We start from the raw sequence: 57,124 nt of genomic DNA on the forward strand, positions 1-57,124 counted from the left end.
AGGTCCTCGGCGCTGGTGCCGAATTCCATACCGATCGCGCCTTGCTGGACCAGCTCGGCAGCGCTTGGGCCGATGACGTGAACGCCCAATACGCGATCCGTCTTGGCATCGGCGATGACTTTCACGAAACCACCGGTATCGTTGGCTGCCATGGCACGGCCACTGGCGGCGAACGGGAAGGTGCCGACGTTAACTTCAACGCCTTCGGCTTTCAAGGCCTGCTCGGTTTTACCAACCCATGCGATTTCCGGGTGGGTGTAGATAACCGATGGGATCAGGTCGTAGTTCATCTGGGCCTTGTGGCCCTTGATGCGCTCGACGACCATGATGCCTTCTTCGGAAGCCTTGTGGGCCAGCATCATGCCGCGAACCACGTCACCGATGGCGAAGACGCCCGGTACGGCGGTTGCGCAATGGTCATCGACCGCGATGAAACCGCGCTCGTCGATTTCCACGCCGCAATCGGCGGACAGCAGGTCGGTGGTCACTGGACGACGGCCGACGGCCACGATCAGCTTGTCAAAGGTGATGGTCTGTTCGCCGTTGGCGTCGGTGTAGTTCACCACGACTTCGTCGCCGTTGACCTTGGAGCCGGTCACGCGGGCGCCCAGTTTGATGTCCAGGCCTTGCTTGGTCAGGGTCTTCAGCGCTTCCTTGGAAACCGCGGCGTCGGCGGCCATCAGGAAGGTGTCGAGGGCTTCGAGCACGGTCACTTCAGCGCCCAGGCGCGACCATACCGAACCCAGCTCGAGGCCGATCACGCCAGCGCCGATCACGCCCAGGCGTTTTGGCACGGTCTGGAATTCCAGGGCGCCGGTGGAATCGACAATCACATTCTGGTCGACTGGAGCAGGCGGGATATCGATCGGACGCGAGCCTGGCGCCAGGATGACGTTTTCGGCTTCGATCACTTCAACCGAGCCGTCCGGCTTGGTCACTTCGACTTTCTTGCCCAGCAGCAGTTTGCCGTGGCCTTCGATGGAGGTCACGCCGTTGGCCTTGAACAAGGTGGCGACACCGCTGGTCAGGTTCTTGACGATGCCAGCCTTGCGGCCAACCATCGCGGCGACGTCCATTTTCACTTCACCGGTAGAGATACCGTGAACGTTGAAGCTTTCTTTCGCTTCCTTGTATTTCCAGGAGCTGTCCAGCAGCGCCTTGGAAGGAATGCAACCGACGTTCAGGCAAGTACCGCCCAAGGCCTGTTTGCCTTCCTTGTCGGTGTATTTCTCGATGCAGGCAGTGGTAAGGCCCAGTTGCGCAGCCTTGATGGCCGCTACGTAGCCACCAGGGCCCGCACCAATCACTACCACGTCGAATTTCTGAGTCATGAGTCATTCCTTTTCGAATCAAACCGGACGATCACTTGTGATGACCGTCGAGGGACGAAACCGGTTGTTTCAGCAAGAGGCCGGTCGACAGACCGGCCCTCGCGGCGAAAATCAGATATCCAGCAGCAGACGAGCCGGGTCTTCAAGCAGGTTCTTGATGGTTACCAGGAACGTCACGGCTTCTTTGCCGTCGATCAAGCGGTGATCGTAAGACAGAGCCAGGTACATCATCGGACGAATCACGACCTGACCGTTGATCGCCATCGGACGCTGCAGGATGTTGTGCATGCCCAGGATAGCCGCTTGCGGCGGGTTGACGATTGGGGTCGACATCATCGAACCGAATGTACCACCGTTGGTGATGGTGAACGTACCGCCGGTCATCTCTTCGATGGACAGCTTGCCGTCACGGGCCTTCTTGCCGAAGGTAGCGATGCCGCCTTCGATTTCGGCCAGGCTCATCAGCTCGGCGTTGCGCAGGACCGGAACCACCAGGCCACGGTCGCTGGAGACCGCAACACCGATGTCGGCGTAGCCGTGGTACACGATGTCGGAACCGTCGATCGACGCGTTGACGGCCGGGAAGCGTTTCAGCGCTTCGGTAGCAGCCTTGACGAAGAACGACATGAAGCCCAGGCGTACGCCGTTGTGGGACTTCTCGAACAGGTCCTTGTACTTCGAACGCAGGGCCATGACTTCGGTCATGTCGACTTCGTTGAACGTGGTCAGCATCGCCATGTTCGACTGGGCTTCAACCAGGCGCTCGGCGACCTTGGCACGCAGGCGGGTCATCGGAACGCGTTTTTCAACGCGGTCACCGGCAGCGAACACTGGCGCGGAAGCGGCAGGCGCGGCTGGCTTGGCCGGGGCAGCGGCTGGAGCGGCTTTCTTGGCGGCAACGGCGGCAACCACATCTTCCTTGGTCACGCGACCGCCTTTGCCGGTACCGGCAACGGAAGCGATGTTGATGCCGTTTTCTTCAGCCAGCTTGCGAGCGGCCGGAGCGGCGACTGGATCGTCTTCGCCCGAGGCAGCAGGCGCGTCGGCTTGAGCAGCAGCCGGTGCGGCAGCGGCGGCTGGAGCGGCGGCGGCACCGCCCTCTTCGATGGAGCCCAGGACTTCAGCGGACAGCACGGTGTCGCCTTCGTTCTTGACGATAGCGCCCAGGACGCCGTCAGCTTCGGCCAGTACTTCCAACACGACCTTGTCGGTTTCAATGTCGACGATCAGTTCGTCGCGCTTGACCGCGTCGCCCGGTTTTTTGTGCCAGGTGGCAATGGTGCCATCGGCAACCGATTCCGGGAAAGTGGGGGCTTTGATCTCGATAGCCATTATCTGTGGTTCCTTAAATTCGGTTTCAGGTGCGCGAAGGCATTAAACGGTAAAGGCATCTTGCAGCAGTTTTTCCTGCTGCTCGGCGTGCATCGATGCATAACCACAAGCAGGTGCCGCAGACGCATCACGGCCGGCATATTCAAGGCCCAGGGCCTTGTTATGGTTGCCGATGCTGCGACGCAGGTGATGCTGGCTGCTGTACCACGCGCCTTGGTTCATCGGTTCTTCCTGACACCACACCACATGGGTGAGGTTGGTGTAAGGCGCGATGGCCTCCATCAGGTCCTCTTCCGGGAACGGGTAAAGCTGCTCGATACGCACGATGGCGATGTCTTCGCGGCCTTCGGCACGACGTTTTTCCAGCAGGTCGTAGTAGACCTTGCCGCTGCACAGGATCAGGCGAGTCACCTTCGCTGCGTCCAGGGTATCGATTTCCGAAATGACGGTCTGGAACGAGCCTTCGGCCAGGTCTTCGAGCGTGGAAATCGCCAGTTTGTGACGCAGCAACGACTTCGGTGTCAGCACGATCAGCGGCTTGCGCAGCGGACGGATGACCTGACGACGCAGCAGGTGGTAGATCTGCGCCGGGGTCGTTGGTACGCAAACCTGGACGTTGTGCTCGGCGCACAGTTGCAGGTAACGCTCCAGACGCGCCGAAGAGTGCTCCGGCCCCTGCCCTTCATAACCGTGTGGCAACAGCATGGTCAGGCCGCAGAGACGACCCCACTTGTGCTCGCCGCTGGTGATGAACTGGTCGACAACCACCTGGGCACCGTTGGCGAAGTCGCCGAACTGGGCTTCCCAGATCACCAGCGCATTCGGCTCGGTGGTGGAATAGCCATATTCGAACGCCAGGACGGCTTCTTCGGACAGCAGCGAATCGTACAGGTCGAAACGTGGCTGGCCCTTGTACAGGTGTTGCAGCGGGATGTAGGTGCTGGCGTCTTTCTGGTTGTGCAGCGCCGCGTGACGGTGCGAGAAAGTGCCGCGGCCTACGTCCTGGCCGGTGATGCGAATCGGGTGACCTTCGAACGCCAGGGTCGCGTACGCCATGGTTTCGGCGTAACCCCAGTTGATCGGCAGGCCGCCGGCTTGCATCTTCTGCCGGTCTTCGTAGATCTTCGCGACCTGACGCTGGACCACAAAGCCTTCCGGGATTTCCAGCAGCTTGGCGGACAGTTCCTGCAAGGTCTTGAGATCGAAGCGCGTGTCGTGACGAGCGGTCCAGGCGTGGCCCAGGTAAGGACGCCAGTCCACGAACAGTTCCTTGTTCGGTTCCTTGACCAGGCTCTTCACAACGTGCAGGCCGTTATCCAGGGCGTTGCGATATTCATCGACTTTTTCCTGGACGCGCTCGGCATCCAGAACACCGCTCTGGGTCAGGCGCTCGGCGTACAGCTCACGAGTGGTGCGCTGCTTGGCGATCTGCTGGTACATCAGCGGCTGGGTGCCGCTTGGCTCGTCGGCCTCGTTGTGGCCGCGACGACGGTAGCAGACCAGGTCGATCACCACGTCGCGCTTGTACTGCATGCGGTAGTCGATGGCCAGCTGGGTCACGAACAGCACGGCTTCCGGGTCATCGCCATTCACATGGAGAATCGGCGCCTGGATCATTTTCGCGACGTCGGTTGCGTACTCGGTGGAACGCGAGTCCAGCGGGTTGCTGATGGTGAAACCGACCTGGTTGTTGATGACGATGTGAACCGTACCACCGGTCTTGAAACCGCGGGTCTGGGACATCTGGAAGGTTTCCATGACCACGCCTTGACCGGCGAATGCCGCGTCACCGTGGATAGAAATCGGCAATACCTTCTCACCGGTCGGATCGTTGCGACGATCCTGACGCGCACGGACGGAACCCTCGACCACCGGGGAAACGATTTCCAGGTGGGACGGGTTGAACGCCATGGCCAAGTGGACTTCGCCACCTGTGGTCATCACGTTGGACGAGAAGCCCTGGTGATACTTCACGTCACCGGAACCCAGCTCGACCTTCTTCTTGCCTTCGAACTCGTCGAACAGCTCGCGTGGGTTCTTGCCGAAGGTGTTGACCAGTACGTTCAGGCGGCCACGGTGGGCCATGCCGATGACGACTTCCTTGGTGCCGTAGGAACCGGAGCGCTGGATCAGCTCGTCCAGCATCGGAATCAGGCTTTCGCCGCCTTCCAGGCCGAAACGCTTGGTGCCTGGGTATTTGGTGCCCAGGTATTTTTCCAAGCCTTCACCGGCGGTGACGCGCTCGAGCAAGTGGCTCTTGATGTCGGCGGAGTACGTCGGACGGCCACGAACGCTTTCCAGACGCTGCTGGAACCACTGGCGCTGCTCGGAATCGGTGATGTGCGTGAATTCAGCGCCGATGGTGCGGCAATATGTCTGCTGCAACGCTTCGTGAATTTCGCGTAGGCTCGCTTCCTCTTTGCCGATGAACAGGTCGCCGGCACGGAAGGTCGTATCAAGATCGGCATTGGTCAAGCCGTAATGAGTGATCGACAGGTCTGCAGGAGCAGGACGCTGCCACAGCCCCAGCGGGTCCAGCTGGGCTGCCTGGTGGCCACGCATCCGGTAGGCCTGGATCAGTCGCAGCACTTCAACTTGCTTCTTCTCATGCTCGGAGCTCACGCTGCCGGCAGAAACCGGTTGAGCGCGGCGCTGGTTCTTTGCCAGCAGCACGAAATGATCGCGAATCGTCGAGTGCGAAACATCGGTGGCAGAGTTACCGTCAGCCGGCAACTTCTGAAAGTAGGTGCGCCATTCTTCTGGCACAGCGTTAGGGTCGTGCAGGTAGAGCTCGTAGAGCTCTTCCACATAGGCAGCGTTACCACCGGAGAGGTGGGCACTGTTCCACATGCGCTGCATCACGCTTTCTTGCATGCTTGGTCACCCTCGATTAGGGGAACACCACCGGCGAAAACACCGAGCAAACTTGCAGAAGTCCGAGTGCAGCGACTAAAACAAGCCACTTAGGATCACGCTGATAGTCCGGGTACCAGCCCGGATGCCCCTGCTTGTCTCATTTCTTCAAAATAAGAACGACCGCTTTGTGAGCGGCTGTTCTGGTTATAGCCAGGACGTGGGTTGAAGCCCACGCCCTCGCCTCTACGGGTACAGCGGTTCTACGGGTACAGCAGCTGAATCACACGCCGTTTTGCAGCAGCATGTTACGTACGTGACCGATGGCCTTAGTCGGGTTCAGGCCTTTCGGGCAGACGTTGACGCAGTTCATGATCCCGCGGCAGCGGAATACGCTGAACGGGTCATCCAGTGCGGCCAGACGCTCGGACGTCTTGGTGTCACGGCTGTCTGCCAGGAAGCGGTACGCTTGCAGCAAGGCGGCCGGGCCCAGGAATTTGTCCGGGTTCCACCAGAAGGATGGGCACGAGGTCGAGCAGCAAGCGCACAGGATGCACTCGTACAGACCGTCGAGCTTTTCACGCTCTTCAGGGGACTGCAGACGCTCGATGGCCGGAGCCGGCGTGTCGTTCTGCAGGAATGGCTTCACCTTCTCGTATTGCTTGTAGAAGATGCTCATATCGACGACCAGGTCACGGATGACCGGCAAACCTGGCAGCGGACGAACGATCAGCTTGTTGCCCTTGACCACGGCCGACAGCGGCGTGATGCAGGCCAAGCCGTTCTTGCCGTTGATGTTCATGCCATCGGAGCCACAAACGCCCTCGCGGCACGAGCGACGATAGGAAAAACCTTCGTCCTGCTCTTTGATCAAGGCCAGCACGTCCAGCACCATCAGGTCTTTACCACCGGTATCGACCTGGAAGTCCTGCATGAACGGCGCGGCGTCCTGATCAGGGTTGTAGCGATAAACACTGACTTGCAACATAGCGGTCACCCTTAATAAGTCCGGACTTTTGGTTCGAAAGTCGGAACAGTCTTCGGCGAGAAGTTCACGGCACGCTTGGCGACGCGTTTTTCACCTGGGAAGTACAAGGTGTGGCACAGCCAGTTTTCGTCGTCACGGTCTTCGAAGTCTTCGCGGGCGTGGGCACCACGGGACTCTTTGCGCACTTCTGCGGCGATGGCGGTGGCTTCGGCCACTTCCAGCAGGTTCTGCAGCTCCAGCGCTTCGATACGCGCAGTGTTGAACGCCTGCGACTTATCGTTGATCTTCACGTTGGCGATTCGTTCACGCAATTGTGCGAGCTGGGCAATACCCTTCTGCATGTACTCGCCGGTACGGAACACACCGAAGTAGTTCTGCATGCAGCTTTGCAGCTCGCGGCGCAGGGTGGCGACGTCTTCGCCTTCGGTGCGCTCGTTGAGGCCGGCCAGACGCTTGAGGGCCACGTCGATGTCGGTGTCGCTGGCGTCGCGGTATTCGATACCGTCGGTCAGCGCTTTTTCCAGGTGCAGGCCGGCAGCGCGGCCGAACACCACCAGGTCGAGCAGCGAGTTGCCGCCCAGGCGGTTGGCACCGTGTACCGATACGCAAGCCACTTCACCCACGGCGAACAAGCCAGGGATGATTTCGTCCACGCCTTCGGCGTTCTGAGTGATTGCCTGGCCATGAATGTTGGTGGCAACGCCGCCCATCATATAGTGGCACGTTGGAACCACCGGAACCGGCGCAACGACTGGGTCGACGTGAGCGAAGGTCTTCGACAGCTCGCAGATACCCGGCAGGCGGCTGTGCAGCACTTCCTCGCCAAGGTGGTCGAGCTTGAGCATCACGTGGTCGCCATTCGGGCCACAGCCGTTGCCGGCGATGATCTCTTTAACCATCGAACGAGCCACGACGTCGCGACCAGCAAGGTCCTTGGCGTTCGGAGCATAACGCTCCATGAAACGCTCGCCGTGCTTGTTGATCAGGTAACCGCCTTCACCACGGCAGCCTTCGGTGACCAGTACACCAGCGCCGGCGATGCCGGTCGGGTGGAACTGCCACATTTCGATGTCTTGCACCGGCACGCCAGCACGCAGGGCCATGCCAACGCCGTCACCGGTGTTGATCAGAGCGTTGGTGGTGGAGGCGTAGATACGGCCTGCACCGCCGGTCGCCAATACGGTGGCTTTCGAGCGGATGTAAGTGGTTTCGCCGGTTTCGATGCAGATCGCGATCACACCGACGAACGCGCCGTCCTGGTTTTTCACCAGGTCAACGGCGTAGTACTCGTTCAGGAACGTGGTGCCGGCTTTCAGGTTGCCCTGATAAAGGGTGTGCAGCAGAGCGTGACCGGTACGGTCGGACGCCGCGCAAGTACGCGCAGCCTGGCCGCCCTTGCCGTAGTCCTTGGACTGGCCACCGAACGGACGCTGGTAGATGCGGCCGGTTTCGGTACGCGAGAACGGCAGGCCCATGTGGTCCAGCTCGAACACAGCGGCCGGGCCTTCTTGACACATATATTCGATAGCGTCCTGGTCACCGATGTAGTCGGAACCCTTGACGGTATCGTACATGTGCCAGCGCCAGTCATCGTTCGGGTCGGCCGAAGCGATGGCGCAGGTGATGCCACCCTGGGCGGACACGGTATGCGAACGGGTCGGGAAAACCTTGGTGATCACGGCAGTCTTGTGACCGCCCTGTGCCAGTTGCAGCGCAGCGCGCATGCCGGCACCGCCACCACCAATGATGATGGCGTCGAAAGAAATCGTTGGAATGTTAGCCATGAATCAGATACCCCAGAGAATCTGCACACCCCAGACGAAGTAAGCGAACATCGCAACGCCGCATACTGCCTGGAAGAGGAAACGTACGGCAGTCGCCGACTTGCCGAACGCCATCTGCGTCAGGTAGTCGGTCGCGATGGTCCACATGCCGACCCAGGCGTGGGCGCCCAGTGCGACAAGTGCCAGCAGACTGAAGATACGCATCCAGTTGTTTGCAAACAGTTCATGCCATTGGGCGTAGCCCAGGCCGGGGTTGGCGACTACATATCCAATCAGAAAGATGAAATAAGCCGCGAGAACGACCGCAGACACACGCTGCGCCATCCAGTCATACAGGCCAGAACGCGAGAGGTTCGTGACGTTGGTTACCATATCCAGACTCCTGCCAGAACGATTACCACCACCGAAACGGCGATAACGATTTTCGAGCCCAGCTTGCCGCCTTCCAGCGTCTCACCGATGCCCATGTCCATGATCAAGTGGCGCACACCGGCGACCAAGTGATACAGCAAGGCGGACAGGATGCCCCAAATCACTAGCTTGGCTAGCGGACTGGTCAGACACGCTTTCACCTGACCGAAGCCTTCTTCCGAATCGAGCGACTTGTCCAATGCATAAAGCATGATGGCCAGGCTGACGAAGAGGATGACACCGGAAATACGGTGAAGAATGGACGTGTAAGCAGTGACTGGGAGTTTGATGGTCCTTAGGTCTAGGTTTACAGGTCGTTGGCTTTTCACGGCTTTTTTTTCACACTGAAGAGCCCCTAACAATCAGGGCAAAGTTGTTGGGGCGCGCACTGGTCAGGTACTCACCACCCAGGGAGTGACGACCCCCAAGAAAGCAGGCCCAAAAGCCCCTGGCGGTCGGTGGCCGAGTATAGACAGTTAGGCTACTAATGACAACGCGTTCACCTTCCCCTAATAGCGCATTGCACATATGAGGCAAAAGGCGTAAACGGCAGGCAATTTCGCGGAAAAAGTCCGGTTAAAGCCTTCTGGAGCAAGACTTTAGGCAAATTGACATTCGGATTTATCTCACTATAGTGGTGCGGGCCCTGCGTGGGGGGTCTGTCTGATGATTCCAAGCATTAATAGGAGGCCACATGGCTGACAAAAAAGCGCAGTTGATCATCGAGGGCGCAGCCCCCGTCGAGCTGCCCATTTTAACCGGCACCGTTGGTCCCGATGTAATCGACGTACGGGGCCTGACGGCCACGGGCCGTTTCACCTTTGACCCAGGTTTCATGTCGACCGCCTCGTGCGAATCGAAAATCACCTATATCGACGGCGACAACGGCATCCTGCTGCACCGCGGCTACCCGATCGAGCAACTGGCTGAAAAATCGGACTACCTGGAAACCTGCTACCTGCTGCTCAACGGCGAATTGCCGACCGCAGAGCAAAAGGCCCAGTTCGTCAGCACCGTGAAGAACCACACCATGGTTCATGAACAGTTGAAGACCTTCTTCAACGGCTTCCGTCGCGATGCCCACCCGATGGCCGTCATGTGCGGCGTTGTCGGTGCCCTCTCGGCCTTCTACCACGACTCCCTGGACATCAATAACCCCCAGCATCGCGAAATCTCCGCGATCCGCCTGGTGGCGAAGATGCCGACCCTGGCAGCCATGGTCTACAAGTACTCCATGGGCCAGCCCATGATGTACCCGCGCAACGACCTGACCTATGCAGAGAACTTCCTGCATATGATGTTCAACACCCCGTGCGAGATCAAACCGATCAGCCCGGTGCTCGCCAAGGCCATGGACCGGATCTTCATCCTCCACGCCGACCACGAGCAGAACGCCTCCACGTCCACCGTGCGCCTGGCCGGTTCGTCGGGTGCCAACCCGTTCGCCTGTATCGCCGCCGGTATCGCCGCGCTCTGGGGCCCTGCCCACGGCGGTGCCAACGAAGCGGTACTGACCATGCTCGATGAAATCGGCGATGTCTCCAACATCGACAAGTTCATCGCCAAGGCCAAGGACAAGAACGACCCGTTCAAGCTGATGGGCTTCGGTCACCGGGTCTACAAGAACCGCGACCCACGCGCCACCGTCATGAAGCAGACCTGCGACGAAGTGCTCAAGGAACTGGGGATCAAGAACGATCCGCAACTCGAACTGGCCATGCGCCTGGAAGAGATCGCCCTGACCGACCCGTACTTCATCGAGCGCTCGCTGTACCCGAACGTCGACTTCTACTCGGGGATCATCCTCAAGGCTATCGGCATTCCAACCAGCATGTTCACCGTGATCTTCGCCCTGGCGCGGACCGTGGGCTGGATCTCTCACTGGAAGGAAATGCTCTCCAGCCCGTACAAGATCGGCCGCCCACGCCAGCTGTACACCGGCTACGAGTCGCGTGACATCACCAAGCTGGAAGACCGCAAGTAAGACCTGCCTTGCGATAGGTCCCAAGCTGCACTGAAACAGCCCCCGCTTCTTATATAAGAGCGGGGGCTGTTTTGTTTATGCCTCTTTTAATCTGATCCGGTAACTGCATTGGCAGACCCGGCGCCATCGCGAGCAAGCTCGCTCTCATAGGATGAACGTGCTCCAGTGTGGGAGCGAGCTTGCTCGCGATGGGGGCAGGCCTGCCTTCCATAAACCTTACACAAAAAAATACCCCAGCCTCTCGACCGGGGTATTTCTTCAAGCACTTACCTCTGCATCAGTGGTTCACCGCCCCACTCGCCCCCAGGCCAGTCTGCGAACGCACGAACTGCGGAAAGAACAGCGCCCGCTCGTTGACGCCTTCGGCCGACTTGTCGGTCACGGAGAAGAACCAGATGCCAACGAACGCGATGATCATCGAGAACAGCGCAGGGTATTCGTACGGGAAGATCGCCTTCTCGTGACCCATGATCTGTACCCAGATGGTCGGGCCGAGCACCATCAGGCCCACGGCACTGATCAGGCCCAGCCAGCCACCGACCATGGCGCCACGGGTGGTCAGCTTCTTCCAGTACATCGAAAGCAGCAGCACCGGGAAGTTGCAGCTTGCCGCGATGGAGAACGCCAGGCCCACCATGAACGCGATGTTTTGCTTCTCGAACAGGATGCCCAGGCCGATCGCCAGCACTGCCAGGGCAATGGTGGTGATCTTCGAGACGCGAATCTCGTCCTTCTCGTTGGCCTTGCCCTTCTTGATCACGCTGGCATACAGGTCATGGGACACCGCCGAAGCACCGGCCAGGGTCAGGCCCGCTACCACCGCCAGGATGGTCGCGAACGCCACCGCCGAGATGAAGCCCAGGAAGATGCTGCCGCCAACCGCGTTGGACAGGTGCACCGCCGCCATGTTGTTGCCGCCCAGCAAGGCACCCGCCGCGTCCTTGAAGGCCGGGTTGGTGCTGACCAGCAGGATCGCGCCGAAGCCGATGATGAAGGTCAGGATGTAGAAGTAGCCGATGAAGCCAGTGGCATACAGCACGCTCTTGCGAGCTTCCTTGGCGTCGCTCACGGTGAAGAAGCGCATCAGGATGTGTGGCAGGCCAGCGGTACCGAACATCAGCGCCAGGCCAAGGGAGAAGGCCGAGATCGGATCCTTCACCAAGCCGCCGGGGCTCATGATCGCCTCGCCTTTAGGGTGAACCTTGACCGCTTCGGCGAAGAGCATGTTGAAATCGAAGTTGACGTGCTTCATCACCATCAGGGCCATGAACGACGCACCCGACAGCAACAGCACCGCCTTGATGATCTGCACCCAGGTCGTCGCCAGCATGCCGCCGAACAGTACATAGAGGCACATCAGGATGCCGACCAGGATCACCGCAACGTGGTAGTCCAGGCCGAACAGCAGCTGGATCAGCTTGCCGGCACCGACCATTTGCGCGATCAGGTAGAACGCCACCACCACCAGCGAGCCGCTGGCGGACAAGGTGCGGATCTGGGTTTGCCCGAGGCGATAGGACGCCACGTCGGCAAAGGTGTATTTACCCAGGTTACGCAGGCGCTCGGCGATCAGGAACAGGATGATTGGCCAGCCCACCAGGAAGCCGATGGAGTAGATCAGGCCATCGTAGCCGGAGGTGAATACCAGCGCGGAAATCCCAAGGAAGGACGCCGCCGACATGTAGTCGCCCGCAATCGCCAGGCCGTTCTGAAAGCCGGTGATCTTGCCGCCGGCCGCATAGTAGTCGGCCGCCGAGTTGTTTTTCTTGGAAGCCCAGTAGGTGATGTACAGGGTCGCGCCCACGAAGGCCACGAACATCAAGATAGCCGGGACGTTGAGGGGTTGTCTCTGCACGGCGCCGGTCAGGGCGTCAGCCGCCCAGGCACCCGGTGCAAATGCTGCAATGCTGAAAAGAGCCAGTAGACGCCGGATCATTGCTGAGCCTCCTTGAGAATCGCATTGTTCAGGTCGTCGAATTCGCCGTTGGCGCGTCGCACGTAGATGCCGGTCAGAACGAAGGCCGACAGAATCAAGCCAATCCCGATAGGGATACCCCAGGTGATGGTCGACTCGGGCGACATCTTGGCCCCGAGAATATGCGGCCCATAGGCGATCAGAAGAATGAAGCCGGAATACAGCCCTAGCATGATCGCCGAGAGAATCCAGGCGAACTTCTCTCGCTTTTTCACCAGCTCCTTGAAGCGCGGGCTGTTTTGAATCGAGAGGTAAATGCTGTCGTTCATTGTTTTTATCCTCGCAGCACAGATTTATTTGGTACCGCTCTACTCTATGCGGCTGAAGGCCAGATTCCAGACGACCTTAGTATTAGAACGACATGACGGTTGCGCCAGTTTTCCGCACATTTCCATACTCACCCTCCTGTGGGAGTGAGCTTGCTCGCGATAGCGGTGTGTCTGCTTGCATCTCTGTTGAATGTTGCGTCGTCATCGCGAGCAAGCTCGCTCCCACAGTGTTTTGAGGAGAATCCAGGAATCGCGGGCACAAAAAAGCCGCATGACACAACGTCATGCGGCTTTTGGAACAGTCAAACCAGGCCGATTACTTGCCGGTCCACTCCTTCACGCGGTCCGGGTGCTTGGCGACCCAATCCTTGGCGGCGGCGTCCGGCTTGGCGCCTTCCTGGATTGCCAGCATGACTTCGCCGATTTCGTCTTTCGAGGCCCACTGGAACTTCTTCAGGAATTCGGCCACTTCTGGCGCCTTGGTGCCCAATTCCTTGCTGCCGATGCTGTTCACGGTTTCAGCCGCGCCGTAGACGCCTTTCGGGTCGTCCAGGAAGCGCAGTTTCCACTTGGCGAACATCCAGTGCGGCACCCAACCGGTGACGGCGATGGACTCGTTCTTTTTCTCGGCACGGGTCAGCTCGGCGATCATGCCGGCGCCGGAACTGGCCTTGAGTTGATAGCCGGTCAGGTCGTAGTCCTTGATGGCCTGGTCGGTCTTGAGCATTACGCCTGAACCGGCGTCGATGCCAACGATGCGCTTCTTGAAGGAGTCATCGGTCTTCAGGTCTTCGAGCGACTTGGCCTTGACATACTCCGGTACGATCAGGCCGATCTTCGCGTCCTTGAAGTTGGGACCGTAGTCGACGACCTGGTCTTTGTTCTTCGTCCAGTAATCGCCATGGGTCACGGGCAGCCAGGCCGACAGCATCGCATCGAGCTTGCCGGTGGCAACGCCCTGCCACATGATCCCGGTCGCGACAGCCTGCAACTTCACATCGTAGCCAAGTTTTTGCTTGATCACTTCGGCGGCCACGTGAGTGGTCGCAACGCTGTCGGACCAACCGTCAACGTAGCCAATGCTCAGGGTTTTGGTTTCGGCGCTGGCCAAGGTGGAGCTGATCGCCAGTACCAGTGCGGCACCTGCGCCCAAGAGTCGTCGCATCTTCATCGTTACTTCCCCGAAAGTGCTGCGCCCGGCGGATGCCGAGCGGCTTCAACGTATTGTTATGGTGCCCAGCGCCCCCATCACGCTCGCCTGCAAACCGCTCCGAACGCCAGTGGAGTACTGACCGACTGATCATCAACCTGCGCCGATCTGGAACCTGCTCTGTCTGCGACGCCGAAGCAGCGAGAAACGACATCAGAAAGCCAGCAACCCATCTAACCGGTTTAGCAGGGTCATTTTCGCCCAAACCTTGCATGCCAGTACCAGGAAGCTGGCGGCTCCACTAGCCGCCTCCACGCTCCAACGTGTATTGTCCCGCTACTGTCGCGCCTCGCACGCGCTTGTTTTGCAGCCGTCATGGCACTTGGCTTCACTTCGATGGTCATAGGCTGCGAACCTCATTCGGCACCTTCCTCTAAGGGATCCAGTCATGCTCCGTTCCTTGCGCTTCGCTGCCCTCCTCGGCGGCCTTATCCTGAGTGCGTCCGCGCTGGCGGTGGATGTCGACGCCGCCAGCTATGGCTACCCCCTGACCAACCCGTTCGAGGCGACGATCGCGACAACGCCGCCAGACCTTAGACCGGAACTGCCGCTGAACGAAGACATCGACCAGGCGGACTACAACGTCACCCTGCGCCCCGAACGGGAGTTCATCCTGCCGGACAATTTCTGGCCGGTGAAAAGCCTCACCTACCGCATGGCCACCCAGGACAAACCGGCGCCGCTGATCTTCCTGATCGCCGGCACCGGCGCGCGGTATGACAGCACGCTCAACGAATACCTCAAGCGCCTCTATTACAAGGCCGGTTACCACGTGGTGCAGCTGTCTTCGCCCACCAGCTTCGACTTCATGAGCGCCGCTTCGCGCTTCGCCACACCGGGCATCACCAAGGAAGATGCCGAAGACATGTATCGAGTGATGCAGGCCGTGCGCGCGCAAAATCCAAAAGTGCCCGTGACCGAGTACTACCTGACCGGCTACAGCCTCGGCGCACTGGACGCAGCGTTCGTCGCGCACCTGGACGAAACCCGACGCAGCTTCAACTTCAAGAAAGTGCTGCTGCTCAACCCACCGGTGAACCTCTATACCTCGATCACCAACCTGGACAAGCTGGTCCAGACCGAGGTCAAGGGCATCAACAGCACCACCACGTTCTATGAACTGGTCCTGAACAAGCTGACCCGCTACTTCCAGCAAAAAGGCTACATCGACCTCAACGATGCGCTGCTCTACGATTTTCAGCAGTCCAAGCAGCACTTGAGCAACGAGCAGATGGCGATGCTGATCGGCACGTCGTTCCGTTTCTCGGCGGCCGACATCGCCTTCACTTCGGATTTGATCAATCGTCGCGGCCTCATCACCCCGCCCAAGTTTCCGATCACCGAGAGCACCAGCCTGACGCCATTCCTCAAGCGCGCGCTGCAATGCGACTTCGATTGTTATCTCACCGAGCAGGTGATCCCGATGTGGCGAGCACGCACTGACGGCGGCAGCCTGCTGCAACTGGTTGACCAGGTCAGTCTCTATGCACTGAAGGATTACTTGCAGGCCAGCCCGAAGATCGCGGTCATGCACAACGCCGACGATGTGATCCTCGGCCCGGGTGACCTGGGCTTCCTGCGCAAGACCTTTGGTGATCGCCTGACGGTCTACCCGCTGGGCGGCCATTGCGGCAACCTTAACTATCGCGTCAACAGCGACGCCATGCTGGAGTTCTTCCGTGGCTAAATACCTCCTGCTGATCGCCGCGTTAATGAGCGCGGGCATGGTCCACGCCGATAACAGCAAGGCCGACGCGCCTGTGGTGGTGGACTCGGACGGCTTCAAGGAGCCGCTGACCAAACTCAAGTTCAACCCGGGCCTGGACCAACGGGAATTCGAACGCTCGACGCTCAACGCGCTGAACGTCTACGACCCATTGGAATCCTGGAACCGACGCGTCTACCACTTCAATTACCGCTTCGACCAGTGGGTGTTCCTGCCCGTGGTCGACGGCTATCGCTACATCACCCCAAGCTTTGTGCGCACCGGGGTCAGCAATTTCTTCAATAACCTGGGGGACGTGCCGAACCTGATGAACAGCCTGCTGCAATTCAAGGGCAAGCGTTCGATGGAAACCACGGCGCGGCTGCTACTCAACACCACCGTCGGCATCGCCGGCCTGTGGGACCCGGCCACCGCCATGGGCCTGCCGCGCCAGAGCGAAGACTTCGGCCAGACCCTTGGCTTCTACGGCGTACCGGGCGGCGCGTATTTCGTCCTGCCGATCTTCGGCCCTTCGAACCTGCGCGACACGTCGGGCTTGTTGGTGGACTACACGGCGGAATCGGCGATCAACTTCCTCAACGTCCCGGAGGTCAGCTCCAACCACCCGGAACTGTTGTTGCTGCGCGGCGTGGACAGGCGCTACCAGACGAGCTTCCGCTACGGCCAGCTGAATTCGCCGTTCGAGTATGAAAAGGTGCGGTACGTGTATACCGAGTCGCGGAAGTTGCAGATCGCCGAGTAACGTTCGGAGACCGCAAAACCACTGTGGGAGCGAGCTTGCTCGCGATAGCAGTCTGTCAGGCAACATTAATGTTGGATGTCAGACCGTCATCGCGAGCAAGCTCGCTCCCACAGTTGTAATGCGTTGGCAGACTCAGCCTTTCAGCGCTTTCCAGATTTTGCCCACGACGAGCACACCCGCCAACACCATCGCCCCCGCGACAATTCCCGCCACCGCATTGAGCAGCATTGGCACGATGAACCCGGCGCCACCGGCACTCGCGGCAACGCCTTCGATCCAGTGATGCACCGCCGGCACGCCATGGGTGAGGATGCCGCCGCCCACCAGGAACATCGCTGCCGTGCCGATCACCGACAGGCTTTTCATCATGTAAGGCGCTGCGCGCAGGATCGCCCCGCCAATGCTCTTGGCGGCCTGCCCTGGCTTCTGGGTCAGCCACAAGCCCAGGTCATCGAGCTTGACGATTCCCGCCACCAGGCCGTAGACGCCGACGGTCATGACAATGGCGATGCCCGACAGCACGATCACCTGCTGGGTCAACGGCGCATTGGCAACAGTGCCGAGAGTAATGGCGATGATCTCCGCCGAGAGGATGAAGTCGGTACGCACCGCGCCCTTGATCTTGTCCTTTTCGAAGGCGACCAGATCGACCGCTGGATCCGCCACCGCCTCGACCAGTTGCGCGTGCTCGGCCTGGTCCTCGGACTTGCTGTGAAGGAATTTGTGGGCGAGTTTTTCGAACCCTTCGAAACACAGGTAGGCGCCGCCGACCATCAACAACGGCGTCACCAGCCAAGGGACGAATGCACTGATGGCCAGCGCCGACGGCACCAGGATCAGCTTGTTGATAAAGGATCCCTTCGCCACCGCCCAGACCACTGGCAGCTCCCGCTCGGCACGCACGCCTGACACCTGCTGGGCATTGAGCGCCAGGTCATCGCCCAGCACGCCGGCGGTTTTCTTGGCGGCCATCTTGGTCATCAATGCCACATCGTCGAGCACGGTAGCGATGTCGTCGATCAAAACCAGCAAACTGCTTCCAGCCATGGGGGGCTCCTTGAACAAATAATGCTGCGAAGCATAGCGCGAGCCACGCATCCTAGGGGCATTCTTGAGCGTCGCGCGAGGCCGGTGCTACCATGCGCAACCGCCAGAACCGGCAAGGAAACCCAGGGTTTATGAGCACTATCCGCGAGCGCAACAAAGAACTGATCCTGCGTGCCGCCAGCGAAGAATTTGCCGACAAGGGCTTCGCCGCGACCAAAACCAGCGACATCGCGGCCAAGGCGGGCCTGCCCAAACCCAACGTCTACTACTATTTCAAGTCCAAGGAAAACCTCTATCGCGAGGTCCTGGAAAGCATCATCGAACCCATCCTCCAAGCCTCGACACCGTTCAACGCCGATGGCGAGCCGGGCGAAGTGCTGAGCCACTACATCCGCTCCAAGATCCGTATCTCACGCGACCTGCCCTTCGCCTCGAAAGTCTTCGCCAGCGAAATCATGCACGGCGCCCCGCACCTGAGCGCGGACCTGGTGGAACAGCTCAACGCCCAGGCCCGGCACAACATCGACTGCATCCAGACCTGGATCGACCGCGGCCAGATCGCCCCCCTCGACCCCAACCACCTGATGTTCAGCATCTGGGCCGCCACCCAGACCTACGCCGATTTCGACTGGCAGATCAGCGCCGTGACCGGCAAGGCCAAGCTGGATGAAGCGGATTACGAAGCGGCGGCGCAGACGATTATCCGGTTGGTTTTGAAGGGGTGTGAGCTGAACTGATAGACCGAGCTGCCCTCATCGCGAGCAAGCTCGCTCCCACACGGGATTTTCGGTATTCAGACTTTGTGTGACCAACATCAAGCCCTGTGGGAGCGAGCTTGCTCGCGATGAACGCAACTCGATTTCCAGTCAAAGCCAAATGGCATCCCAGAGCGGATAGTCACCAAGCCTTTTCACCAGCCCTGCCCGCAGCGGATTTGCGACCACATAACGGGCCATAATTATCAACTCTTCCTCCCGCCGCAGTGCCCGATCATGGTAGCCCGGCTGCCAAAGGCTGCCCCTGGACTCTGTGGCCCTGTTCACTGCCTGAGCACTCAAGGACTTGGTTTTTTGCATCAATTGCTGCAACGAGCTTTGCTGCAATTGAACCAGCCAATGGAAATGATCAGGCATGACGACCCCAAGCCAATGTCTTCGCCCATTTTTTATCCTGAGCGCACCGAAACTGTTTAACGACCAGTCGGCCTAAGGCAAAATTTTGGAAAACAGGCTTTCGTTCAGCGGTGTTAGTAGTCAGTAAATAGATTCGATTCAACTCACCGTAGCGACCGGTGCGCAAGCGATGTGAAGCAGGTAAACCAGGCATTCCTTGCCTCTCCAATGATCAAGTCACTAAAGGGTAGGCCAGCGTACGTTGAATGCCGGGCAAACTTTTAGCTGGATGTGTCTGCAGGATCGCCATCGCGAGCAAGCTCGCTCCCACACACGGGGTTTGCGGTGTTCAGACATCGCGTGTCCCAACATCAACCCTGCTCGCGATGGCGCCAGTCCATTCACCCCATCATCAAGCAACCATCCCGGCATCCGCTTTCAACGCCGAAGCCTCCACCGCCTTCACCGCCACCTGCTCGTCCACATCCGAAACATCCCCGCTGATTCCCATCGCCCCCAGCACCTTCCCGGCCTGATCCCTGATCAACACCCCGCCCGGGGCCGGCACGATGTTGCTTTGGCCCAAGCCATTCAAAGCGGCAAAGAACGCTGGGCGTTGCTGGGCGTCCTGGGCGAGAAGCCGCGAGCCTTTGCCCAGGGCGATGGCCCCCCAGGCCTTGCCGATGGCGATCTGCGGGCGAAGCAGGCTGGCGCCGTCTTCGCGTTGCAAGGCAACCAGGTGCCCGCCGCTGTCCAGGACCGCGACGGTCAGGGGTGCGGCGCTTATTTCACGACCGATGGCAAGGGCTTGCCCAGCCAGGTCGAGGGCGATTTTCAAAGTCAGAGCGCTCATGGGTGCTGTCCTTCTTTTGTCATGGGAAAGCCTCGGGCTTCACTTTGCAGCAAAACCGAACCCCACAAATAGAACACAACACGTTATGTTTTTGTATACAATAATTTTCGCAAACCCACCTTATTCATCGAATAGCCGTTATAAACCAGCTCGGCCGACGAATGAAACAGCTGCTTGAGGAAAGGGATTGACCTGCGCCATCCGCCGTGAATAAACTCTTAGCACAGCCACTTGTATACAATTACAAAACGTAAGAGGCACAAAATAATGAGCAAAATGAGAGCAATCGAAGCCGCCGTTCTGGTGATGCGCCGTGAAGGCGTGGACACCGCCTTCGGCATCCCGGGTGCTGCGATCAACCCGCTGTACTCCGCCCTGCAGAAGGTGGGTGGCATCGATCACGTCCTTGCTCGCCACGTTGAAGGTGCCTCGCACATGGCCGAGGGCTACACCCGGACCAAGGCCGGCAACATCGGCGTGTGCATCGGCACCTCGGGCCCGGCTGGTACGGACATGGTGACCGGCCTCTACAGCGCGTCGGCCGACTCGATTCCGATCCTGTGCATCACCGGACAAGCGCCCCGCGCCCGGATGCACAAGGAAGACTTCCAGGCTGTGGATATCACCAGCATCGTCAAGCCAGTGACCAAGTGGGCCACCACTGTTCTGGAACCCGGCCAGGTGCCGTATGCCTTCCAGAAGGCTTTTTATGAAATGCGCTCCGGCCGTCCCGGCCCGGTGCTGATCGACCTGCCGTTCGACGTACAGATGGCCGAGATCGAATTCGACATCGACGCCTACCAGCCGCTGCCCCTGGCCAAACCCGCGGCCAACCGCGTGCAGATCGAGAAAGCCCTGGCAATGCTCAATCAGGCCGAGCGCCCCTTGCTGGTGGCCGGTGGCGGCATCATCAACGCCGATGCCAGCGACCTCCTGGTGGAATTCGCCGAGCTGACCGGCATCCCGGTCATTCCTACGTTGATGGGCTGGGGCACCATCCCCGACGATCACCCGTTGATGGTCGGCATGGTCGGCCTGCAGACCTCGCATCGCTATGGCAACGCTACGTTGCTCAAATCTGACGTCGTGCTGGGCGTCGGCAACCGCTGGGCCAACCGTCACACCGGTTCGGTGGATGTCTACACCGAAGGCCGCACGTTCATTCACGTCGACATCGAACCCACCCAGATCGGCCGTGTATTCACCCCCGACCTGGGCATCGTCTCCGACGCCGCTTCGGCCCTGACCGTGTTTATCGAGGTGGCCCGTGAATGGCAAGCGGCCGGCAAGCTGAAGAACCGCACCGCCTGGCTGCAGGACTGCCAGCAACGCAAGGCCAGCCTGCAACGCAAGACCCACTTCGACAACGTGCCGGTCAAGCCGCAGCGTGTCTACGAGGAAATGAACCAGGTATTCGGCAAGGACACCTGCTACGTCAGCACCATCGGCCTGTCGCAGATCGCCGGGGCGCAGTTTCTTCACGTCTACAAGCCACGCCATTGGATCAACTGCGGCCAGGCCGGTCCCTTGGGCTGGACCATCCCAGCCGCCCTGGGAGTGGTCAAGGCCGATCCGAACCGCAAAGTCGTAGCGCTGTCGGGCGACTATGATTTCCAGTTCATGATCGAAGAATTGGCGGTGGGCGCGCAGTTCAAGCTGCCGTACATCCACGTCGTGGTGAACAATTCCTACCTGGGCTTGATCCGCCAGGCCCAGCGCGGTTTCGACATGGACTACTGCGTGCAGCTGTCGTTCGACAACCTCAATGCCCCGGAACTCAACGGCTATGGCGTTGACCACATCGCCGTCGCTGAAGGCCTGGGCTGCAAGGCTCTGCGAGTGTTCGAACCGTCTGGCATCCAGCCGGCACTGCGCAAGGCTCAGGAAATGATTGAGGAATTCAAGGTGCCGGTGATCGTCGAGATCATTCTGGAACGCGTGACCAACATTTCCATGGGCACCGAGATCAACGCCGTCAATGAATTTGAAGACCTGGCGCTGGTAGGCAACGATGCACCTACGGCCATCTCATTGCTCGACTGACCGAGTGGCCCCCTTGTGGGAGCGAGTAAGCTCGCTCCCACAAGGGGGCCTGCCAACTATCCACAGGAGACAACCATGCCGCGTTTCGCCGCCAACCTGTCCATGCTGTTCACCGAACAGGATTTTCTCGCCCGTTTCGAAGCGGCCGCCAAGGCCGGTTTCAGTGGAGTCGAATACCTGTTCCCCTACGATTACAGCTCTGCCGAACTCAAGGCCCTGCTCGACGCCAACGGCCTGACCCAGGTGCTGTTCAACCTGCCGGCTGGCAATTGGGCCGACGGTGAGCGCGGCATTGCTTGCCTGCCGGACCGAGTCGAAGAGTTCCGCGCCGGGGTCGACCTGGCAATCGCCTACGCAGAAGTGTTGGGCAATACCCAGGTCAATTGCCTGGCCGGGATTCGTCCACAGAAGTGCGACGAGGCACTGGCGGAAAAAACCTTCGTCGCCAATCTCAAATACGCCGCCGAAAAGCTGCAAGGCGAAGGCATTAAGTTGGTCATGGAAGCCATCAATACCCGCGACATCCCGGGCTTCTACCTGAACAACACGGCCCAGGCCCTGTCGATCCGCGAGCAGGTGGGCAGCGCCAATCTGTTCCTGCAGTACGACATCTACCACATGCAAATCATGGAAGGCGACCTGGCCAGGACGCTGTCGGCGCACCTGGGCGAGATCAACCATGTGCAATTGGCGGACAACCCGGGCCGCAACGAGCCGGGCACCGGCGAGATCAACTACCGCTTCCTGTTCGAACACCTGGATCGCATCGGCTACCAGGGTTGGATCGGCTGCGAATACAAGCCGCTGTCCACTACCGAAGCGGGACTGGGCTGGCTGAAAACCCATAACGCAATCTGACTGGCGAGAGCTCGTGTGGCGAGGGAGCTTGCTCCCGCTCGGCTGCGAAGCAGACGCATGTTTTTTCACCGATGGATTTCTGGGGCCGCTTCGCGGCCCAGCGGGAGCAAGCTCCCTCGCCACAGAGTCCGTGGGCACTTTAATAAGAGAGGATTTTTCTCATGGCTAAAATCGGATTCATCGGCACCGGCATCATGGGCCACCCAATGGCTCTCAACCTGCAAAAAGCCGGTCACAGCCTGTTCCTGACCCAGCACCACGACGCCGCCCCGGCCGATCTCGTGGCCGGTGGCGCGGTGGCATTGGCCAATCCTCGGGAAGTCGCCCAGGAAGCCGAATTCATCATCGTCATGGTCCCGGACACGCCACAGGTCGAGGACGTGCTGTTTCGCGCCGATGGCGTCGCGGCCGGCGTGGGTGCGGGCAAGGTAGTGATCGACATGAGCTCGATCTCGCCGACCGCCACCAAGACCTTCGCGGCGAAAATCAATGAAAGGGGCGCGCAGTACCTTGACGCCCCGGTGTCTGGCGGCGAAGTCGGCGCCAAGGCCGCGACCCTCAGCATCATGGTCGGTGGCGACAACGCTGCCTTCGAACGAGCCTTGCCGCTGTTCCAGGCCATGGGCAAGAACATCACTTTGGTCGGTGGCAACGGCGACGGCCAGACCGCCAAAGTGGCGAATCAGATCATCGTTGCCCTGAACATCCAGGCCGTGGCCGAAGCCCTGTTGTTCGCCTCGAAAAACGGTGCCGACCCCGCCAAGGTCCGTGAAGCGCTGATGGGTGGTTTCGCTTCGTCGAAGATCCTCGAAGTCCATGGCGAGCGCATGATCAAGGGCACTTTCGACCCGGGCTTCCGCATCAGCCTGCACCAGAAGGACCTGAACCTGGCCCTGCAAGGCGCCAAGGAACTGAACATCAACCTGCCCAACACCGCCAACGCCCAGCAAGTGTTCAGCACCTGCGCGGCCATCGGCGGCAGCAACTGGGACCACTCGGCGTTGATCAAAGGGCTGGAGCATATGGCGAATTTCTCGATTCGCGACAACTGACACTCAAACAACCCTGTGGGAGCGAGCTTGCTCGCGATAGCGGTCGTTCAGTCAGCATCATTGTTGGTTCTGAAATAGCCATCGCGAGCAAGCTCGCTCCCACAGGAGTCTGCGTTGCCCTCAAATAACAAGAATCTCGGGAGCCCGCCATGTCGGTCGATCCGCAACAACTGCTGCGCGAGCTGTTTGCCACAGCCATCGACGCGGCTCATCCGCAGCAAGTCCTCGAACAATACCTGCCCAGCGACCGCAGCGGCCGAGTGATCGTCATCGGGGCCGGTAAGGCGGCGGCGGCCATGGCGCAAGTGGTCGAGCGTTGCTGGCAAGGCGAGGTCAGTGGCCTGGTGGTGACCCGCTACGGCCATGGCGCGCCCTGCCAGAAAATCGAAGTGGTCGAAGCCGCTCACCCGGTGCCGGACGCCGCGGGCCTGGAAGTGGCCGGACGGGTGCTCGAACTCGTCAGCAACCTCAATGAAGACGACCGGGTGATTTTCCTGCTGTCCGGCGGGGGCTCGGCGTTGCTGGCCTTGCCAGCGGCCGGCATCACCCTGGCCGACAAACAATCGATCAACAAAGCCTTGCTCAAATCCGGCGCCACCATCGGTGAGATGAATTGCGTGCGCAAACACCTCTCGGCCATCAAAGGCGGACGCCTGGGCAAGGCCTGCTGGCCGGCGACGGTGTACACCTATGCGATTTCCGATGTGCCCGGCGATCTCGCCACGGTCATCGCGTCCGGCCCCACCGTGGCCGACCCCAGCACCTCGGCCGATGCCCTGGCGATTCTCAAGCGCTACAACATTGAAGTACCGGCCTCGGTACGCACCTGGCTGCAAAACCCGGAATCGGAAACCGTCAAACCCGGAGACCCAAGCCTGGCACGCAGTCATTTCCAACTGATCGCTCGCCCCCAGCAATCCTTGGAAGCCGCAGCCGTGAAGGCGCGCCAGGCTGGTTTCAGCCCATTGATCCTCGGTGACCTGGAAGGCGAATCCCGGGAGGTGGCAAAGGTCCATGCCGGCATCGCCCGGCAAATCGCCCTGCACGGCCAACCGTTGGCGGCGCCGTGCGTGATCCTTTCCGGCGGCGAAACCACCGTCACCGTGCGCGGCAACGGCCGTGGCGGGCGCAACGCCGAATTCCTGCTGAGCCTGACCGACAGCCTCAAGGGCCATCCCGGCATCTATGCGCTGGCCGGCGACACCGATGGCATCGACGGCTCCGAGGACAATGCCGGCGCCCTCATGACGCCTGACAGTTATCGCCGCGCCGCCGAGCTGGGCCTCAACGCCAGCGACGAGTTGGACAACAATAACGGCTACGGCTACTTCGCCGCGTTGGACGCGCTGATCGTCACCGAACCGACCCGCACCAACGTGAACGACTTTCGCGCCATCCTGATCCTCGAGACCCCAAAAAATGACGCCTGATAAAAAGGTCAAGATCCTCGCGACCCTCGGCCCTGCCACCCGTGGCATCGATGACATCCGCGAACTGGTGCAGGCCGGTGTGAACATCTTTCGCCTGAACTTCAGCCACGGTGATCACGCCGACCACGCCCAGCGCTATGAGTGGATTCGCGAAGTCGAGCAGCAGCTCAATTATCCGCTGGGCATCCTGATGGACTTGCAGGGCCCGAAACTGCGGGTCGGCAAATTCGCCGAAGGCAAGGTGCTGCTGCAACGGGGCCAGGCCCTTCGACTGGACCTGGACCCGACGCCGGGCGATCAACGCCGGGTGAACCTGCCCCACCCAGAGATTATCGCGGCGTTGAAGCCTGGCATGGACTTGTTGCTGGACGACGGCAAGCTGCGCCTGCGGGTAACCACCCAGCATGCCGACGCCATCGACACCGAGGTGCTCAACGGCGGCGAACTCTCGGACCGCAAGGGCGTGAACGTGCCCCAGGCGGTGCTTGACCTGAGCCCGCTGACCGCCAAGGACCGCCGCGACTTGAGCTTCGGCCTGGAGCTGGGCGTGGACTGGGTGGCGCTGTCGTTCGTGCAGCGCCCCGAGGACATCCGCGAAGCCCGCGCGCTGATTGGCGACAAGGCGTTCCTGATGGCCAAGATCGAGAAACCCTCGGCTGTCACCCAATTGCAAGAGATTGCCGAACTGAGCGACGCGATCATGGTGGCCCGTGGTGATCTCGGCGTCGAGGTGCCGGCCGAGAGCGTGCCGCAGATCCAGAAAAACATCATCGGCGTCTGCCGTGCCCTGGGCAAACCGGTGGTGGTGGCCACGCAGATGCTGGAGTCGATGCGGTTCTCCCCGGCGCCGACCCGCGCCGAAGTCACCGACGTTGCCAACGCCGTGGCCGAAGGTGCCGATGCGGTGATGCTGTCGGCGGAAACCGCCTCTGGCGATTACCCCCTCGAAGCCGTGAAGATGATGAGCAAGATCATCCGCCAGGTGGAAAACGGCCCCGACTACCAGGCGCAACTGGACGTCAGCCGGCCGAAAGCCGAGGCGACTGTGTCGGACGCCATCAGTTGCGCGATTCGCCGGGTCAGCAACGTCCTGCCGGTGGCGGTGTTGGTGAATTACAGCGAGTCGGGCAGCTCCAGCCTGCGGGCCGCACGGGAACGGCCGACAGTGCCGATCCTCAACCTCACGCCGAACCTGCAGGCCGCTCGCCGCCTGACCTTGGCCTGGGGCGTGCATTCGGTGGTCAACGATCGGCTGCGGCAGGTGGATGAAGTGTGTTCCACGGCGCTGGAAATCGCCCAGGCCCAAGGCATGGCCCAGCGTGGCGACACCTTGCTGATCACGGCGGGCGTGCCGTTCGGGCAGCCGGGGTCGACCAACTCGTTGCGCATTGAGACGCTGCTCTAGCGTCTGAACTGGCCCTATCGCGAGCAAGCTCGCTCCCACACTGGATTTGCGGCGATCACAAACCCCCTGTGGGAGCGAGCTTGCTCGCGATGAAGGCGACTCGGTCCATCTGACATCACCTATCATGCCCAACCCCCACTGCCCCGACTGGGCCACCGCCCTGCTCAACGGCTTCAGCCAGATTTTCCTCCAGCGCCATCCGCTGTGCGGCTTGCTGTGCCTGTTGGCCATCCTGCTCACCGCACCCACCTTGCTCGGCGGTGCGCTGCTGGGCGGCGTGGCTGGATTGCTGACGGCGCAACGACGCGGCTATACCAAGGAAGATCGACAAGCTGGCCTCTTCAGCTACAACGGCATCCTGCTGGGATTGCTGTTGAGCCTGGCCCTGCCGTGGTCGGTGTTGCTGCCACCGTTGATCATCGCCGGTGGCGGCCTCGGTGCGATGCTGACCCAACAATGGCTCAAGCGAACCACCGGCCCTCGCTGCTTGCCCGCCTACACCGCGCCCTTCGTGGTGATGGGCTGGTTGTTGCTGGGTTTCCCCCCGCCATCGCCCTCACCCGCGGTGCTGGACATGACGTTACCCGATCTGTTGACGGCCCCTTTGATCGGGCTGGGCCAGGTCATGTTTCTCGACCACCCGTTGGCCGGAGCGCTGGTCGCGATCGGCCTGTTGATCGCCAATCGCCGCGCCGCTGGCTGGGCACTGTTCGGCTCCGTCGTCGGCCTTGGGTTCGCCTGGCTACAACACGACAGTAGCCTCGCCCTGTCCGGATTGGGCGGCTATAACCCGGCGCTGGTGGCCGTGGCCCTGGGTCAACGGGCCCGTGGACCATGGAAGCCGCTGACGGGCATTTTATTGGCGGTCTTTCTCACGCCGGGCTTCGCCGCCCTGGGCCTGGCCCCACTGACAGCGCCATTCATCCTCGCCTGCTGGCTGGTTCACTCAACAGAGCGGCTCTGGCACCAGACCATCCTTGATAACGAGCCTTGCGCTCTGCGGGGCAATCGCCCTAGGCTTCGCTGATCATCGATTCAGGCGAAGGTTATGGACAGCAGCAACAACTGGCGTGAACGCCTCTATGTGATCATTTTCCAGACCGACACCGTGGCCGGCCGGCGCTTCGACAGTACGCTGCTGCTGATCATCCTTGCCAGCCTGGTGATCGTGATGCTCGACAGCATCGACAGCGTGCACAAGAACTACGCGGCCCTGCTGGCCTACATCGAATGGGGCTTTACCTTCATCTTTCTCGTCGAGTACGTCCTGCGCCTGTACTGCTCGCCGAAACCGCTGCGCTATGCGTTCAGTTTCTATGGATTGGTGGACCTGCTGGCAATCGTGCCGGGGATCCTGGCGCTGTACTACAGCGATGCCCAATACCTGTTGATCGTGCGGATCATCCGCATGCTGCGGATCTTCCGGGTGCTCAAGCTCAGCCCGTACCTCAAGCAAGCCAACTACCTGATGGCGGCGCTACGGGGCAGCAAGCAGAAGATCATCGTGTTCCTCGTCAGCGTCTCGACCCTAGTGACCGTATTCGGCACGCTGATGTACGTCATCGAGGGCCCCGAGCACGGTTTCACCAGCATTCCCAAGGGCATCTATTGGGCTATCGTGACATTGACCACCGTAGGATTTGGCGACATCGTGCCCAAGACCCCCCTGGGCCAAGTGGTGTCGTCACTGGTGATGATCACCGGTTACTCGATCATCGCCGTGCCCACGGGTATTTTCACGGCTGAACTCGCCACGGCCATGCGGGGCGACCAGCTCAAGCACGATTGCCCGGTGTGCAGCAAAAACAACCATGAACATGGCGCAGCTTTCTGCTCTCGTTGCGGTAATGCACTTTTCAAGAAAACGGAATAAGCAAAGCACTTTTAAATTCTTGAAGGCCTATAGACTTGCCATTAGTGTGCTGGCTACTCGCCCGCCTCCCCCTATAAAAAGGAATTCGCAGTGAAGAACTTCTTTGGCGCCTCCCTTCTCGCCGCCGGCCTGACCTTCGGCAGCCTGGCCAACGCCGCCCCAACCCTGCTGAACGTTTCCTACGACGTAATGCGCGATTTCTACAAGGACTACAACGCTGCGTTCCAGAAGCACTGGCAAGCCGAGCACAAAGAGAACATCACCGTGCAGATGTCCTTCGGCGGCTCCAGCAAGCAGGCGCGTTCGGTGATCGATGGGCTGCCTGCGGATGTCATCACCATGAACATGGCCACCGACATCAATGCCTTGGCGGACAACGGCAAGCTGGTTCCGGAAAACTGGGTCACCCGTTTGCCGAACAACAGCGCGCCGTTCACCTCGGCCACGGTCTTCATCGTGCGCAAGGGCAACCCGAAAGCGCTCAAGGACTGGCCTGATCTGCTCAAGGACGGCGTGCAGGTGATCGTGCCCAACCCGAAAACCTCCGGCAATGGTCGCTACACCTACCTGTCGGCGTGGGGTTACGTGCTCAAGAACGGCGGCGACGAGAACAAGGCCAAGGATTTCGTCGGCAAGCTGTTCAAGCAAGCCCCCGTGCTGGACACCGGCGGCCGCGCCGCGACGACGACCTTCATGACCAACCAGATTGGCGACGTGCTGGTGACCTTTGAAAACGAAGCGGAAATGATTGCCCGCGAGTTTGGCCGCGACCAGTTCGAAGTGGTCTACCCAAGCGTGTCCGCCGAAGCCGAGCCGCCAGTGAGCGTCGTGGATAAAGTGGTCGAGAAAAAAGGCTCCCGCGAAGCCGCCGAGGCGTACCTCAAATACCTGTGGTCACCCGAAGGCCAGGAAATTGCCGCCGCCAACTACCTGCGTCCGCGGGATCCGGCCGTGCTGGCCAAATACACGGACCGCTTCCCGAAAGTTGATTTCCTGTCGGTGGAAAAAACCTTCGGTGACTGGCGCTCCGTGCAGAAAACTCACTTCAATGACGGTGGGGTTTTCGATCAGATCTATAGCGGACAGTAAGACTCGACTCACATAAACACCGCCTGTCAGCCAAGCCCCACCCTGTGGGAGCGAGCTTGCTCGCGATACGGTCTGTCTGCATCAACGATGCTGAATAAGCAGCCGCTATCGCGAGCAAGCTCGCTCCCACAGGAATTTGATGGCCATCATTAATCCCGGGCATGACTGATATCAGCCGCAAAGCCTGTTCCAGAGCCCTGCAAGTCTTTAGCCTCACGCCATCCTTTCAATCGATCGACGAGATTGCCATGAGTGCTCATCCCTCCTCGCCCGGCGTCACCCTGACCCGCGGCATGGTCCTGCTGTTCGCCTTCTGCTGCGGCGCCATCGTCGCCAACATCTACTACGCCCAACCCATCATCGAACTGATCGCTCCCGACGTCGGCCTGTCCAGCACCATGGCCAGCCTGATCGTCTCGCTGACCCAGATCGGTTATGCCCTGGGCCTGTTTTTCCTGGTGCCATTGGGCGATCTGCTGGAAAACCGGCGCTTGATGATCCTCACCACCGTGGTCGCGATAGCCAGCCTACTGGGTGCGGCCTTCACCGATCAGCCGAATGTGTTCCTGCTGGTCTCGCTACTGGTTGGCTTCAGTTCTGTCTCGGTGCAAGTGCTGATTCCACTGGCAGCGCACCTGGCACCCGAGGAATCCCGGGGACGGGTTGTCGGTGGGATCATGGGCGGCCTGTTGCTTGGAATTCTGCTGGCGCGGCCGATCTCCAGCGTCGTCGCCGATCATTTCGGCTGGCGGGCGATGTTCATGATCGCCGCCGTGCTGATGGCGGCCATCAGCATCGTCCTGGCGCTGACCGTGCCCAAGCGCCAGCCCGATCACAGCGCTTCCTACGGCCAGCTGCTGGGATCGCTCGGCACCTTGTTGCGCCAACAACCGCAGTTGCGTCAACGGGCGTTCTACCAGGCTTGCATGTTCGCCACGTTCAGCCTGTTCTGGACCGCCGCGCCCTTGGAGCTGGCGCGCAACCATGGTCTCACCCAGACGGACATCGCCTTGTTCGCCCTGGTCGGCGCCATCGGTGCCATAGCCGCACCCATAGCCGGGCGCCTAGCGGATGCCGGTCACACCCGCGTCGCTTCGCTGCTGGCGATGCTGTTCGCCAGCTTGAGTTTCCTGCCCGCCTTCATTCACCCGGCCTACAGCGTGATTGGCCTGGCGGTGACCGGCGTGGTCCTGGATTTCTGCGTACAGATGAACATGGTCCTGGGCCAACGCACCATCTACGCCCTCGACGCCAAAAGTCGCAGCCGACTGAACGCGCTGTACATGACCAGCATCTTCGTCGGCGGTGCGTTCGGTTCGTCCATCGCCAGTGCGGTCTACGAACACGGCGGCTGGCTGTGGGTGGTGATCGTCGGCAGCGCCTTCCCGCTGCTGGCTTTGCTGCGTTTCTTGAGCGCTTCGCAGAAGGCCTCGTTGGCGACAGCCTGATAACGGCGCGCAAATAAAAATGCCCGACAGGTCATGACCTGTCGGGCATTTTTTTTATCGGGCGGTCAGACCCGCACGTTGCCACGCGGCCCGGCAATCGCCCAGATGATCAGGCCCAACACCGGCAGCAGCAGGATCAGCAGTACCCAAAGGACTTTCGCCCCGGTGCCCGCGCCACTCTTGAGTACGTTGATGATCGCCCAGATATCGAGCGCCAGGATAATCAGGCCAATCAGGCCGTTGAAAGTGGAACCCATGGTGTCGCTCCCGAATGGTGATATGCCCATTTAGGATAGCGGCCCCTGGGCAAGGGTTCCGTTTTATTGCTTCAGACGTGAACCGCGACCTTGAGCGCTTCCAAGGACGGTGCCGCGGCGATGCCCACCTCGGCGCACAACTCCAGCACGCGCGGCACGTCGTTGCCGTACACCAGCACCATCTGCAATTCATCGTCGAGCAACTGGCTGAAATTCATCAGCACGTAGCCACCGTTTTCCTTGTTCAGGCTGCTCATCTGGATCTGGATGCGGTTGAGTGCGGTCAGGGCTTCAATCTTGGCCAGTTGCTTGGGCTTGAGGTTGAACGCGACGCCGGGGCCGAACGAGGCGACGATCTGCTCGAACAACTCGACGTAGGTATCCGCCTGGAACAACACGGTATCGGGCAAGCTGCCCACCACCACCCACTCGCCCAGCGCGATGGGGAAAGTGTCGTCGTAATTGATGTCCGGGTTGGCCGCCAGGAACGCCACCGGGTCGGCGTAGGCCTGGGCCGCCTCATCGGCAATCTTCTCGATGTCCGCCTCGCCCAGGCAGCCGGAGCTGATTTTGCTGATGAGTTCGATGAGTACGGCTTTCATGGGCGGATCCTGTGGCGATGTGTTTTTTTCGGGCGCGAAGGATAGCGCATCCCCCACTCCCTTTGGCGAGGTCAGCCCAACAACTTCTCCAATTGCGCCGTGGTGTCCACCGCGCCCATGGTCCTGGCCGCGTCCAGTGCCGAGACGCCGTTGGCATCCTTGGCCTTCGGGTCGGCGCCTTTGCCGATCAGGTAATCGACGATTTCGACTCGGTTGAACATAGCCGCCATCATCAATGCCGTGCGACCGTCGAACGAGGAGCCTTCCACTTGCGCGCCACCGTCCACCAGGGCTGAAACCACCGCAAGGTCACCCTTGAACGCTGCACCGGCAATGGGACTCTGACCGTTGTCGTTGCGGATTTCCGGATCGGCCTTGTGTTCCAGCAAGACTTTTACCGTCTCGACATGCCCATGGTACGCGGCCAGCATCAGCAAGGTATCGCCCTTGTGATTGCGCAAGTTCGGCGGCAAGCCCTTGCTCAGCAGCGCGGCCATCATCGCGGCGTCGCCCTGGCGGGCAACGTTGAAGACCTGCTCGGCAAATTCCGCTGCTTCTTCCGGGGTCATCTGGCGGCTTGTATCAGACATGGGAAAACTCCATCAGGCTCATCACAAAGCCGCTAGTTTCCCGAGGGACTCCGGGGCTGTCATCCCTTTTTTCTCTGCGATGCTCATAGCCAGAATCAATAGCGGTACTGTCCCCCTTGGATGCGCATCGCCAATTGCCGGTCCACGGGCACATAGGTCGAGGTCTCGGGCAGCCAGGCGTAGATCGGCTCATCGCCTGTCTGGCACGGGTCGAAAGCCTCGGTCTTGAGACGGGTTTTGCGGTATTTGAAGGTGCCGGTGGTGTCCATCTTCACCTTGATGCGCAAGAACAGCGGTACCGCGTAGGCGGGCAGTTTGCACTGGAGAAACCGCAGCAGTTCATTGAAGTCCAGGGTCGCCAGGGATTCGGCCGGTGTGATCGCGGCCATGCCGGCGCGACCATTGGTGCCGTTGATCTCGACGCCATAGGCCACCGCCTCGGCAATCTGCGGATGTTGCAGCAACACGTTCTCGACTTCCGTGGTGGAGACGTTTTCGCCTTTCCAGCGGTAGGTGTCGCCGAGACGATCGACGAACTGCCCGTGGCCGAAACCGATGTTGCGCAGCAAATCACCGGTGTTGAAATAACGGTCGCCCGGGACGAAAACGTCCCGGTGGATGGTTTTCTCGGTCTTCGCCGGATCGGTATAGCCATCCAGCGGCGCCTTTTCGTCGATGCGCGCCAATAACAGGCCCGGTTCGCCCTTGGGGACTTTTTGCATGCGGCCTTGCAGGTTGCGCAAGGGCGCGCCGCTGTCGTGATCGTATTGCACGAGCTCCCAGGCCATCAGTGAAAACCCGACCGTATTATCGAAGTTCAGGATGTTGGTAAACCCGATGTTGCCGTCGCTGGCCGCGTAAAGTTCACAGATGTGGTCAACGCCGAAACGTGTCTTGAACGCCGCCCAGGCGTCAGGGCGCAGGCCATTGCCGATCATTTTCGTCACGCGGTGCTGCCGGTCCGTGATGCTGGCAGGCTGATCGACCAGGTAACGGCACAGCTCACCGACGTAACCCAGGGTCGTCGCTCGATACTTTCTCACGTCGCTCCAGAACTGGCTGGCGCTGAACTTGCGGCGGATCGCAAATCCCGAGGCACCGCAGATCGCCGCGCCCCAGCACACACATAACCCGGTGGCGTGATACAGCGGCAGCGTGCAATAGACGATGTCGTCGGGCTGCATGTCCAAGGCGATCAGGCCGAAACTGGTGGACGTGCGCATCCAGCGGCCGTGGCGGAACACCCCCGCCTTCGGTAGCCCCGTGGTGCCGGAGGTGTAGAGATAGAAACAGGGATCGTTGAAAAACACCTGCTGGCTGCTGGCCGGGTTGGCGCCGGGGAATTGCTGGCTTGTGCCCATCAGGTCGACAAATCCGGACGGCGCCGAGGAGGCATCCTGGTCCGCCACCCACCACGTTCGAGCATCAGGTAGCGCGGTTCGACCGCGCACATCGTTGAACACCGCGACCCGCTCATCCCCGACCACCACCGCAACAGGCGCGACCAATGCGAGGCTGTGGACCAGTGCATCCCCCGTTTGCGAGGTGTTGATCATCGCGCTGACCGCGCCGACTTTGGCCACTGCCAGCACCGTGATCAGCAATTGTGGACGGTTCTCGATGAAAATCGCTACGCAGTCGCCCTTCGCGACACCTCGCGCCAACAAGCAATGGGCGATGCGATTGGCCTGCTCGTTGACCTGTGCATAACTCAGCACCGTATCGCCACACAGTAGCGCCGGGCCTCGGGGGTTGCGTAGCGTGGCTTGTTCGAAGCACCAACCCAGGCCGCAGGGCTGCGCGGGGTCTTGGACGTTGGCGAGTTTCATGCCTTTGACAATGCGGGGAACAGCTCTGGCGATGGCGGGCAACTTGCGCAACATCATGCCCCAGGTAATAGCGTCGCTGGGTGTACGACTCATGGGTGATCCTTCCCCGGCCGACCTTATGGGTCGCGGTTCTTGTGTGGGGTTATGCGAAATCTGGATCGAAAGTACGCCAGCGATTCCAAGGCTGTACACGCGGTTTTTGCAATGTTTTGTATCCGCTGCATGGAACAGGCGAAGCGTGAGCGCGGGGACACGGTTTGGTTCCAAAAATAATTGTCGGACCACGCAAAATGCAGGATGCACGATGGCCGTTCATGCAACTTGCACGAAAGCAAAAATATAGATATTTATTAAGCTATTGTTTTAAAAGGATTTTTTAACAAATCAAATACTGGCACAGACACTGCAACTACCCCTCCACGGTTTGCCATACCATGGAGCAATGAACGATGAACATGATTCAAGAGAAGTTTGCATCGCTGTTTTCCAACTACGAAGTCACTACCCAGGCACGCCCGGATGGCGGGATCCTGCTGACCTTGCGCAACAGCGACGGCAAACTGTTCAAACGCACGATTTCCTATGCGCAATTGCACGCTGGGGACCAGTTGTCCTGGGCCATCAGTGCCATTCGCCGCGATCTGGCTGAACAAGCCAGCGAATTGCCGCCTGTGGCGATGCTGCAAAGCCAGCATCGCTTCGCGCTACCGACCTATCACAGCGCCTGACACGCTGTGCCGGGATCAGGCCTGGAGCTTATGGCTCCATGGCCTGATTTTTTTTGTCCGCCGTTCAAGCGCCGAACCGGGACGGATCGATTCGAGCAAAACTTTCAACGGTTTCGTGCCCGGACAGGTCGCCCCCGTCGCGCGCCAGGCCACACGTGGCCATCCCGGCGCCACGGGCCGCGTCCAGTTCCTCGACGATATCCGACAGAAACAGGATTTCCCCCGGCGCGACACCCACCGCCTCGCTGATCCGCTGGTAGGACTGCACGTCCCGCTTGGGCCCCGAGGTCGTGTCGAAATAACCGCTGAACAGCGGCGACAAGTCTCCGGCTTCGGAGCAACCGAAAATCAACTTTTGCGCCTGGATCGAGCCCGAGGAATACACAAACAACCGGTAGCCTTGCTGATGCCAATGTTTCAGCGCATCCACCGCATCCGGATAAACGTGACCTTTCAATTGCCCGGCCTCGTAGCCCTGCTCCCAGACCATGCCTTGCAACGCCTTGAGCGGTGTAGCCTTGCGGTCCTCGGCGATCCAGCCCAAGAGGATCGCGATTACCCGTTCGATATCAGCGTCCAGCTCGCCGCTGTCCCGACGCACAGCGTCCAACTGTTGAGCAACGTCGGCGCGCCCGGCGTTGTGGCGGATAAAATCCGGCAGGTGCTCGACGGCATAGGGAAACAGCACGTCGAAGACAAAACTCACCGCGCTGGTGGTGCCCTCGATATCGGTGAGGATGGCTTTGATCGTCACGACGTCAGTCCTCCAGGCGCGGGAAGCGGCTGGCGATGTCATCGCCGGTGAATTTCGCGACCCAGCCTTCCGGGTTGTTGAACAGGCGAATGGCGACAAAATGCGGGTGCTCGCCCATGTCGAACCAATGCGGGGTACCGGCGGGCACCGAGATCAGGTCGTTCTTCTCGCACAGGACCGCGTAGACGTAATCGTCGATGTGCAAGGTAAACAGGCCACGACCGGCGACGAAAAATCGCACCTCGTCCTCGCCATGCCGGTGTTCATCAAGAAACTTGGCCCGCAGTTCGGCTTTCTGCGGATGGTCGCTGTTGAGGCTGATGACGTCGACCGTGACGTAGCCGCGCTCGGTCATCAATTGGTCGATCTGGGACTTGTAGGCGGCGATCACTTCTTCCGGGCTGGCGCCGGGCTGGATTTTCGTCGCGGCTTCCCAACGGTCGAACCGCACGCCCTTTTCGGCCAGGGTCGAGGCGATGTCCTCGAAGTGGGTCAGTACCTTGTTCGGAATCTCTGGACTTGAGACGTGGTAGACGGACAGGCTGCTCATGGCAATGGCTCCAGCAATTATCGGTTCAGGAGTGCGCGGGTCTTGAGTTCGCACTCGAACAGGAATTCGAACGCTTCGATCTGGCGCAGCGCATCGTTCATGCCCGCCCCCCAGGTGTACAGGCCGTGGCCACGGATCAGGTAGCCGGCGCAATCGGGATGCGCGTCCAGCCAGGGTTGGACCTTGGCGGCCAGGCGCGCGATGTCCTGGTCGTTGTCGAAAATCGGCACGCGGACCCGGGACTCATGGGTCGTGACGCCGCTGAAGGCTTTTTGCAGTTCATAGTCTTCAAAGTCAATGAACGCTTCGCCGGTCAGGCGCGACAGCACCGTGGCGTTTACCGAGTGGGTGTGCAGCACCGCGCCGATCTGTGGGCGCCAGCGATACAGCTGGGTGTGCAGCAAGGTTTCAGCCGACGGTTTCTTGCCCGGCTCCAGGCTGTTGCCATCCAGGTCGGTGGCGAGCACATCGTCGATGCCCAACTGCCCTTTGTGCTTGCCCGACACGGTGAGCAAGGCTTGGTCGGGCGCTAAACGGGTCGAATAATTGCTGCTGGTGGCCGGGGACCAACCGCGACCGTACAAAAAACGCCCGGCGTCGATGATCTGCTGGGCGAGCTGTTCACGGGTAAGGCTCATGGCCTGTCCTCTTGCATGCGTGTGGCAATGATAACGGCTGCAGCGAAGGCTGCGAGGCTGGCGATGTTGAATGTCCAACCGGCGCCCATGGCATTCCAGCTATAGCCGGAGTACAACGCCCCCAGCGCTCCACCGGTGCCGGCCAGCGCGGCGTACAGCGCCTGGCCCTGACCTTGTTGGCGCGGGCCGAAACTACGTTGCACGAAATGGATGGCAGCGGCGTGAAAGCTGCCGAACGTCGCGGCGTGGAGCACCTGGGCAAACAACAATACCCAGAGGAATTCGGCCAGCGAGCCGAGCAGCAACCAGCGCAGCGCCGCCAACAGGAAACTGACCATCAGCACCCGACGCACGGAATACCGCGCCAGGATCCGGCTCATGAACAGGAACACCAACACTTCGGCCACGACGCCGACGGCCCAGAGCACGCCGATCAATCCACGGCTGTAGCCCAGGCGCTCCAGGTGCAGCGTCAGGAAGGTGTAATACGGCCCGTGGCTCATTTGCATCAGGCCGACGCAGGCATAAAACGCCAGCACCCCCGGGTTGCGCAACTGCCGCAGGAATCCGTCCCCGGCCACCCGCGGCCCCTGCACCGGCTGAGCGTTGGGCACCCAGAAGCTGCTCAGCACGATGCCACCCATGATCAAGGCCAGGGCCACCGGATAAATGTCCAGGCTCAGCCATTGGAACAGGCGGCCGAGCACAACGACCGTGATGATGAACCCGATGGAGCCCCACAGGCGGATCTGGCTGTAGCGCGAGGCTTGTCCGCTCAAGTGAGCCAGGGTGATGACTTCGAACTGCGGCAGCACCGCGTGCCAGAAGAATGCATGCAGCGCCATGACCATCGCCAGCCAGGCATAGCTTTTGTCGATGAAGATCAGGGAAAAGCTCAGCAGCGTGCAGATCGCGCCGAACCGCACGATCGCCAGGCGCCGGCCCGTGTAGTCCCCCAGCCACCCCCAGAGATTCGGCGCCACGCAGCGCATCAGCATGGGGATCGCCACCAGCTCGCCGATGCGTGCCGCGTTGAACCCCAGGTGATCGAAGTACAGCGCCAGGAACGGCGCGGTGGAACCGAGCAACGCGAAATAGAACAGGTAGAAACTGGAAAGCCGCCAGTACGGCAACGCCGCCATGGTCGTCAGGCCACGGCGGTCGGCAGGCCAGCCATCAAAGCTGACCCAGCACCGGCGTGCCGACGTGAACGTCGGCATTCTGGCCGCGATGGCGCAACAGATGATCCATCAGCACGATGGCCATCATCGCTTCGGCGATCGGCGTGGCGCGGATGCCCACGCACGGATCATGGCGGCCCTTGGTGATGACGTCCACCGGGTTGCCATGGATATCGATGGAGCGCCCCGGCGTGGTGATGCTGGACGTCGGCTTCAAGGCCAGGTGCGCGACGATCGGCTGGCCCGACGAGATGCCGCCGAGAATCCCACCGGCGTTATTGCTCAGGAAACCTTGTGGCGTCAGTTCGTCACGGTGTTCGGTGCCGCGCTGGGCGACGCAGGCGAAACCGGCGCCGATTTCCACGCCCTTCACCGCGTTGATGCTCATCAGCGCGTGGGCCAGCTCGGCGTCGAGACGGTCAAAGATCGGCTCGCCAAGGCCAGGCATCACGCCTTCGGCGACCACGGTGATCTTCGCGCCAACCGAATCCTGGTCCCGGCGCAGCTGGTCCATGTAGGCCTCCAGCTCCGGCACCTTGTCCGGGTCGGGGCTGAAGAAGGCATTCTGTTCGACCGAGTCCCAGGTCTTGAACGGAATTTCGATCGGGCCCAGTTGGCTCATGTAGCCGCGGATGACGATGCCCTGGCTGGCCAGGTATTTCTTGGCGATCGCCCCGGCCGCCACGCGCATCGCGGTTTCCCGGGCCGAGCTGCGCCCGCCGCCGCGGTAGTCGCGCTCGCCGTACTTATGATGGTAGGTGTAGTCGGCGTGAGCCGGGCGGAACAGATCCTTGATGGCCGAGTAGTCCTTGGACTTCTGGTCGGTGTTACGGATCAGCAGGCCAATGGCACAGCCGGTGGTGCGCCCCTCGAAGACGCCGGAAAGGATTTCGACCTCATCGGCTTCCTGGCGCTGGGTGGTGTGGCGGCTGGTGCCGGGCTTGCGGCGGTCCAGGTCACGCTGAAGGTCGTCCAGGGAAATCTCCAGGCCCGGCGGGCAGCCGTCGACAATGGCGACCAACGCCGGGCCATGGCTTTCGCCTGCGGTGGTGACGGTGAACAGCTTGCCGTAGGTATTGCCGGACATGCAGGGTGCTCCGAGAAATCGCTGAGAAATCGAGATGGGCGCCAGTATACGCAGGCTCCCCGAGTAGTTCATCCTCGAACCTTATCAGTGCCCGCCAGTCCAACCGGCACCTTCGCAACTCATGGCGTCATGATGTTAAAACTGTTTGTGTTGAGCCTTACCCTCTTCACGGGCCTGGTCTGCGGCGTCGCCCAGGCCACCGTCCTGCAACGTCCCATCAGCCTCGACACCGGCAACGGTGAACTTTTCGGCTCCCTGCTGCTGCCAAAGTCCGACACGCCGGTGCCCGTCGTCCTGATCATTTCTGGCTCAGGCCCTACGGATCGTGACGGAAACAACCCCGAAGGCGGGCGCAATGACAGCCTCAAGCGCCTGGCCTGGGTGTTGGCCCGGCAGAACATCGCCAGCGTGCGCTACGACAAGCGCGGGGTGGCCGCCAGCCTCGCCGCCACACCGGACGAACGCAACCTGAGCGTCGAAGCCTACGTAGCCGACGCCGTGGCCTGGTGCCACAAGCTGGCCGCCGATCCTCGCCTGGGCCCATTGATCCTGCTGGGCCACAGCGAAGGGGCGCTGATCGCCAGCCTCGCCGCGCCCCAGGCCAACGCGGCGGCGGTCATCTCGGTGGCCGGCAGCGCGCGCCCCATCGACGAGGTCTTGCGCCAGCAACTCAGCGCCCGCCTGCCACCGCCGCTGATGCTGCGCAGCAACGAGTTGCTCGACAGCCTCAAGGCCGGCCGTCCCGACCCGAATGTTCCTGCGCAACTGCAGGTCATCTTTCGCCCCAGCGTGCAGCCTTACTTGATCTCGCTGTTCCGCCAGGATCCGGCCCAGGCCTTCGCAGCCCTGAAAATGCCGGCGCTGATCATCCAGGGCAGCCACGATATCCAAGTCAGCGTCGACGATGCCCGGCAATTGAAAGTGGCCAAGCCCGACGCCGAACTGGCGCTGATCAAGGGCATGAACCATGTGATGCGCATCGTGCCCAACGACGTCAAGCGGCAACTGGCCTCCTACAAGGATCCGAACCTGCCCCTGGCGGCGGAGCTCAGTGCCCACATCCTGAGTTTTATTGGCACGTTGGCCGCCCGTTAAGCGCGTTTGGTGGCCTATAGCCCTCTAGTCTTGGCAAATCCGGCCGATAAACCGGTGTCGGACAGCGCAATGGCTGCCGACAAGCCGGCCTGGACAGGATTTTTGCCGTTATGACTGAGACTCAGACTTCTCCCGACATCGCCGCCGAAGCGGCCGCGCCAGCAGGCCCATCGGCGCCCGAGCTGCCTTGGACGGACGTTGAGGCCGAACATCACAAGATGCTTCGGCTGGCCCCGCTCAAGACCGATCGCGCCACCGGTGCGCGGCCGCTGCGGTTTGTCGAGTTCAGCTATGCCGAGCGCCATAGCAAGGAACGCAGCTTGCTGCGCATGAGCATTCAGTTGCCCGGCCAGCGAGTGCGCAAGGAACAGAATCACCTCGACGTGTGGGCCGACCACGTCGAGAAACGCCTGTTCTTCTCGCCCGACAGCTTGCAAGTCGAGCCCTTGAACCGGGGCATTGGCCGCTTCCTCGCCGCCCAGGGCATCACTTGGGCCAAGAAGCGATGGTCGACCTATCGGGTTGACGGCACTGACCTGAACAATAAGGACGCGCTGAACGAAGACACCCGCTTGCGTCGTGATCACTTCCTCAAAGCCCACGGCTTCGAAGTGGTCTACGCCGATGCCCAACACCTCAAGGGCAGCGTCAAGCAAGCCCAGGTTGGCGAGCTGCTGGGCGACTGGAACACCGAGAAGCTGCAGTTCGTCGAGATTCTCGAAGCCGCGCAGATGTTGCAACAGGCCGAGCAGAATCTGGCGGAGCAGGAAGTCAAGCTGCAGAAGCAGGAAGAGAAGGTCAATAAGTTCAAGCGTGAAGACACGGGCCTGCGCTTCACCATCACCTGCCTGGTGGCGTTTGCGATGTTCCAGGCCGGGTTGCTGATCTGGATTGCTACGCGGCATTGATGGCTGCTCAGAAGTGTCTGACGCAACTCCCGTGGCGAGGGGATTTATCCCCTCGCCACGAACGCGGTCGCCAACACAGCCAGCGTCAAACCCGCGAAGCGAACAACGCCTGGTGCTCACGGCACTGCTCGGCGCTGAGCATGAACACGCCGTGCCCACCGCGCTCGAACTCCAGCCAGGCGAAGTCGACTTCTGGATAAAGCGCCTCGACATGAACCTGGCTGTTGCCCACTTCGACGATCAACAATCCTTTGTCCGTCAGATGATCGGCCGCCTCGGCGAGCATCCGGCGTACCAGGTTCAAACCGTCGTCGCCACAGGCCAGGCCCAGCTCAGGCTCGTGCTGGTATTCCTGGGGCATTTCGGCGAAATCTTCCGCGTCGACGTAGGGCGGGTTCGACACGATCAGGTCGAAACGTTGCCCAGGAAGCCCATCGAAACCATCGCCCTGGACGGTAAACACCCGTTCGTCCACACCGTGGCGCTCGATGTTCTGGTTGGCGACTTCCAGCGCTTCGAACGACAGGTCGGCCAACACCACCTCGGCCTCGGGGAACTCGTAGGCGCAGGCAATCCCGATGCAACCGGAGCCGGTACACAAGTCGAGGATTCGCGCGGGCTCCTGGCCCAGCCAAGGCTCGAAGCGTTTTTCGATCAACTCGCCAATGGGCGAACGCGGAATCAGCACGCGTTCGTCGACGATGAACGACATGCCGCAGAACCAGGCCTCGCCCAACAGGTAAGCGGCCGGAATGCGCTCAGCGATACGTCGGCGCAGCAGACGCTGCACATGCACCAACTCCTCGTCTTCTAGACGGCAGTCCAGGTAGCTGTCGGCAATTTCCCAGGGCAGGTGCAACGCGCCCAGGACTAGCTGGCGCGCTTCGTCCCAGGCGTTGTCGGTGCCATGGCCAAAGAACAGATCCTCCCCATGGAAACGGCTGACGGCCCAACGGATATGGTCGCGCAGGGTACGAAGGCGGGAAGTGATCACGGCGGCAAACTCCAGGAAAATCGACGGGCGAGTCTACCAGCCAAACGCATGCCTACCCAAACGCGCTCCAAGGACGACAGTAAATATCGCTGCAATCGTAGGATCGATCCGTTTTCTGCCAACCCTATTGAACAAGATGTCTATCTTGACAAGGCTGTAGGCCAGCAACGACGGTGCTTGTGATGGAAGCGATTCACAGAACCGCTCCGCCAGAGGACAATGTCGCAAAAGCCCCACTCGAAGGAGCCCCAGAATGTCCGTTCCAAAAACGATGTTTCAACTCAGCGGCCGCGGTTACGCAGCGGCCAACCTGAGTCAAGCGACCCTGATCATCATCGATGCCCAGAAAGAATACCTCGCCGGCCCCCTCGCCCTGAGCGGCATGGATGCGGCGGTCGCGAACATCAAGCAATTGCTCGGCGCTGCCCGCGCCGCCGGCCGGCCGATCGTACATGTGCGCCACCTGGGCACCCATGGCGGGCTGTTCGATCCACAGGGCGAGCGCGGCGAATTCATTCCGGGCCTTGAACCCCAGGGCGACGAAACCGTGATCGAAAAACTGCTGCCGAGCGCTTTCCACGGCACTGACCTGAAGAAGCGCCTGGAAGACCTCGGTCCCCTGGACCTGATCGTCTGTGGTTTCATGAGCCACTCCAGCGTCAGCACCACGGTGCGGGCAGCCAAGAACCTGGGTTTTCGTTGCACCCTGGTCGAGGACGCCTGCGCCACTCGTGATCTGCCGCACAAGGGCGGCGTACTCAGCGCCGATCACGTGCACCAGACCGAAATGGCGATCATGGCAGACAACTTCGCCACACTGGCCTTGACCCACGATTTCACCTGATAGCGCTCGATGAGCGGCCTGCTGCGCCGCTCATCCGCAAAAGCCTCTCATTTGCTTCAATTACTGGAGTATCAGGAACAACCCGAACATCTTCCGGTCGAAGGGCCGATACCCATTGAGGAAGGTCGGAATGAAGATATCCGATGGTTTTGACGCACGTCGCTTGCGGCCCAAGGGCCCGAGCAACTGGCGATTTCGTATCGGCGCGGGGATCGCGGCCCTGCTGGCGACGCTCGGCGTGCTACTGGCGATGGCTGGCGCCGCAAGCCTGCTTGGCCGCCCGCCCGCACTGGGCGAGCTGAACGCCACACCGCTGGGTTCGGCGGTCATCCTGGCAATCGGACTGCTGGTACTGCTGTTGGGCATCTGGCTCTGGCGGCGCTGCCGCCGTCGCGCCCGCCAATCCCTGGAGCTGGCCATGGCTCCGCATCTGATGAAAAAACACGACTGATCTGCCATCCGACGTTTTGTCGCGCCCTAATCCCCGGGAGTTGGGTAAACTGGCCGGCCTTCGCGGAGGCTGACATGCAAGACGACGACTTTTCCCTGTTCAAAAGTGCGATCCAGGGCGTAAAACCAATCAAACACGATCGCGCCGAAACGGGCAAACCCAAGGCCGATCGCGCACAGATCGCCAAGCTGCGCCAGGCCGCAACCGTGCGCACCGACGCGACAACCGTGGATGGCTTGTCCGATCAGTTCGTCATCGACGTCGGCCCCGAAGATGAATTGATGTGGGCGCGCGACGGCGTTCAGGAAAGCCAGATGCGCAAGCTGAAGGTAGGCCAGATCTCCTTCGAAGGCAGCCTCGACCTGCACGGCATGACCGTCGAAAAAGCCCGAGAGACCCTCTGGGCCTTCCTGGCCGAAGCCACCAGATTCGAAATCCGCTGCGTACGCGTCACCCACGGCAAAGCCGTGCGGCTGGACGGCAAGCGCCCCATGATCAAGAGCCACGTCAACACCTGGCTGCGCCAGCACCCGCAAGTGCTCGGCTTCACCTCCTGCCAGGCGAAGCACGGCGGCGCCGGTGCGGTCTACGTGATGCTCAAGCGCACCATGATGGAAGGCCGCGACGAGTAACCGCTCGATTGCCGAGCTTGCAGCGCCGTGCCCGCCACCGTACCCTTGCCCTTTGCGTAAAATCCCACAGGTAGTTTCATGTCTCTGGAACAGAATTACACCGCGATTCTCGGCCAATTGGGCGAGGACGTTTCCCGCGAGGGCCTGCTCGACACGCCCAAGCGCGCTGCCAAGGCCATGCAGTACCTTTGCCGCGGTTATGAACAGACCCTGGAAGAAGTCACCAACGGTGCCTTGTTCAGCTCCGACAACAGTGAGATGGTGCTGGTCAAGGACATCGAGTTGTACTCGCTGTGCGAACACCATTTGCTTCCGTTTATCGGCAAGGCCCATGTGGCCTACATCCCAAGCGGCAAGGTATTGGGCCTGTCGAAGGTCGCGCGCATCGTCGATATGTACGCCCGTCGCCTGCAGATCCAGGAAAACCTCAGTCGCCAGATCGCCGATGCGGTCCAGCAGGTGACCGGTGCCCTGGGCGTGGCGGTGGTGATCGAGGCCAAGCACATGTGCATGATGATGCGCGGTGTGGAAAAGCAGAACTCGTCGATGATCACTTCAGTCATGCTGGGCGAATTCCGCGAAAATGCGGCGACCCGCATGGAATTCCTAAGCCTGATCAAATAAAAAAGTCGTTCGAAGAAAACCGGCATTGATCGCCGGTTTTTTTTCGCCTGCGAAAAATCAGGTAAGCTGCGCGCCCTCTTCTTCCCTGCCGTGAGGCTATAACGTGATCGTCAAAGCGCTTCGAGTTGGCCTGGGCCAGCTCATCATCCTTATCGATTTCATCACCCGCCCCGGCAAGAAACAGCGCCCGGCCGACGCCCAGGCGCAAGTCGACCAGGCCGCTCGCAGCCTGACCCTGTATCAATTTCATGCCTGCCCCTTCTGCGTGAAGACTCGCCGGACCCTGCGTCGCCTGAACGTACCGGTGGCCTTGCGCGATGCCAAGAACAACGAGCAGGATCGCCAGACGCTGCTGGAACAGGGCGGCAGGATCAAGGTGCCGTGCCTGCGCATTGAAGAAAATGGCGAGACCACCTGGATGTATGAATCCAAGGTGATCATTGATTATCTGGATAAGCGGTTTTCGACGGTCTGATTGTTTTGTAGTGAGCTTCAAGGCCTCATCGCGAGCAAGCTCGCTCTCACAGAAGGCTGGTGCTGATTACAAATCTGCAATCATGCACGGTCCCCTGTGGGAACGAGCTTGCTCGCGATGGGGTCGGCCCATCCACTGGATATCTCAGGCTGCCCTGGCCGCCAACGCCCCCCGTACCACCCCCGCCAACCGCTTCAACCCTTCATCCAGTCGCGCCGGATCGATGTGGCTGAAGTTCAAGCGCAAGTGGCCAGGATGCTTGTCAGGCTCAGGGAAAAACGGTTCCCCTGGCATGAACGCCACGTCAGCCGCCAGCGCTGCGGCGAGCAAGGTGCGGGTGTCCAGCGGTTGCTTGAGCGTCAGCCAGAAAAATAGCCCACCCTGGGGCGTGTTCCAATCGGCGATGTCGGCAAAATGCCTTTGCAATGCAGCCTCGAAGCGGTCGCGCCGATCCCGATAGAAATCTCTCAACTCCTGCATATGGCGGCGATATTGCTCGGTGCCAATCCACTGCAGCGCCTGCCATTGGCCGATGCGATTGGTGTGCAGGTCCGCCGACTGCTTGAGCCGCAGCAGGTGCGGGAACAGGTCCGGACTGGCGATCAGGTAACCCACGCGCAGCCCCGGCAGCAGGGTTTTCGACACGGTGCCGGTGTAGATCCAGCTGGCCGTTTTCAAGCGACTGGCGATTGGCGTGGCGCTGCCACCGTCGAAGGTCAGTTCGCGATAGGGTTCGTCTTCGACCAGGGTCACGCCGAATTCATCCAGCAGCGCCGCCACGGCATCGCGCTTGGCCTCGCTGTAGCGTACCGCCGATGGATTCTGGAACGTCGGGATCAGGTAGATGAACGCCGGGCGATGCCGCTCCAGGCGCGCCCGCAGTTGTTCCAGGTCCGGGCCATCCGCCTCAAGGGGGACGGTGATGCAGTCGGCGCCGAACAGTTGGAAGATCTGCAAGGCCGCCAGGTAGGTAGGTGCCTCGAGCATCACCTCGGTGCCGACGTCGATGTACAACTTCGCCGTCAGGTCGAGGGTTTGCTGGGAACCGCTGACCACCAAAACCTGGCTCGCCTCACAAGCCAGCCCTAACGACCGCGCCTGCGCCGCCAACGCTTCGCGCAGGGCCGGCTCACCTTCGCTCATGCCGTATTGCCCCATGGACAACGGCATCGCCGCCCACTCCACTTTTGGCAACATGGCTTCGGCCGGCAGGCCACCGGCGAACGACATCACTTCCGGGCGCTGCGCCGCGGCGAGGATTTCGCGGATAAGAGAACTTTTGAGGCGCGAGACACGTTCGGAAAAAGCCATGGGGTCACCTGTAGCGAAGCGTTGGAAATATAAGTCAAACTGCTTGACTGAAATTACCCCGCTCTTTCTGGAAACGTCAATATGCTTGACCTTAAAAACCCCACCTCCCAGCAAATGGCCATGGAAGCATTCTTCTTTGGTTACCAGGCTTTCACCGCCAAGGCCGATGAAATGCTCGAACGCCGGGGCTTGAGCCGAGTGCATCAGCGCATCGTCTTTTTCATCGCCCGTTACCCATCCTTGAGCGTCAAGGAGTTGCTGGCGCTGCTGGGCGTGACCAAACAGGCATTGAACATGCCATTGCGGCAATTGATGGAAATGCATCTGGTCAACAGCGTCGCGTCCGAGGCCGACAAGCGCAAACGATTGTTGGAGCTGACCGCCGAGGGCCAGCGATTCGAACAGGCGCTGCGCCGCGAACAAGTGAAATTGCTGGAGCGGGTGTTTGCCGAGGCCGGGGAAGCGGCGGTGGATGGCTGGCTGGCGGTGAACCTAGCCTTGGGTAAATCTGGCGAGTGAAAGCGTCTGGTCCAACGCTATCGCGAGCAAACTCGCTCCCACAGCGTTCAGCGGTGACCACAAATCTCGCATTCATCACAGTCCACCGTGGGAGCGAGCTCGCTCGCGATAGCCCACGCAGAAGGGATATATCCCTATCGCTCGAAATTTCGTCAACAAAACAGAAAACATTATTTGCTTTATTTGTATACAAAAGCATAATTCGCTTCGTGCGAGTTCCTGACCAACAAGTCAACTACTACGCCAGCCTTACCTGCCTCAATGCCTCGCCGCCACCCTCAGGGGGCGTGCGGTGCCGGAAATAACAATAAAACTCTTGAGGAGTACTCGCTGTGGAAAGCCGCAAACCCGAAGCCCAGACCTTGGATCTTTCGCCGCCATCACGCAGTGGCTGGCTGGAGCGCATCTTCAAACTCAGCTTGCATGGCACCACGGTGAAGACCGAGTTGATTGCCGGTGTGACGACTTTCATCACCATGGCCTACATCATTTTCGTCAACCCCAACATCATGGCCGACGCGGGCATCGATCATGGCGCCGCGTTCGTCGCCACCTGCATTGCCGCCGCCCTGGGTTGCCTGCTGATGGGCCTCTACGCGAACTGGCCGGTGGGCCTCGCGCCGGGCATGGGATTAAACGCCTTTTTCACTTACACCGTGGTCGGCACCATGGGCTACAACTGGGAAACCGCCTTGGGCGCGGTGTTTATTTCCGGCGTGCTGTTCATGTTCCTGACCTTGTCACGGGTGCGTGAATGGCTGCTCAACAGTATCCCGGTGAGCCTGCGCTACGCGATGGGCGCGGGGGTCGGGCTGTTTCTCGGGCTGATCGGCCTGAAAACCGCCGGCATCATCGTCGACAGCCCCGCCACGCTGATCAAGCTGGGCTCGCTGCATGAACCGGGACCGCTGCTGGCTGCCGTATGCTTCCTGATGATTGCCGTGCTGAGCTACCACCGCGTGTTCGGCGCGATCCTCATCAGCATCATCGCCGTGACCCTGGCCGGTTGGGGCCTGGGGCTGGTGCAATACAACGGCGTGATGTCCACGCCGCCCAGCCTGGCACCGACCTGGATGGCCATGGACGTGGCCGGTGTATTCAACGTCAGCATGATCAGCGTGGTGCTGGCTTTCCTGTTCGTACATATGTTCGATACCGCCGGGACGCTGATGGGCGTGGCCCAGCGCGCCGGCCTGGTGAAACCGGATGGCAAGATCGAAAACCTGTCCAAGGCGTTGAAGGCGGACAGCGCCTCCAGCGTGTTCGGCGCCATGGTCGGCGTGCCGCCCGTGACCAGCTACGTGGAAAGCGCCGCCGGAGTCGCGGCCGGTGGCCGCACGGGGCTTACCGCAGTCACGGTCGGTGTGCTGTTCATCGCCGCCATGTTCTTCGCGCCGCTGGCCGGGATGATCCCTGCTTATGCGACAGCCGGCGCCCTGATCTATGTCGCCATGCTGATGATGGGTGGCATGGCCCATATCGAATGGGACGAAGCGACCGACAGCATTCCAGCGATCGTCACCGCCATCATGATGCCTCTGACGTTCTCGGTCGCCGATGGCATCGCGCTCGGCTTCATCACTTACGTCGTGCTCAAGGCTGGCACCGGTAAACACAAGGAAATATCCGTCAGTCTCTGGGTGCTTTGTGCGATCTTTATCGCCAAGTTCATCTTCTTGTAAGCGGCACGAGCCTTACCCGCCTCACCCTGTCGGGTGGGGCTTTTGTACGTCAGGAGCAAAGCAATGAATCTGGAAACCTGGTTGTTGTTCAGTGGTGCCGCGTTGGTGGTAATCCTTATCCCCGGCCCGTTATCGTTACTGATGATCAGCAACAGCCTGAACTATGGCTTGCGCCGATCCTACCCGGCTTTCCTTGGTGGAGTGGTGGCATCGATCTGCTTGTTGAGTGCGTCGGCGCTGGGGCTCGGTGCCCTGTTGCTGGCGTCGGAGCAGTTGTTCAGCGCCTTGAAAATCGTCGGCGCGCTGTACCTGTTCTACCTCGCCTGGCAGAGCTGGCAGCAATCGCGCCAGCCTTCCCAGGGTGCCGAGGTACCGCAAGCCGCCCCCATTCCGCGTTTCCGCGCGCTGTTCGGCCGTGCGTTCGTACTCGGCGCGAGCAACCCGAAGGACATCCTTTTCTTCGCGGCATTCCTGCCGCAATTCCTGAGTGCCGAGCAGCCGTTCTTGCCGCAACTGCTGGTGATGATCGCCACTTGGACCGTGCTCGACCTGCTCTGCAAGCTGGCGTATGGCCTCGGTGCCCATGGCGCTGCCCGCTACCTGCGCACGGGCAAGGGCCAGAGCTGGTTCAACCGGGTCAGCGCCGGGTTGTTCAGCGGGGCCGGGGCGGCTTCCTTGCTGAGCCGCTGAGAAAAAAATCTTCGCGAGCAGGCTCGCTCTCACAGTTGAAACGCATCCGATTGTGGAAGCGAGCTTGCTCGCGATAAGGCCCTCGCCTATTTGATAGGCGAAAAAAAGCCCGCAGTGTGAGCGGGCTAAAAACCAAAGAAGCTCTATGCGCAGTCGCTTCCAGGGCAAGGCAGCTGCTTGGGGGCTCAGCTGCCTCGATAGGTTGAATAGGCGTAGGGCGAAATCAGCAACGGCACATGGTAATGCTCCTGCTCTTGCGAAATGCCAAAGCGCAGCACCACCACATCCAGGAACGCCGGCTCGGACAGTTGCACGCCACGGGCGCGGTAGTAATCGCCGGCGTGGAATTGGATCTGGTAGACCCCGCTGCGGTAGTCGTCTCCTTGCAGCAGTGGTGCGTCACAACGGCCATCGCTGTTGGTCACTGCACTGGCAACCCGTTGCAGTTCTGAACCTTCGACGCGATACAGTTCGATCTTGATCGCGCTGCCTGGACAGCCGTGTGCGGCATCTAAAACGTGTGTAGTCAGACGTCCCATCGATTGTGCATGCCCGGATGCGGAACAGCCAGGCACGGCGCCTCCTGAGTCAGTTGAAAGACAAGCCGCACCATTTCGAAGCACGAAAGATCACGGCAGTGAGCGAATTAAGACACTTTAAAGCTGAATTGTACACAATAAAAAACAGATATCTGCTTCACTTCGCCAACCACGGCAATCGTCATTTGTTTTTACCCCAACCCCAGGCATATAAGGGCTTATGCAACATTAGCTGACTGGGTAGGCAAGTTTCTTGCAGCACCGATACGGCAACGTTGGCGGTAAAAAATGCAAAAAACAGGCTTACAAGTCGAAGACAAAGTTGTATACAATCAGTCCATCGTCGTGACGCCAGCCCGATATCCATCGCCAGGGCGCCACCTACATGGTTCGAACAAGAAGGAAGACTGCAGTGAGCGCTGACTACCCACGCGACCTGATCGGTTACGGCAGTAACCCTCCCCATCCCCAATGGCCGGGCAATGCCCGCATCGCCCTCTCCTTCGTACTCAACTATGAGGAAGGTGGCGAGCGCAACGTGTTGCATGGCGACAAGGAGTCCGAAGCGTTCCTTTCGGAGATGGTCGCGGCGCAACCGCTGCAGGGCGAGCGCAACATGAGCATGGAGTCGCTGTACGAGTATGGCAGCCGCGCAGGGGTCTGGCGGATCCTCAAGCTGTTCAAGGAGTTCGATATACCACTGACCATCTTCGCCGTGGCCATGGCTGCCCAGCGCCATCCGGACGTGATTCGCGCGATGGTCGCCGCCGGCCACGAAATCTGCAGCCATGGCTATCGCTGGATTGATTACCAATATATGGACGAGGCCCAGGAACGCGAGCACATGCTCGAAGCGATCCGCATCCTCACCGAAATCACTGGCGAGCGTCCGCTGGGCTGGTACACCGGCCGCACCGGCCCGAACACCCGCCGGCTAGTGATGGAAGAAGGCGGCTTCCTCTACGACAGCGACACCTACGACGACGACCTGCCCTACTGGGAGCCAAACAACCCCACCGGCAAGGCGCACCTGGTCATCCCTTACACCCTGGACACCAATGACATGCGCTTCACCCAAGTGCAGGGTTTCAACAAGGGCGACGATTTCTTCCAGTACCTCAAGGACGCTTTCGACGTGTTGTATGCCGAAGGCGCCGAAGCGCCGAAGATGCTTTCCATCGGCCTGCATTGCCGCCTGATCGGCCGCCCCGCGCGCCTGGCCTCCCTCAAGCGTTTCCTCGAATACGTCAAGGGTCATGAGCAGGTGTGGTTCAGTCGCCGCGTCGACATCGCTCGCCATTGGCAGCAGACCCATCCGTATCAGGGAGCGTCCAAATGACCGCTTTCCAAACCCTCAAGCCTTCCACCTTGAGCCGCGAAGCGTTCGTCAAAGCCTTCGCTGACATTTACGAACATTCGCCATGGGTGGCCGAAAAGGCCTTCGACCTGGGCCAGGACCCTTCGATCGACGAGATCGAAACCCTGCACCAGCGCATGAGCGACATCCTGTTGAGTGCCGATCACGCCAGCCAACTGGCCCTGATCAACGCTCACCCGGACCTGGCCGGCAAAGCCGCCGTCCAGGGACAACTGACCGAAGCCAGCACCAACGAACAGGCTGGCGCCGGTATCCACCAATGCACGGCCGAAGAGTTCCAGCGCTTCACCGAGCTGAACGAGGCCTATAAAGCCAAGTTCAAGTTTCCCTTCATCATGGCGGTAAAAGGCAGCAACCGGCACCAGATCCTCGCCGCGTTCGAGACGCGCATCCACCACTCGGCAGACGCCGAATTCAAATGCGCGCTGGCAGAGATCAACAAGATCGCGTTGTTCCGATTACTGACCCTTTAGCGAGCGGCTCCTGAAGACAGGTCCTGCAAGCATCCCCAGCCAACTTATCAAAGGCAGACAAGAAGAATGAAAGCTTACGCCGTACCGTTCGAAAAGTTCGTCAACCTGGCCGACGCCCGTCTGGGCACCAAGATCATCTCGGTCACCGACGACTGGTTCGCCGACGCCAACCGCCTGTTCCAGCCGACCCCGGCCGTGTGGAAGGAGGGCGTGTTCGATGACAACGGCAAGTGGATGGATGGCTGGGAGTCGCGCCGCAAGCGCTTCGAAGGCTACGACAGCGCGGTGATCCGCCTGGGCGTGCCGGGCTCGATCAAGGGCGTGGACATCGACACTTCATTCTTCACCGGCAACTACCCGCCATCGGCTTCCCTGGAAGCCTGCTTCCTGGCCGAAGGCGAGCCGGACGAAACCACCCAGTGGACTGAAGTGCTGTCGGCCGTCGAGCTGCAAGGCAACAGCCACCACTACCACGAAATCAGCAACGAGCAAGCCTTCAGCCATCTGCGCTTCAACATTTATCCGGATGGCGGCGTGGCTCGCCTGCGGGTCTATGGTGTTCCGTATCGCGACTGGTCCGCCGTGGGCGACAACGAACAGATCGACCTGGCCGCCGCCCTCAATGGCGGGCGCGCCCTGGCCTGCTCCGACGAGCACTTCGGCCGCATGAGCAACATTCTCAACCCTGGCCGCGGCATCAACATGGGCGATGGCTGGGAAACCGCCCGTCGTCGCACGCCTGGCAATGACTGGGTAATCGTCGCCCTGGGCCATGCCGGTATCGTTGAACAAGTCGTCGTCGACACCCTGCACTTCAAGGGCAATTACCCGGACAGCTGCTCGATCCAGGGCGCATTCGTCAAAGGTGGCACCGACAGCCAGATCGAAACCCAATCGCTGTTCTGGCGCGAGCTGCTGCCGAGCCAGAAGCTGGAAATGCACGCCGAACACACCTTCGCCGAACAGATCAAGGCGCTGGGGCCAATCACCCATATCCGCCTGAACGTGTTCCCGGATGGTGGCGTGAGTCGCCTGCGGGTGCTTGGCAAGGTCGCTAAATAGCGGTGAAGCCAATCGCGAGCAGGGCTCGCTCCCACAGGGTAGGCGGTCAAATGTGGGAGCGAGCCTGCTCGCGATAGCAATAGAACAGACAACAATGAATTCAAGGTAAAGAAGACCAGCATGCGCACTCTCAAGATCGAACCATTGACCAAAGAAGCCTTCGCCCCGTTCGGTGACGTGATCGAAACCGACGGCAGCGATCACTTCATGATCAACAACGGTTCGACCATGCGCTTTCATCGCCTGGCGACGGTGGAAACCGCCACGCCGGACGACAAGGCGATCATCAGCATCTTCCGCGCCGACGCGCTGGAGATGCCACTGACCGTGCGCATGCTGGAGCGCCATCCGCTGGGCAGCCAGGCCTTCATTCCGCTGCTCGGCAACCCCTTTCTGATCGTGGTCGCGCCACTTGGCGATGCACCTGTATCAGGCTTGGTCCGCGCCTTCGTCACCAACGGCAGGCAGGGCATCAATTACCATCGCGGCGTCTGGCACCACCCGGTGCTGACGATCGAAAAGCGGGATGACTTCCTGGTGGTTGATCGCAGTGGCACAGGCAACAACTGCGATGAGCATTTTTTCAAAGAGGATGAGTTTTTGATCCTCGCCCCCCACCAATAAGAGAAGGTCCGATCACGCGAAAACAAGCGTGACGGGCGAGAGGTAAAGACTGTGGAAGCACATATGCTGGAATGGCTGAACCTGAGCATTCGCTGGGTTCATATGATCACTGGCGTAGCCTGGATCGGCGCGTCGTTCTACTTCGTCTGGCTGGAAAACAACCTCAATCGCGTCAACCCCAAGAGCGGCCTGGCCGGCGACTTGTGGGCCATCCACGGTGGCGGTATCTATCACCTGGAAAAATACAAACTCGCACCACCGGCCATGCCGGACAACCTGCACTGGTTCAAGTGGGAAGCCTACTTCACCTGGATGTCGGGCATCGCGCTGTTGTGCGTGGTGTTCTATTGGAACCCGACCGTCTACCTGCTGGCTCCCGGCAGCAGCCTGAGCGGCCCTGAAGGCGTCGCCCTGGGCCTCGGCTCGTTGTTGGTCGGCTGGTTCATCTATTCCTTTCTCTGCGATTCGGCCCTGGGCAAGCGCCCCGCCCTGCTCGGCCTGATTCTGTTCGTGCTGTTGATCGCCGCGGCCTATGGCTTCAGCAAGGTGTTCAGCGGTCGCGGCGCCTACCTGCATGTCGGTGCCGTCATCGGTACGATCATGGTCGGCAACGTGTTCCGCATCATCATGCCGGCCCAGCGTGCGCTGGTGGCGGCTATCGCCGAGAACCGCACCCCCGACCCGGCGCTGCCGGCCAAAGGCTTGTTGCGTTCGCGCCACAACAACTACTTCACCCTGCCGGTGATCAGCAACCACTTCCCAAGCACCTACGGCAGCCAATACAACTGGCTGATCCTGGCGGGTATCGCAGTGGCGGCGGTGTTGGTGCGGCATTACTTCAACACGCGTCATGACAGCAATCGGTTTGCCTGGACGTTGCCGGTGGGCGCCTTGGCGATGATCTGCCTGGCTTATGTCACCGGTCCCAAGCCGATGCCTGGCGCGCCGGAAGTCGCGAAGGTGCCCGGCGTGATCGAGTATCAGCCACTGCCGGAGACGGCGGTGGGCGGCGGCGCCAAACCCGCAGTACCAGCGCAGGCGCCCGCGCCTGCCCAGGCTGCCAATGCCCAGGGCCCGTCATTCGATAAAGTCCACAGCGTGATCCAGGAACGCTGCTCGGTCTGCCATTCGGCCAAGCCCACCAGCCCGCTGTTCAGCGCGGCGCCGGGCGGGGTGATGTTCGATACGCCACAGCAGATCCAGCAAGAAGCCGCGCGCATCCAGGCCCAGGCCGTGACCACCCAGATCATGCCACTGGGCAATATCACCCAGATGACCCAGCAGGAGCGCGATCTGATTGGCGCCTGGATCACCCAAGGTGCACGGACCAACTAGTCCACCCGAGCAAGCCTCGATCCACAGCAATACCGCTAACGGGCAGACCGGCACACGCCGGTCGCCCGTCAGCGGCCGCCTGCGCCTCAACAATAACAACAAGAGGAAAGCACCCCATGCACACTTTCCACACTCACGCCCCGCATCCGTTGCCCATGCGCTGTCGCAACGCACTTGAGCCCCTCCATGCAAGCCCGTATCCTGCGCGGCCGTTCGAATCCGGACGTCTCCAAATAACAATCGGATCCTGACCGACGCCGCTGTTTTCAGCTCTTGTCACAAACAAAAAGCTGACCGAACGGATGTTTATCCGTAGAAAAAGCGCCACACCAGAGCGCTGACGACAAGAAACGCGATACCACTTACCTTTGGGAGCAAACCGAATGAAACGCACGTGCACCAATCTGATCGTTGCGGGATCTTTGTTGGCAGGGGGACAGGCCGTGGCAGGCGACCTGCTCCAATGGCAGAGCAACAGCCTGAGCTACCTGTATGGCAAGGATTTCCAGATCAACCCACGCATCCAGCAGACCGTGACGTTCGAGCATGCCGATGCGTGGAAATACGGCGACAACTTTTTCTTCCTCGACCGGATCTTCTACAACGGCCAGGACGACAGCCAGTCCGGCCCGAATACCTATTACGGCGAGTTCAGCCCACGCTTGTCGTTCGGCAAGATTTTTGACCAGAAGCTCGAACTGGGTCCGATCAAGGACGTGCTGCTGGCGATGACCTATGAGTTTGGCGAAGGCGACAACGAGTCTTACCTGATCGGCCCGGGTTTCGACCTGGCCATTCCCGGTTTCGATTATTTCCAGCTGAACTTCTACAACCGCCAGACCGAAGGCTCGCGTGCCGGCGACAACGTCTGGCAGATCACACCGGCCTGGGCCTACACCGTGCCCGTGGGGTCGTCCGATATCCTGATCGATGGTTTCATCGACTGGGTCGTGGACAACGACACCAACTCAAAGGGCACCTACCACGCCAACCTGCACATCGTCCCGCAGATCAAATATGACTTGGGCAAGGCCTTGAAACTGGGCGCCAAGCAACTGTATGTCGGTGTGGAATACGACTACTGGAAAAACAAATACGCGATCGAAGACAGCGGTAGTTTCAAGACCAACCAGAGCAATACCAGTTTCTTGCTGAAGTACCATTTCTGATCGACCAAGGCTCGCTGCCACAGTGATTCCCGGAGCGGACACCCGCTCAGCATCCACAGGGAATTCCTTGTGGGAGCGAGCCTGCTCGCGATGGCGTCAGACCCGCTACCCCTGAGCCAAGCCCAGGAACCGGCTCAACGCCTCACGCTGCGCCAACGCATCCTGGCGCCCCAGCTCGATCAGCTCGCCGCAGTACCCCGCCTCGAACAGCAGATAGCTCAACACCCCAGCCCCGCTGGTCTTGGTCGCGCCCGGCCCGCGCAGGAACACCCGCAACGCACGGGGCAGTTCCTGGCGATGACGGGCGGCGATCTCGTCGATCGGTTGGCTTGGCGAAATCACCAACACCTCCACCGGTGCCGCACCGAGGGTATGGGCAGGCACGCCCTCGGGCAGGAGGTGACTGAACTGGTTGAGGCGCCCAAGCAACTCGATGTCGCTTTCCAGGCTGTCGATGAACGTGCTGTTGAGCATGTGTCCGCCGATCTGCGCCAGGGTGGGTTGCTGGCCGGTGTAGCTGCGCTCCTGGGGCGTTTGCCCACCCGCGCCGCGGGGGTTGCCACTGACGCCGATGACCAACACACGATTGGCTCCCAGGTGCAGGGCTGGACTGATCGGCGCCGATTGGCGCACCGCGCCGTCGCCGAAGTACTGGGGGCCGATCTTGACCGGTGCGAACAGCAAGGGGATCGCGGAACTGGCCAGCAGATGCTCCACCGACAACTGCGTCGGGACACCGATGCGCCGGTGCCGCAACCAGGCATCTATAGTGCCGCGACCTTGATAGAACGTCACCGCCTGTCCGGACTCGTAGCCGAACGCGGTCACCGCCACCGCTCGCAGCTGGTGCTCGGCGATCGCCTGCTCGATACCCGACGCATGGAATTGTGCCCGGAGCAATTCGCGCAACGGTGAACTGTCGACCAGCGCCACCGGCAACTTGGCCCCCAGGCCCAACAGGCTGTGCGTGATGAAACGCGTCGCCTGGACGAGCACGCCACGCCAATCGCTGCGCATCACCTGGTGGCTGCGCACCGCTTGCCAGAACGCCGTCAGCCGCTCGATGGCGCTTTTGAAATCCATCGCACCGCTTGCCAGGCTGACCGCGTTGATCGCGCCAGCCGACGTGCCGACGATCACCGGGAACGGGTTGTCTGCGCCGTCTGGCAATAACTCGGCGATGGCCGCCAATACGCCCACCTGATATGCCGCTCGAGCCCCGCCGCCGGAAAGAATCAAACCTGTTACCGGTTCAGCTGGGGTCATCGCGATGCTCCGTGCTCAGTCA

55 protein-coding genes and 1 pseudogene (1 of these 56 cut by a window edge) are annotated in these 57,124 nt (G+C 60.6%); 30 read left to right on the forward strand and 26 right to left on the reverse strand.

Translation table 11 applies throughout. The annotated features are described in order from the left end of the window. The 7 genes from lpdA to sdhC form a co-directional block, all read right to left on the reverse strand. Positions 1-1,331, reverse strand: partial view of a dihydrolipoyl dehydrogenase gene (lpdA, locus tag J3P92_RS18080; protein ID WP_434560075.1) — the 5' portion only. Its footprint begins 106 nt before the window's first position; 1,331 of the gene's 1,437 nt are visible here — the first part of the coding sequence; the start codon lies at positions 1,329-1,331; its stop codon lies beyond the left edge, outside the window. A gap of 111 nt (positions 1,332-1,442) precedes the next feature. Further along, positions 1,443-2,663 carry a 2-oxoglutarate dehydrogenase complex dihydrolipoyllysine-residue succinyltransferase gene (gene odhB, locus J3P92_RS18085; RefSeq protein WP_434648593.1) on the reverse strand — a complete coding sequence of 407 codons (1,221 nt, stop codon included), beginning with the start codon at positions 2,661-2,663 and terminating at the stop codon, positions 1,443-1,445. Positions 2,664-2,705: 42 nt separating this feature from the next. Further along, on the reverse strand, positions 2,706-5,537 hold the full coding sequence (locus J3P92_RS18090) for a 2-oxoglutarate dehydrogenase E1 component (RefSeq protein WP_420766934.1): 2,832 nt from the start codon (positions 5,535-5,537) through the stop codon (positions 2,706-2,708). A 262-nt stretch (positions 5,538-5,799) separates the two neighbouring features. Next, on the reverse strand, positions 5,800-6,504 hold the full coding sequence (locus tag J3P92_RS18095; protein WP_039594133.1) for a succinate dehydrogenase iron-sulfur subunit: 705 nt from the start codon (positions 6,502-6,504) through the stop codon (positions 5,800-5,802). Between the two features lie 11 nt (positions 6,505-6,515). Further along, positions 6,516-8,288 (reverse strand): succinate dehydrogenase flavoprotein subunit, encoded by a 1,773-nt coding sequence (gene sdhA / locus J3P92_RS18100; RefSeq protein WP_039594132.1) that lies wholly within the window; start codon positions 8,286-8,288, stop codon positions 6,516-6,518. Between the two features lie 3 nt (positions 8,289-8,291). Further along, positions 8,292-8,660, reverse strand: a complete 369-nt coding sequence (sdhD, locus tag J3P92_RS18105; protein ID WP_003179222.1) for a succinate dehydrogenase, hydrophobic membrane anchor protein — start codon at positions 8,658-8,660, stop codon at positions 8,292-8,294. Beyond that, positions 8,654-9,028 carry a succinate dehydrogenase, cytochrome b556 subunit gene (gene sdhC / locus J3P92_RS18110; protein WP_024780620.1) on the reverse strand — a complete coding sequence of 125 codons (375 nt, stop codon included), beginning with the start codon at positions 9,026-9,028 and terminating at the stop codon, positions 8,654-8,656. Before sdhC ends, sdhD begins: the two co-directional genes overlap by 7 nt. 365 nt (positions 9,029-9,393) lie before the next feature. On the opposite strand from sdhC, the gene gltA reads away from it, so the two are divergent. After that, positions 9,394-10,683 carry a citrate synthase gene (gene gltA / locus J3P92_RS18115; RefSeq protein ID WP_003172803.1) on the forward strand — a complete coding sequence of 430 codons (1,290 nt, stop codon included), beginning with the start codon at positions 9,394-9,396 and terminating at the stop codon, positions 10,681-10,683. A 277-nt stretch (positions 10,684-10,960) separates the two neighbouring features. Here the strand turns inward: gltA and J3P92_RS18120 are convergent, their stop codons facing one another. From J3P92_RS18120 to J3P92_RS18130, 3 genes are all read right to left on the reverse strand, one after another. After that, a complete protein-coding gene (locus tag J3P92_RS18120) occupies positions 10,961-12,619 on the reverse strand; it encodes a cation acetate symporter (RefSeq protein ID WP_434648595.1) in 1,659 nt (552 codons plus the stop codon). After that, positions 12,616-12,927: a DUF485 domain-containing protein gene (locus J3P92_RS18125; protein WP_420766938.1), complete on the reverse strand. Its 312-nt coding sequence runs from the start codon at positions 12,925-12,927 to the stop codon at positions 12,616-12,618. The genes J3P92_RS18120 and J3P92_RS18125 overlap by 4 nt, the downstream gene beginning before the upstream one ends. A 316-nt stretch (positions 12,928-13,243) precedes the next feature. Next, positions 13,244-14,098, reverse strand: a complete 855-nt coding sequence (locus J3P92_RS18130) for a glycine betaine ABC transporter substrate-binding protein (RefSeq protein ID WP_420766939.1) — start codon at positions 14,096-14,098, stop codon at positions 13,244-13,246. Between the two features lie 427 nt (positions 14,099-14,525). On the opposite strand from J3P92_RS18130, the gene J3P92_RS18135 reads away from it, so the two are divergent. Beyond that, on the forward strand, positions 14,526-15,824 hold the full coding sequence (locus J3P92_RS18135; protein WP_420766940.1) for a serine/threonine protein kinase: 1,299 nt from the start codon (positions 14,526-14,528) through the stop codon (positions 15,822-15,824). Continuing rightward, a complete protein-coding gene (locus tag J3P92_RS18140; RefSeq protein WP_434648597.1) occupies positions 15,817-16,605 on the forward strand; it encodes an MlaA family lipoprotein in 789 nt (262 codons plus the stop codon). The genes J3P92_RS18135 and J3P92_RS18140 overlap by 8 nt, the downstream gene beginning before the upstream one ends. 132 nt (positions 16,606-16,737) lie before the next feature. Here the strand turns inward: J3P92_RS18140 and J3P92_RS18145 are convergent, their stop codons facing one another. Then, the gene (locus tag J3P92_RS18145) at positions 16,738-17,652 is read right to left on the reverse strand and encodes a DUF808 domain-containing protein (protein WP_434648599.1); all 915 of its coding nucleotides are present in this window, start codon (positions 17,650-17,652) and stop codon (positions 16,738-16,740) included. A 131-nt stretch (positions 17,653-17,783) separates the two neighbouring features. Here J3P92_RS18145 and J3P92_RS18150 point away from each other — a divergent pair, with 131 nt between their 5' ends. Then, the gene (locus J3P92_RS18150; protein ID WP_434648601.1) at positions 17,784-18,389 is read left to right on the forward strand and encodes a TetR/AcrR family transcriptional regulator; all 606 of its coding nucleotides are present in this window, start codon (positions 17,784-17,786) and stop codon (positions 18,387-18,389) included. 129 nt (positions 18,390-18,518) lie between these two features. Here the strand turns inward: J3P92_RS18150 and J3P92_RS18155 are convergent. Both J3P92_RS18155 and J3P92_RS18160 read right to left on the reverse strand, forming a co-directional pair. After that, positions 18,519-18,978: pseudogene (locus J3P92_RS18155) on the reverse strand (REP-associated tyrosine transposase). Positions 18,979-19,176: 198 nt separating this feature from the next. Beyond that, positions 19,177-19,617 (reverse strand): GlcG/HbpS family heme-binding protein, encoded by a 441-nt coding sequence (locus J3P92_RS18160; protein ID WP_420766945.1) that lies wholly within the window; start codon positions 19,615-19,617, stop codon positions 19,177-19,179. Between the two features lie 267 nt (positions 19,618-19,884). On the opposite strand from J3P92_RS18160, the gene gcl reads away from it, so the two are divergent. From gcl to J3P92_RS18205, 9 genes are all read left to right on the forward strand, one after another. Continuing rightward, positions 19,885-21,660, forward strand: a complete 1,776-nt coding sequence (gene gcl / locus J3P92_RS18165) for a glyoxylate carboligase (protein ID WP_434560083.1) — start codon at positions 19,885-19,887, stop codon at positions 21,658-21,660. Between the two features lie 75 nt (positions 21,661-21,735). After that, positions 21,736-22,518: a hydroxypyruvate isomerase gene (hyi, locus tag J3P92_RS18170; RefSeq protein WP_434648603.1), complete on the forward strand. Its 783-nt coding sequence runs from the start codon at positions 21,736-21,738 to the stop codon at positions 22,516-22,518. Between the two features lie 161 nt (positions 22,519-22,679). Continuing rightward, positions 22,680-23,570: a 2-hydroxy-3-oxopropionate reductase gene (locus tag J3P92_RS18175; protein WP_420766948.1), complete on the forward strand. Its 891-nt coding sequence runs from the start codon at positions 22,680-22,682 to the stop codon at positions 23,568-23,570. Positions 23,571-23,719: 149 nt separating this feature from the next. Further along, positions 23,720-25,000, forward strand: coding sequence for a glycerate kinase type-2 family protein (locus J3P92_RS18180; protein WP_434648605.1), 1,281 nt, complete (start codon positions 23,720-23,722; stop codon positions 24,998-25,000). Beyond that, on the forward strand, positions 24,990-26,405 hold the full coding sequence (gene pyk / locus J3P92_RS18185; protein ID WP_434648607.1) for a pyruvate kinase: 1,416 nt from the start codon (positions 24,990-24,992) through the stop codon (positions 26,403-26,405). The genes J3P92_RS18180 and pyk overlap by 11 nt, the downstream gene beginning before the upstream one ends. 124 nt (positions 26,406-26,529) lie before the next feature. After that, the gene (locus tag J3P92_RS18190; protein ID WP_434648608.1) at positions 26,530-27,432 is read left to right on the forward strand and encodes an urea transporter; all 903 of its coding nucleotides are present in this window, start codon (positions 26,530-26,532) and stop codon (positions 27,430-27,432) included. Positions 27,433-27,453: 21 nt separating this feature from the next. Continuing rightward, positions 27,454-28,278, forward strand: coding sequence for an ion transporter (locus tag J3P92_RS18195; protein WP_420766952.1), 825 nt, complete (start codon positions 27,454-27,456; stop codon positions 28,276-28,278). A gap of 90 nt (positions 28,279-28,368) precedes the next feature. Beyond that, complete coding sequence (locus tag J3P92_RS18200) at positions 28,369-29,367, forward strand: sulfate ABC transporter substrate-binding protein (protein WP_434607193.1); 999 nt, start codon at positions 28,369-28,371, stop codon at positions 29,365-29,367. A gap of 248 nt (positions 29,368-29,615) precedes the next feature. Continuing rightward, on the forward strand, positions 29,616-30,815 hold the full coding sequence (locus tag J3P92_RS18205) for an MFS transporter (protein ID WP_434648610.1): 1,200 nt from the start codon (positions 29,616-29,618) through the stop codon (positions 30,813-30,815). A 65-nt stretch (positions 30,816-30,880) separates the two neighbouring features. On the opposite strand, the gene J3P92_RS18210 is transcribed toward J3P92_RS18205, so the two are convergent. From J3P92_RS18210 to J3P92_RS18225, 4 genes are all read right to left on the reverse strand, one after another. Continuing rightward, positions 30,881-31,072 (reverse strand): PLDc N-terminal domain-containing protein, encoded by a 192-nt coding sequence (locus tag J3P92_RS18210; protein WP_053149901.1) that lies wholly within the window; start codon positions 31,070-31,072, stop codon positions 30,881-30,883. 71 nt (positions 31,073-31,143) lie between these two features. Next, on the reverse strand, positions 31,144-31,674 hold the full coding sequence (locus tag J3P92_RS18215) for a hypothetical protein (RefSeq protein WP_434648611.1): 531 nt from the start codon (positions 31,672-31,674) through the stop codon (positions 31,144-31,146). Positions 31,675-31,745: 71 nt separating this feature from the next. Continuing rightward, positions 31,746-32,264 (reverse strand): ankyrin repeat domain-containing protein, encoded by a 519-nt coding sequence (locus tag J3P92_RS18220; protein WP_420766956.1) that lies wholly within the window; start codon positions 32,262-32,264, stop codon positions 31,746-31,748. 95 nt (positions 32,265-32,359) lie between these two features. Further along, positions 32,360-34,186 (reverse strand): long-chain-acyl-CoA synthetase, encoded by a 1,827-nt coding sequence (locus tag J3P92_RS18225; RefSeq protein WP_434648613.1) that lies wholly within the window; start codon positions 34,184-34,186, stop codon positions 32,360-32,362. Positions 34,187-34,542: 356 nt separating this feature from the next. Here J3P92_RS18225 and J3P92_RS18230 point away from each other — a divergent pair, with 356 nt between their 5' ends. Next, entirely contained in the window at positions 34,543-34,821 is a 279-nt protein-coding gene (locus tag J3P92_RS18230) for a DUF3509 domain-containing protein (RefSeq protein ID WP_030142324.1), read from the forward strand. 64 nt (positions 34,822-34,885) lie between these two features. On the opposite strand, the gene mtnC is transcribed toward J3P92_RS18230, so the two are convergent. The 5 genes from mtnC to aroC are packed head-to-tail and all read right to left on the reverse strand — an operon-like array spanning position 34,886 to position 39,031. Next, entirely contained in the window at positions 34,886-35,575 is a 690-nt protein-coding gene (gene mtnC / locus J3P92_RS18235; protein WP_434648615.1) for an acireductone synthase, read from the reverse strand. A gap of 4 nt (positions 35,576-35,579) precedes the next feature. Then, entirely contained in the window at positions 35,580-36,125 is a 546-nt protein-coding gene (locus J3P92_RS18240) for a 1,2-dihydroxy-3-keto-5-methylthiopentene dioxygenase (RefSeq protein ID WP_434648617.1), read from the reverse strand. A gap of 17 nt (positions 36,126-36,142) precedes the next feature. After that, entirely contained in the window at positions 36,143-36,763 is a 621-nt protein-coding gene (locus J3P92_RS18245; RefSeq protein WP_434648619.1) for a methylthioribulose 1-phosphate dehydratase, read from the reverse strand. Further along, positions 36,760-37,905 (reverse strand): MFS transporter, encoded by a 1,146-nt coding sequence (locus J3P92_RS18250; protein ID WP_434564133.1) that lies wholly within the window; start codon positions 37,903-37,905, stop codon positions 36,760-36,762. The genes J3P92_RS18245 and J3P92_RS18250 overlap by 4 nt, the downstream gene beginning before the upstream one ends. 34 nt (positions 37,906-37,939) lie before the next feature. Beyond that, complete coding sequence (gene aroC, locus J3P92_RS18255; RefSeq protein ID WP_434560105.1) at positions 37,940-39,031, reverse strand: chorismate synthase; 1,092 nt, start codon at positions 39,029-39,031, stop codon at positions 37,940-37,942. A 129-nt stretch (positions 39,032-39,160) separates the two neighbouring features. On the opposite strand from aroC, the gene J3P92_RS18260 reads away from it, so the two are divergent. After that, positions 39,161-40,126, forward strand: a complete 966-nt coding sequence (locus J3P92_RS18260; protein WP_434648621.1) for an alpha/beta hydrolase — start codon at positions 39,161-39,163, stop codon at positions 40,124-40,126. Between the two features lie 110 nt (positions 40,127-40,236). Beyond that, complete coding sequence (locus J3P92_RS18265; RefSeq protein ID WP_420766963.1) at positions 40,237-41,034, forward strand: hypothetical protein; 798 nt, start codon at positions 40,237-40,239, stop codon at positions 41,032-41,034. 85 nt (positions 41,035-41,119) lie between these two features. On the opposite strand, the gene prmB is transcribed toward J3P92_RS18265, so the two are convergent. Beyond that, complete coding sequence (gene prmB, locus J3P92_RS18270; RefSeq protein WP_434648623.1) at positions 41,120-42,028, reverse strand: 50S ribosomal protein L3 N(5)-glutamine methyltransferase; 909 nt, start codon at positions 42,026-42,028, stop codon at positions 41,120-41,122. Between the two features lie 253 nt (positions 42,029-42,281). Between prmB and J3P92_RS18275 the strand changes: the two genes are divergently transcribed. From J3P92_RS18275 to J3P92_RS18295, 5 genes are all read left to right on the forward strand, one after another. After that, positions 42,282-42,872, forward strand: a complete 591-nt coding sequence (locus tag J3P92_RS18275) for a cysteine hydrolase family protein (RefSeq protein ID WP_420766965.1) — start codon at positions 42,282-42,284, stop codon at positions 42,870-42,872. Positions 42,873-43,002: 130 nt separating this feature from the next. Further along, positions 43,003-43,323, forward strand: coding sequence for a hypothetical protein (locus tag J3P92_RS18280; RefSeq protein ID WP_420766966.1), 321 nt, complete (start codon positions 43,003-43,005; stop codon positions 43,321-43,323). A gap of 74 nt (positions 43,324-43,397) precedes the next feature. Continuing rightward, a complete protein-coding gene (locus J3P92_RS18285) occupies positions 43,398-43,955 on the forward strand; it encodes a Smr/MutS family protein (protein WP_434648624.1) in 558 nt (185 codons plus the stop codon). A 78-nt stretch (positions 43,956-44,033) separates the two neighbouring features. Continuing rightward, on the forward strand, positions 44,034-44,579 hold the full coding sequence (gene folE, locus J3P92_RS18290; RefSeq protein ID WP_030142335.1) for a GTP cyclohydrolase I FolE: 546 nt from the start codon (positions 44,034-44,036) through the stop codon (positions 44,577-44,579). A gap of 103 nt (positions 44,580-44,682) precedes the next feature. After that, positions 44,683-45,054, forward strand: a complete 372-nt coding sequence (locus J3P92_RS18295) for a glutathione S-transferase N-terminal domain-containing protein (protein ID WP_434648626.1) — start codon at positions 44,683-44,685, stop codon at positions 45,052-45,054. A 144-nt stretch (positions 45,055-45,198) separates the two neighbouring features. Here J3P92_RS18295 and J3P92_RS18300 read toward each other — a convergent pair whose 3' ends face one another. After that, entirely contained in the window at positions 45,199-46,365 is a 1,167-nt protein-coding gene (locus tag J3P92_RS18300) for a PLP-dependent aminotransferase family protein (RefSeq protein WP_434607207.1), read from the reverse strand. 81 nt (positions 46,366-46,446) lie between these two features. Between J3P92_RS18300 and J3P92_RS18305 the strand changes: the two genes are divergently transcribed. The 3 genes from J3P92_RS18305 (at position 46,447) to J3P92_RS18315 (ending at position 49,256) form a co-directional block, all read left to right on the forward strand. Continuing rightward, the gene (locus J3P92_RS18305) at positions 46,447-46,884 is read left to right on the forward strand and encodes a MarR family winged helix-turn-helix transcriptional regulator (RefSeq protein ID WP_420766969.1); all 438 of its coding nucleotides are present in this window, start codon (positions 46,447-46,449) and stop codon (positions 46,882-46,884) included. Between the two features lie 332 nt (positions 46,885-47,216). After that, positions 47,217-48,566, forward strand: a complete 1,350-nt coding sequence (locus J3P92_RS18310; RefSeq protein ID WP_434560115.1) for an NCS2 family permease — start codon at positions 47,217-47,219, stop codon at positions 48,564-48,566. Positions 48,567-48,629: 63 nt separating this feature from the next. Then, positions 48,630-49,256 (forward strand): LysE family translocator, encoded by a 627-nt coding sequence (locus tag J3P92_RS18315; RefSeq protein ID WP_420766971.1) that lies wholly within the window; start codon positions 48,630-48,632, stop codon positions 49,254-49,256. A 185-nt stretch (positions 49,257-49,441) separates the two neighbouring features. Here J3P92_RS18315 and uraH read toward each other — a convergent pair whose 3' ends face one another. Then, positions 49,442-49,795 (reverse strand): hydroxyisourate hydrolase, encoded by a 354-nt coding sequence (uraH, locus tag J3P92_RS18320; protein ID WP_420766972.1) that lies wholly within the window; start codon positions 49,793-49,795, stop codon positions 49,442-49,444. A gap of 412 nt (positions 49,796-50,207) precedes the next feature. Between uraH and puuE the strand changes: the two genes are divergently transcribed. The 6 genes from puuE to J3P92_RS18350 all read left to right on the forward strand — a co-directional run bounded on the left by puuE (position 50,208) and on the right by J3P92_RS18350 (position 55,836). Next, on the forward strand, positions 50,208-51,134 hold the full coding sequence (gene puuE, locus J3P92_RS18325; RefSeq protein ID WP_420766973.1) for an allantoinase PuuE: 927 nt from the start codon (positions 50,208-50,210) through the stop codon (positions 51,132-51,134). Continuing rightward, positions 51,131-51,646, forward strand: coding sequence for a 2-oxo-4-hydroxy-4-carboxy-5-ureidoimidazoline decarboxylase (uraD, locus tag J3P92_RS18330; protein WP_420766974.1), 516 nt, complete (start codon positions 51,131-51,133; stop codon positions 51,644-51,646). The genes puuE and uraD overlap by 4 nt, the downstream gene beginning before the upstream one ends. Positions 51,647-51,712: 66 nt before the next feature. Beyond that, positions 51,713-52,708 (forward strand): allantoicase, encoded by a 996-nt coding sequence (alc, locus tag J3P92_RS18335; protein WP_434648628.1) that lies wholly within the window; start codon positions 51,713-51,715, stop codon positions 52,706-52,708. A 120-nt stretch (positions 52,709-52,828) separates the two neighbouring features. Next, positions 52,829-53,332 (forward strand): ureidoglycolate lyase, encoded by a 504-nt coding sequence (locus J3P92_RS18340; RefSeq protein WP_025214983.1) that lies wholly within the window; start codon positions 52,829-52,831, stop codon positions 53,330-53,332. Positions 53,333-53,383: 51 nt separating this feature from the next. Further along, on the forward strand, positions 53,384-54,667 hold the full coding sequence (locus J3P92_RS18345; protein WP_434711744.1) for a urate hydroxylase PuuD: 1,284 nt from the start codon (positions 53,384-53,386) through the stop codon (positions 54,665-54,667). 383 nt (positions 54,668-55,050) lie between these two features. Next, on the forward strand, positions 55,051-55,836 hold the full coding sequence (locus J3P92_RS18350) for an outer membrane protein OmpK (RefSeq protein ID WP_434560121.1): 786 nt from the start codon (positions 55,051-55,053) through the stop codon (positions 55,834-55,836). A 105-nt stretch (positions 55,837-55,941) separates the two neighbouring features. Here J3P92_RS18350 and J3P92_RS18355 read toward each other — a convergent pair whose 3' ends face one another. After that, on the reverse strand, positions 55,942-57,102 hold the full coding sequence (locus tag J3P92_RS18355; RefSeq protein ID WP_434560123.1) for a patatin-like phospholipase family protein: 1,161 nt from the start codon (positions 57,100-57,102) through the stop codon (positions 55,942-55,944). Positions 57,103-57,124 lie beyond the last annotated feature (22 nt).

This window comes from Pseudomonas sp. D3-27 (assembly GCF_051132165.1).
Taxonomy (GTDB): domain Bacteria; phylum Pseudomonadota; class Gammaproteobacteria; order Pseudomonadales; family Pseudomonadaceae; genus Aquipseudomonas.

Bases quoted from the DNA above. Each gene is read 5' to 3' on its own strand.
- J3P92_RS18300 (WP_434607207.1), bottom strand. From the start codon at position 46,365: ATGGCTTTTTCCGAACGTGTCTCGCGCCTCAAAAGTTCTCTTATCCGC.
- hyi (WP_434648603.1), top strand. From the start codon at position 21,736: ATGCCGCGTTTCGCCGCCAACCTGTCCATGCTGTTCACCGAACAGGAT.
- J3P92_RS18090 (WP_420766934.1), bottom strand. From the start codon at position 5,537: ATGCAAGAAAGCGTGATGCAGCGCATGTGGAACAGTGCCCACCTCTCC.
- odhB (WP_434648593.1), bottom strand. From the start codon at position 2,663: ATGGCTATCGAGATCAAAGCCCCCACTTTCCCGGAATCGGTTGCCGAT.
- J3P92_RS18135 (WP_420766940.1), top strand. From the start codon at position 14,526: ATGCTCCGTTCCTTGCGCTTCGCTGCCCTCCTCGGCGGCCTTATCCTG.
- alc (WP_434648628.1), top strand. From the start codon at position 51,713: ATGAAAGCTTACGCCGTACCGTTCGAAAAGTTCGTCAACCTGGCCGAC.
- J3P92_RS18285 (WP_434648624.1), top strand. From the start codon at position 43,398: ATGCAAGACGACGACTTTTCCCTGTTCAAAAGTGCGATCCAGGGCGTA.
- J3P92_RS18125 (WP_420766938.1), bottom strand. From the start codon at position 12,927: ATGAACGACAGCATTTACCTCTCGATTCAAAACAGCCCGCGCTTCAAG.
- J3P92_RS18230 (WP_030142324.1), top strand. From the start codon at position 34,543: ATGAACATGATTCAAGAGAAGTTTGCATCGCTGTTTTCCAACTACGAA.
- gcl (WP_434560083.1), top strand. From the start codon at position 19,885: ATGAGCAAAATGAGAGCAATCGAAGCCGCCGTTCTGGTGATGCGCCGT.
- J3P92_RS18130 (WP_420766939.1), bottom strand. From the start codon at position 14,098: ATGAAGATGCGACGACTCTTGGGCGCAGGTGCCGCACTGGTACTGGCG.
- J3P92_RS18095 (WP_039594133.1), bottom strand. From the start codon at position 6,504: ATGTTGCAAGTCAGTGTTTATCGCTACAACCCTGATCAGGACGCCGCG.
- J3P92_RS18355 (WP_434560123.1), bottom strand. From the start codon at position 57,102: ATGACCCCAGCTGAACCGGTAACAGGTTTGATTCTTTCCGGCGGCGGG.
- J3P92_RS18280 (WP_420766966.1), top strand. From the start codon at position 43,003: ATGAAGATATCCGATGGTTTTGACGCACGTCGCTTGCGGCCCAAGGGC.
- J3P92_RS18240 (WP_434648617.1), bottom strand. From the start codon at position 36,125: ATGAGCAGCCTGTCCGTCTACCACGTCTCAAGTCCAGAGATTCCGAAC.
- sdhD (WP_003179222.1), bottom strand. From the start codon at position 8,660: ATGGTAACCAACGTCACGAACCTCTCGCGTTCTGGCCTGTATGACTGG.
- J3P92_RS18180 (WP_434648605.1), top strand. From the start codon at position 23,720: ATGTCGGTCGATCCGCAACAACTGCTGCGCGAGCTGTTTGCCACAGCC.
- gltA (WP_003172803.1), top strand. From the start codon at position 9,394: ATGGCTGACAAAAAAGCGCAGTTGATCATCGAGGGCGCAGCCCCCGTC.
- uraH (WP_420766972.1), bottom strand. From the start codon at position 49,795: ATGGGACGTCTGACTACACACGTTTTAGATGCCGCACACGGCTGTCCA.
- sdhA (WP_039594132.1), bottom strand. From the start codon at position 8,288: ATGGCTAACATTCCAACGATTTCTTTCGACGCCATCATCATTGGTGGT.
- J3P92_RS18120 (WP_434648595.1), bottom strand. From the start codon at position 12,619: ATGATCCGGCGTCTACTGGCTCTTTTCAGCATTGCAGCATTTGCACCG.
- J3P92_RS18245 (WP_434648619.1), bottom strand. From the start codon at position 36,763: ATGAGCCTTACCCGTGAACAGCTCGCCCAGCAGATCATCGACGCCGGG.
- J3P92_RS18275 (WP_420766965.1), top strand. From the start codon at position 42,282: ATGTCCGTTCCAAAAACGATGTTTCAACTCAGCGGCCGCGGTTACGCA.
- aroC (WP_434560105.1), bottom strand. From the start codon at position 39,031: ATGTCCGGCAATACCTACGGCAAGCTGTTCACCGTCACCACCGCAGGC.
- J3P92_RS18190 (WP_434648608.1), top strand. From the start codon at position 26,530: ATGCCCAACCCCCACTGCCCCGACTGGGCCACCGCCCTGCTCAACGGC.
- J3P92_RS18250 (WP_434564133.1), bottom strand. From the start codon at position 37,905: ATGGCGGCGTTGCCGTACTGGCGGCTTTCCAGTTTCTACCTGTTCTAT.
- J3P92_RS18315 (WP_420766971.1), top strand. From the start codon at position 48,630: ATGAATCTGGAAACCTGGTTGTTGTTCAGTGGTGCCGCGTTGGTGGTA.
- J3P92_RS18265 (WP_420766963.1), top strand. From the start codon at position 40,237: ATGACTGAGACTCAGACTTCTCCCGACATCGCCGCCGAAGCGGCCGCG.
- J3P92_RS18305 (WP_420766969.1), top strand. From the start codon at position 46,447: ATGCTTGACCTTAAAAACCCCACCTCCCAGCAAATGGCCATGGAAGCA.
- J3P92_RS18260 (WP_434648621.1), top strand. From the start codon at position 39,161: ATGATGTTAAAACTGTTTGTGTTGAGCCTTACCCTCTTCACGGGCCTG.
- J3P92_RS18215 (WP_434648611.1), bottom strand. From the start codon at position 31,674: ATGAAAGCCGTACTCATCGAACTCATCAGCAAAATCAGCTCCGGCTGC.
- J3P92_RS18150 (WP_434648601.1), top strand. From the start codon at position 17,784: ATGAGCACTATCCGCGAGCGCAACAAAGAACTGATCCTGCGTGCCGCC.
- uraD (WP_420766974.1), top strand. From the start codon at position 51,131: ATGACCGCTTTCCAAACCCTCAAGCCTTCCACCTTGAGCCGCGAAGCG.
- J3P92_RS18205 (WP_434648610.1), top strand. From the start codon at position 29,616: ATGAGTGCTCATCCCTCCTCGCCCGGCGTCACCCTGACCCGCGGCATG.
- J3P92_RS18145 (WP_434648599.1), bottom strand. From the start codon at position 17,652: ATGGCTGGAAGCAGTTTGCTGGTTTTGATCGACGACATCGCTACCGTG.
- J3P92_RS18160 (WP_420766945.1), bottom strand. From the start codon at position 19,617: ATGAGCGCTCTGACTTTGAAAATCGCCCTCGACCTGGCTGGGCAAGCC.
- J3P92_RS18225 (WP_434648613.1), bottom strand. From the start codon at position 34,186: ATGAGTCGTACACCCAGCGACGCTATTACCTGGGGCATGATGTTGCGC.
- pyk (WP_434648607.1), top strand. From the start codon at position 24,990: ATGACGCCTGATAAAAAGGTCAAGATCCTCGCGACCCTCGGCCCTGCC.
- folE (WP_030142335.1), top strand. From the start codon at position 44,034: ATGTCTCTGGAACAGAATTACACCGCGATTCTCGGCCAATTGGGCGAG.
- J3P92_RS18350 (WP_434560121.1), top strand. From the start codon at position 55,051: ATGAAACGCACGTGCACCAATCTGATCGTTGCGGGATCTTTGTTGGCA.
- J3P92_RS18340 (WP_025214983.1), top strand. From the start codon at position 52,829: ATGCGCACTCTCAAGATCGAACCATTGACCAAAGAAGCCTTCGCCCCG.
- J3P92_RS18195 (WP_420766952.1), top strand. From the start codon at position 27,454: ATGGACAGCAGCAACAACTGGCGTGAACGCCTCTATGTGATCATTTTC.
- J3P92_RS18210 (WP_053149901.1), bottom strand. From the start codon at position 31,072: ATGGGTTCCACTTTCAACGGCCTGATTGGCCTGATTATCCTGGCGCTC.
- J3P92_RS18220 (WP_420766956.1), bottom strand. From the start codon at position 32,264: ATGTCTGATACAAGCCGCCAGATGACCCCGGAAGAAGCAGCGGAATTT.
- J3P92_RS18175 (WP_420766948.1), top strand. From the start codon at position 22,680: ATGGCTAAAATCGGATTCATCGGCACCGGCATCATGGGCCACCCAATG.